Here is a 45,179-nt window from a genome sequence, read left to right on the forward strand (position 1 = left end):
GGGGTGCAGGTGCCACCGTCGGGCATCGGCAGCCCCGGGTCGTCCACCTTCTACAGCGGCCCGGTCGAGCTGTTCCGGCGGCACCGGGCCGCCCTGGAGGTGCTCACCGGGGCCGACTACCGGGGCGAGGACCCGGGGCTGGCGCAGCTGTACTACCAGATCCAGATGGACCTCTTCTGGTCCTCGATGGTCGGCTACCTGCACGCCACGGCGATCGCCGAGGCCAACGGCATCTCGGCCGAGGAGTTCCTGCCCTACCTGAGCTCGACCGCCGCCGCGATGCCCGGCTTCCAGGCGTTCTACGCGCCGCGGATCACCGCCGGGGACCACCGCGGGGACGTGGACCGGCTGGCGATGGCGCTGGCGAGCGTCGAGCACGTCCGGCACACCGCGGAGGACTCCGGGGTGGACGGCGCGCTGCCGGCCGTCCTGGCGCAGGCGCTGCGGCGGGGCGTGGCGGCCGGCGACGGCGCGGCGAGCCTGACCACGATGGTGGGGCGCTTCCGCCGCGGGTAGCCCTGCGTGGGGGTGGAAGATCGTGTGCCGTCGGCCGTTGTCACGGCCGACGGCCGCTGCCACCATGGCTTTCGGTGTCACCAGGGGGGTCGGGACGGGTGCCCGCATCACCGGCCGTCGCGTACGCAACGTAACGTGACATTGTACGCTGGTGTTCTGCACCCACCGGAGGAACACCATGGCCGACCTCAAATCCCGCACCCTGATCTCCGTACAGGAGCGGCTTCGCGACCAGGTCGCCCACGCGCTCCGGGCGGCCCTGATCTCCGGCGAACTGCGCCCCGGCGTGGTCTACTCCGCCCCCGCCCTCGCCGCCGACTTCGGCGTCTCCGCCACCCCGGTCCGCGAGGCCATGCTCGACCTCGCCCGCGAGGGCCTGGTCGAGGCCGTCCGCAACAAGGGCTTCCGGGTCACCGAACTGACCGAGCGCGACCTCGACGACTACACCGAGATCCGCGCCCTGATCGAGGTCCCGACCGTCGGCCGGGTGGCGCGCACCGCCACCCGGGAGCAGCTGGAGCGGCTGCGCCCGCAGGCCGAGGCGATCGTCGCGGCGGCCCGCAAGCACGACCTGATCGGCTACCTGGAGGCCGACCGCCAGTTCCACCTGGACCTCCTCGGGCTGGCCGGCAACACCCGGCTCGTCGAGGTGGTCGGCGACCTGCGCAAGCGCTCGCGGCTGTACGGCCTCAACCGGCTCGACGAGCGCGGCGAGCTGGTCTCCTCGGCGGAGGAGCACCTGGAGCTGCTGGACCTGCTGCTGGCCGGCGACGCGGCCGGGGCCGAGGCCTGCATGACCCGCCACCTCAGCCATGTGCGGTCCCTGTGGGCCGGCGAGCAGAAGCCCGCCGAGCCGGAGGCCCCCGCCCTGCGGCTGCCGTCCCGGTAGGAGCCAAACCCCTCGTTCGGGTGAAGACCGGGCGACGGCCGGCGGTTCCGGAACGGCCCGCACAAGAATCGAAGCGTGCGGAACAGGGCGCTCGACATGGCTGAGCATCTCATCGGGAACTTCCCAGGGCACCGCGTGGAGGTGCTCGGAGGGGAGGTGTCCGTCGAGCCGGTACCGGACGGCCGCCACGCCGCGATCCTCACCGACGTGATGAGGGCCTGCTTCGCGGCAGGACCGGACGACAGGTCCACGGAGGTCTTCCAGCGGCTTGCCATCTGGCTGCCGACCGGGCCGGACGACTTCGCGGTGCCGGATCTCTCGATCGTCGCCGGTGCGGGCGACGACCACATGGTCACCTACAACTGCTACGACCCGAGGATCTTCCGTCTCGTCCTGGAAGTGACCTCGGCGGCCCTGTGCAGCGACCTGACCAGGAAGCCCGCCGCGTACGCGCGGGCCGGGGTGCCCGGGTACGTGATCGTGGACCGGCTCGATCGGCGGGTGCTGGTGCTGACGGAACCCGAGGGTGGCGAGTACCGGGAGCGGGTCGTGCGTCGTCCCGGGCAGGTGGTCACACTGCCCGGGACGACGGTGACGATGCCGGTGGCGCGGCTGTTCGGCTAGACCGCCGCCGGCAGCGTCAGCCTCCCGTCGTGGACCTCGGCGACCTGGTCGACGGCCGTCAGGTGGGTGCGGTCGTGGGTGACCAGGACGGTGGCGGTGGCCCGGCGGTGGGTGAGGTCGGTGATCAGGTCGAGGACGGCCGCGCCGCGCTCGTGGTCCAGGGCGCTGGTGGGCTCGTCCACCAGGAGCACCGTGGGGTCGTTCATCAGCGCGCGGGCGATGTTGACCCGCTGGCGCTGGCCGCCGGAGAGCTGGTGCGGGCGGCGGCCGGCCTGGTCGCGCAGGCCGACGGCGTCCAGGAGTTCCAGCGCCCGGGGCAGGGCGGTGCGCGGAGCGCGGCCGTCCAGGTGGGCCATCACCTGGAGCTGCTCCACCGCGGTGAGCGAGGGCAGCAGGTTGGCCTGCTGGAAGACGATCCCGATCCTGGTGCGGCGCAGCGCGGTGAGCTCCGCCCGGCCGAGGCCCGCGGTGTCGGTGCCGTCGATGACGACCCGCCCGGAGTCCGGGCTGATCAGGGTGGCGGCCACCGCCAGCAGGCTGGACTTGCCGGAGCCGGAGGGGCCGACCACGGCGGTGAGGGAGCCCTTGGGGACGGTCAGCGAGACCTCGTCGAGGGCGGTGAGCCGGCCGTCGCCGTCCGGGTAGGTCAGGGTGATGCGGTCGAGGTCCAGGCTCATCGGGCGCTCCCCAGGGCGGTCAGCGGGTCGACGGAGGTGATCCGGCGGATGGACAGGGCCGCGCCGACCGCGCCCAGGGCGATCATGACGGCGGCGGGCAGCAGGACGGTCGGGGCGTCCAGGACGAAGGGGACGGCGGAGCCGATCAGCGCGCCGAACCCGACGGCGATCGCGGTGCCGACGACGGTGCCGAGCACCAGCAGCAGGACGGCCTGGCCGAGGGCGTCGCGCAGCAGGTAGCGGGTGGAGGCGCCGAGGGCCTTGAGGACGGCGACGTCACCGCTGCGCTGGATCGTCCAGACGGTGAAGAACGCGCCGATCACCAGGGCGGAGATGGCGAACAGGAAGCCGCGCATCAGCTGGAGCGAGCCGTTCTCCGAGGTGTAGGAGCCGATCGCGGCGAGGGCGTCGTCGCGGGTGCGGGTCTCGGTGCCGTGGCGGGCGTCGGCGCCGGCCAGGTCGGCGCCCTTCGCGGTGCCGAGCGCGATGACGGTCGCGTGGCCGGCGCCGCCGGGGGCGGCCTGCTGCCAGTCGCCGAGGGTGGTCCAGATCACCGGGGTGTGGCTGTACGCGGCGTCGCCCTCGACGGCGGCGACCGTCAACGGGCGGCCGGCCAGGGTGAAGCCGGCGCCGGGGGCGAGGCCGCCCAGGTTCTCGGCGGCCGTCCTGGACAGGACGGCCCGGCCGGGGGCGACCCGGGTGCCCTTCGGGGCGAGGCCGGAGTCCTCCTGGACGCCGAAGGCGGAGAGCGCGGCGGTGCGCTGCCCGGCGGCGGCCTTGGTGGTGGTGATGCCGACCGGCTGGGCGGAGGTGACGCCCGGCTCGGCGGCCCAGCCCTGCCACTGCCCGGGGGTGACCTGGGAGTCGGTGAAGGAGAGCTTCTGCCCGTCGGCCGGCCTGCCGAAGACCAGGTGGTCGGCGGGCAGGCCGGTGATCGCGGAGATGTTCTGCCGGCCGAGCCCGGCGGTCAGCCCGGACAGCAGGCCGACCAGGACGGTGATCAGCACGATGACGGTCCCCATCAGGGCGAACCGCCCCTTGGCGAACCTCAGGTCCCTCCAGGCGACGAACACGGTGGGCCTCTCTCTGCGCAGGACTTGTCGACCCTTCCACCGTCCCGGACCGCGGCCCCCGCGGGCATCGCGCCGGGGGTTGCATCCTGGGCATCGAAGGGCAGAGGCGGAGTTCAACCTTTTGATTGATCCCGTTCGGCGCGGGCGGAACCTAGGCTGGACGGATGGCGACCGAACGATCCAGAACCACCCCCGTCGCCCGCGTCCTCCAGGTCTGCCTGCACCTGCTCGTTGCGGGGCTGCTCGTGCTCGCCGCCGCCCGGGCCGTGCTCGTCGACCGGGGCGGCGATCCGGCCGCCGTGGTCGCCGCCGCCACCGCGATGGCCGCCGTCTACGCCGTCGGGCCCCGGCTGGCGGCCGTGCGCCGTTCGCGCCGGGCGGCCGCGCTCTGGCTGGCGCTGCTCGGCCTCACCTGGGCGGGCGTGCTGGTCGCCACCCAGGACGGCGTCTGGTTGGCGTTCCCGCTGTACTTCCTGGAGCTGCACCTGCTGGGGCGGCGCGCCGGGCTGGTCGCCGTCGGGCTGACCGCCGCCGCGTCGATCGCCGCGTGGTCCTGGCACCAGCACAGCTTCGGTTTCGCCGCCTCGGTGGGGCCCGCGCTCGGCGCGGCCGTCGCCACCGCCACCGTGCTCGGCTACCAGGCGCTGTACCGGGAGAGCGAGGAGCGCCGCCGGCTGATCGACGAGCTGACCGCCGCCCGCGCCGACGCCGAGGCCGCGCACCACGCGGCCGGGGTGCTGGCCGAGCGGGAGCGGCTCGCCCGGGAGATCCACGACACCCTCGCCCAGGGCCTCAGCTCCGTCCAGCTGCTGCTGCGGGCCGCCCAGCGGGCCCTGCCGGAGCGCACCGAGGCCGCCGCCGGGTACGTCGAGCAGGCACGGCAGGCCGCTCAGGACAACCTGGACGAGGCCCGCCGGTTCGTCCGGGCGCTGACCCCGCCCGCGCTGGACGGCGATCCGCTGCCGGTCGCGTTGGAGCGGCTGTGCGCCACGACGACGGCGCACGGCGCACTGCCCGTGCACCTGCACGTCTCCGGGGAGCCCGTCCGGCTGCCGGCCGCGCAGGAGGTCGCGCTGCTGCGGATCGCGCAGTCGGCGCTCGGCAACACCGTCCGGCACGCGGGGGCCGCACGGGCGGAGGTGACGCTCAGCTACATGGAGGGCGAGGTGGCGTTGGACGTGTACGACGACGGGGCCGGGTTCGACCCGGCGGCGGTGGCCGGCCGCACCGGCGCGGACGGCGGGTTCGGGCTGCCCACGATGCGGGCCCGGGCCCGGGCGCTCGGCGGCGGCTTCACGGTGGAGTCGGCGCCGGGGCAGGGCACGACCGTGGCGGTGCAGCTGCCGGTCACCGGGGAGGCGGCGCCGTGATCGGGCTGCTCATCGCGGACGACCACCCGGTGGTGCGGGCCGGGCTGCGGGCGGTGCTGGAGAGCGAGCCGGACTTCGCCATCGTCGCGGAGGCGGCCACCGCCGAGCAGGCCGTCGAGCTGGCGGCCGGGCCGGGCGTGGACGTGGTGCTGATGGACCTCCAGTTCGGGCCGGGCTCGGCGATGAACGGGGCCCAGGCCACCGCGGCGATCACCGTTCGGCCGGGCGCGCCGCGGGTGCTGGTGGTCACCACCTACGACACCGACGCGGACACCCTGCCCGCCCTGGAGGCGGGCGCCACCGGCTACCTGCTGAAGGACGCGCCGCCGGAGGAGCTGGCCCAGGCGGTCCGGGCCGCGGCGGCGGGGCGCAGCGCGCTGGCGCCCAGCGTGGCGGACCGGCTGCTGGAGCGGATGCGGACGCCGGCGGCGGCGCTCAGCGCCCGGGAGACCGAGGTGCTGGGGCTGGTCGCGGACGGGCTGGCGAACCAGCAGATCAGCCAGCGGCTGCACCTGAGCCAGGCCACCGTCAAGTCCCATCTGGTGCACATCTACACCAAGTTGGGGGTGGACTCGCGGACGGCGGCGGTGCGCGAGGCGCGGGCGCGGGGGCTGATCCGCTGAGCGTAGGGTGGGGGCGTTCCGTACCCGCAGCAGTGTCGCGTACCGCAGTGTGAGGAGCGCCCGATGACCGTCCGGCTCGACGAGCTCGCCGTCCCCGTGATCGCCGCCCCGATGGCGGGCGGCCCGTCCACGCCCGAGCTGGTGGCGGCGGTGAACCGGGCCGGCGGGCTGGGGTTCCTGGCCGCCGGGATGAAGTCGGCCGCCGCGCTCTCCGAGCAGATCACCGCGGTGCGGAAGGCCTCCGACCGGCCGTTCGGGGTGAACCTCTTCGTGCCCGGCCCGCCCGGGGACGCGGCCGCCGTGGCCGCCTACCGGGAGCGGCTGCGCCCGGAGGCCGAGCGGTGGGACGTGGAACTGCCGCAGGAGGCCGGGCCGGACCGGGATGACTGGGAGGCCAAGCTCGCCCTGCTGGTCGCCGACCCGGTGCCGGTGGTCTCCTACACCTTCGGGCTGCCGACGGCCGAGGAGGCGGCGGCGCTGCGGGCGGTCGGCACGATGCAGGTCGCCACCGTCACCTCGCCGCAGGAGGCGCGGGCGGCGGAGGCGCTCGGGATGGACGCGCTGTGCGTACAGGGCCCGGAGGCGGGCGGCCACCGCGGCACCCACCGGGCGGCGGACCAGCCGGGGGAGCTGCCGCTGCTCCGACTGCTGCCCGCCGTGCGGGAGGTGACGGCGCTGCCGCTGATCGCCGCGGGCGGGCTCGGCGACGGCCCGGCCGTCGCGGCGGCGCTGCGGGCGGGGGCGGTGGCGGTGCAGCTGGGCACGGCCCTGCTGCGCTCCGACGAGTCCGGGGCCTCGGCCGCCCACCGGGCCGCGCTGGTCGAACTCCGGGAGACGGCCGTCACCCGCGCCTTCACCGGCCGCCCGGCCCGCGGCCTGCGCAACGCCTTCATGGACCGCTATGGCCCGTACGCCCCGCCCGCCTACCCGGAGGTGAACCGCCTCACCACGCCGCTGCGCGCCGCCGCCGCCCGCCGCGGCGACACGACCGCCATGCACCTGTGGGCCGGCACGGCGCACCGGCTCGCCCGTACGGGCCCGGCGGAGACGATCGTCGCCGACCTCTGGCGGTCGGCGCGGGAGTAGCGGGTGGAGCGCGCAGGCCGTGGGGCGGGTCAGCGTCCGGGCCGGTGAGCGGGCGGTCACGGTGGCGTGACCGTCCGCTCCCGGGCTCAGGAGAGCATGTCCGCCATCCAGGACTCGACGTCCCCGGCGGCGCGCGGCAGGGCGCCGGACATCAGGTGGGCGCCGTCGGCGGTGATGACCAGGTCGTCCTCGATCCGGATGCCGAGGCCGCGGAGTTCCGCGGGCAGGGTCTCGTCGTCGGGCTGGAGGTAGAGGCCGGGTTCGACGGTGAGGACCATCCCCTCCTCCAGGGTGCCGTCGAGGTAGCGGCCGGCGCGGGCACTGGCGCAGTCGTGGTAGTCGAGGCCGAGCATGTGGCCGCTGCCGCAGAGGGTGTAGCGGCGGTGGAGGCCGTTGTCCTCGGCGAGGGCCTCCTCGGCGGAGACGGGCAGCACGCCCCAGTCGGCGAGGCCCTCGGCGATCACCCGCATCGCGGCGCGGTGGAAGTCGCGGAACCGCGCGCCCGGGCGCAGGGCGGCGATGCCGGCGCTCTGGGCGGCCAGGACGAGGTCGTAGGCCTGGCGCTGGACCGGCGTGAAGGTGCCGCTGAGCGGCAGGGTACGGGTGATGTCGGCGGCGTAGAGGGTGTCGGTCTCGACGCCGGCGTCCAGCAGCAGCAGGGAGTCCGGGTCGAGGGCGCCGTCGTTGCGGATCCAGTGCAGCACGCAGGCGTGGGCACCGGAGGCGGCGATGGTGGTGTAGGAGGTGCCGTTGCCCTCCGCGCGGGCGCGCAGGTCGAAGACGCCCTCGATCCAGCGCTCGCCCCGGTGGTGGCGCAGCGCGGCGGGCAGGGCGCGGACGACGTCCTCGAAGCCGGTGGTGGTGTGGTCGACGGCCAGTTGCAGCTGGCCGATCTCCCACTCGTCCTTGACCAGGCGCAACTCGGAGAGCACGGCGGCCAGTTCGCCGTCCCGGTGGTCGCCGTCCGGCCGCCCGGCGGCCTGGTCGACCAGCGGGTCGGTGCCGGCCAGCACCCGGGTGGGCGGCTGGGGGCCGGTGAGCAGCGTGCCGAGCTCGTCGAGGTGCTCGGTGCGCACCCCGGTGAGCCGGGCCGCCTCGGCGAGGTCGGGGCGGGAGCCGACCCAGAACTCGCCGTACCGGCGGTCGCGGTAGAACGCGCCGCCGTCGCGCGGGGAGCGCGGGCGCAGGTAGAGGACCGGCTCGTGGCCCTCGGGGCCGGCCGGTTCCAGGACGAGGACGTGGTCGGCCTGGTCCTCGCCGGTGAGGCCGGTGAGCCAGGCGTAGGCGCTGTGCGGGCGGAAGCGGAAGTCGAGGTCGTTGCAGCGGACCTTGAGCCGCCCGGCGGGGACGACGAGCCGCTCGCCGGGGAAGGCGGCGGAGAGCCGGGCGCGGCGGCCGGGGAAGCGGTCGTACCCGGGTACCCGGGCGTCGGCGGGCAGCGGGGTGGCGGCCCAGCCGGTGGCCATGAACGAGGCGAGGGCGGGGGAGACCGGGAGGTCGTGGCTCCCGGTGTCGAGGCCGGTCGGGGGGACGGTCACCGGTGAACTCCTTGGCAGGGCTGGGGAGATGCTGACACGGACACAGCTCGGTAACGGGGGTCGTCACCTCTTGTGCAGTGCAATTTCACATTACTATGTTACGGGTCACACAGCGCACCCCCGGCCAGGTCGGACGATCAGGCCCCCACAGCGGAGTTGCACATGACCAGGCGCACCCACGCCGCCCTCGCGGCGGCCCTCGCGGCGACCCTCACCCTCGGCCTCGGGGCCTGCTCCCACGACAAGGGCGACAGCGGCGCCGACGCCGCCCCCTCGGACGGCAGGGGCCCGGGCGCGGCCTCCGGCTCGATCATCGGCGGCACCCCGGCCCGGGGCGGCACCCTGACCGTCCTGACCAACCAGGACTTCGCCCATCTCGACCCGGCCCGCAACTGGGTGGTGCCGCACATGGACTTCGGCACCCGGCTGCTCTACCGGACGCTGACCACCTTCAGGTCCGAGCCGGGCGCGGCCGGCAGCGAGATCGTCCCGGACCTCGCCACCGACCTCGGCACGTCCTCCGAGGGCGGCAGGGTGTGGACCTTCACCCTCAAGGACGGCCTCAGGTACGAGGACGGCACGCCGATCAGGTCCGCCGACATCAAGTACAACGTCGAGCGCTCCTTCTCCCCGGACCTCACCGGCGGCCCCGACTACGCGATCCAGTACCTGGCGGGCGGCGAGAACTACAAGGGCCCGCTGAACGGCGAGCACCTGCCGAGCATCGGGACCCCGGACGACCGGACGGTCGTCTTCCACCTGAAGCGCCCCGTCGCCGAGTTCTCCTCCACCGTCTCGCTGCCGACCTTCTCCCCGGTGCCGCAGTCCCAGGAGAAGGGCACCCAGTACGACGCCCGGCCGTTCTCCTCCGGCCCGTACAAGATCGAGGCCTACGACCGCGGCAAGCAGCTGGTGCTGGTCCGCAACACCGACTGGGACCCGGCCACCGACACCGTCCGCAAGGCCTACCCGGACAGGATCGTGGTCACCGAGGGCATCAAGGGCGGCCAGGCCGACGACCGGATCATCGCGAGCGACGGCGCCGACGCCAATGCCGTCAACATGCCCTGGATGGCGCACGAGACCGTCGCCAAGGTGCTGCCCAAGCCGGAGGTCAAGTCCCGGATGGCCGCCGAGGTGACCGGGTGCACCGACATGCTGTACCTGAACACCTCCAAGGCCCCCTTCGACGACCCGAAGGTGCGCGAGGCGATGATGTGGGCGGTCGACCGCGAGGCGCAGGTGACGGCCTTCGGCGGCCCGGCGATGGCCGACGTGGCGACCTCCTACCTGCCGCCCTCGCTGACCGCCGGCGTCAGGTCCGACCCGCTGGGGATCCCGGCCACCGGGGACCCGGAGAAGGCCAGGAAGCTGCTCCAGGAGGCGGGCAGGACCGACCTGAAGGTCTCGATCACCGTCTCGCTCGGCGACAAGACCCGCGCCGAGGCGATCCAGCAGTCGCTGTCCAAGGCCGGCGTCCAGGTCACCGTCAACACCACCGACCCGTCGGCCTTCCAGGACACCGTCGGCGACACCCGGAACGCGCCCGAGCTGACCATCAGCGGCTGGTGCCCCGACTACCCCTCCGGTGCGACCTTCCTGCCGTTCCAGTTCGACGGCCGCACCATCAAGGAGAAGGGCAACCAGGGCAACCTGAGCCAGTACAGGGACCAGGCCACGATGGACCGGATGGACCGGATCGCGGCCATGACGGACGTCGACGAGGCCGACAAGGCCTGGCAGCAGCTGGACCAGGACCTGCTGCGGAAGGCCCCGGCCGTCCCGCTGATCTGGCAGCGCCGCCCCCTGCTGGTCGGCACCAACGTGGCCGGCGCGTTCGGCAACCAGGGCTACGCCGGGATGCTCGACCTGGCCGCCATCGGCCTCAAGGACCCGGCCAAGGGCAAGTGAGGGGCCGACGGATGAGTACCACCACCGAGCCCGCCGCCGTGGCGGGCACCACGGCGGCGGGCGCCGGGAAGAGCGCCGGGCGCGGGCCCTGGCGGCTGGTCTGGGACCAGCTGTGGGCCAGGGGACCGGCCCGGTTCGGACTGGTCGCCGTCGGCGTGCTGGTGCTGGCCGCCGCACTGGCCGGCCCGCTCGGCTCGCTCGGCGGCTGGACCCCCGAGGAGTTCGACAAGCGTGCCGTCGACCCGTACCTGGGCGGTCTGCCCCGGGGCGGCTTCGGCGGCATCAGCGCCCGGCACTGGCTGGGCGTCGAGCCGGTCACCGGCCGCGACCTGTTCGCCCGGGTGCTGCACGGCGGTCAGGTCTCCCTGCTGATCGCGTTCACCGCGACCGCCGTCGTCGTGGTCACCGGCACCCTGGCCGGCATCGCGGCGGGCTACTTCGGCGGCCGCGTCGACACGCTGCTGTCCCGGCTGATGGACCTCACGATGTCCTTCCCCTCGCTGATCTTCATGATCGCGATGATGTCGGTGGCCAAGGACGTCAACCGGATCCTGCTGATCACCCTGGTGATCGGACTGTTCACCTGGCCCGGCATCGCCCGGGTGGTGCGCGGCCAGACCCTCTCGCTCAAGCACCGCGAGTACGTCGAGGCCGCCAGGGTCGGCGGGGCGCGCTCCTGGCGGATCCTCACCCGGGAGATCCTGCCGAACGTCTCCGGTCCGATCATCGCCTACACCACCCTGCTGGTGCCCGGCATGATCGCCACCGAGGCCGCGCTCAGCTACCTCGGCGTGGGCGTCCGCCCGCCGACGGCCTCCTGGGGCCAGATGATTGCCGAGAGCATCGTGCACTACGAGACCGACCCGACGTACTTCCTGATCCCGACGGCCTTCCTGTTCGTCGCCGTCCTCGCCTTCACCCTGCTCGGCGACGCGCTGCGGGACATCCTCGACCCCCGGGGAGGCCGGTCGTGATCCTCTACCTCGGCCGCCGGCTGCTCGGCGTGGCGGGCATCCTGCTCGCCATCTGCGCCATCACCTTCACCATCTTCTACCTGCTGCCCAACGACCCGGCCACGGCCGCCTGCGGCAAGACCTGCAGCCCCGAGCGGCTGGCCGACGTCAAGGCGGCGATGGGCCTGGACAAGCCGGTCTGGGACCAGTTCCTCGCCTACCTCGGCGGCATCTTCGCCGGCCGCGACTACGGCTCCGGCCCCAGCGCGGTGCACTGCGGCTTCCCCTGCCTCGGCTACTCCTACGAGTACGGGCTGCCGGTGTGGGACCTGCTCACCGACCGCCTGCCGGTCTCCGTCTCGCTGGCGCTCGGCGCGGCCGTGCTCTGGCTGGTCCTCGGCCTCGGCGCGGGCGTCACCTCGGCGCTGCGCAAGGGCAGGCCGATCGACCGGGCGCTGATGGTGCTCTCCGTCGGCACCGCCTCGCTGCCGGTCTACTTCACCTCGGTCATGCTGATCTGGGGCGTCGTCAGGACGGCCGGCCTGCTGCCCTACCCCTCGTACCACAGGTTCACCGACAACCCGCTGGCCTGGGGCTCCAACCTGCTGCTGCCGTGGATCGCGCTGGCCCTGCTGTACGCGGCGATGTACGCCCGGCAGAGCCGCAACTCGATGATCGAGGCGATGGCCGAGCCGTACATCCGCACCGCCCGGGCCAAGGGCCTGCCGCCGCGGACGGTCACCGTCAAGCACGGGCTGCGCTCCGGGGTGACGCCGATCCTGACCATCTTCGGGATGGACCTCGGCGGCCTGCTGGCCGGCGCGGTCATCACCGAGTCGATCTTCGGCCTGCCCGGCGTCGGCCGGCTGTTCTACGACGGCCTGGGCCGCTCCGACCAGCCCGTCATCCTCGGCGTCACCCTGCTCGCGGCCTTCTTCATCGTCGCGGCGAACCTGCTGGTCGACCTGCTCTACGCGTTCGTCGACCCGAGAGTGAGGTACTGATGGCCGAGCTGTTGGAGGTCGAGGACCTCACGGTCGCGTTCGACACCCCGCGCGGCAGCGTCCGCGCGGTGGACGGGATCTCCTTCACCGTCGGGGCCGGGCGCACCCTCGGGCTGGTCGGCGAGTCGGGCAGCGGAAAGTCCGTCACCTCGCTCGCCGTCATGGGCCTGCACCGCGGCGCCGCCGTCGCCGGCTCGATCCGGCTGCACGGCCGGGAGCTGAACGGGCTGGGGGAGCGGGAGCTGGGCACCGTCCGGGGCCGCCGGATCGCGATGGTCTTCCAGGACCCGCTGTCCAGCCTGCACCCCTTCTACACCGTCGGCGAGCAGATCGCCGAGCACTACCGGGTGCACTTCGGGGCGAACCGCAGGGCCGGGAAGGCCAAGGCGGTGGAGATGCTGGCCGAGGTCGGCATCCCGGAGCCGGCCCGCCGGGTCGACGAGTACCCCCACCAGTTCTCCGGCGGCATGCGCCAGCGCGTCATGATCGCCATGGCGCTGGCCTGCGAGCCCGAGCTGCTGATCGCCGACGAGCCCACCACGGCGCTCGACGTCACCGTCCAGGCGCAGATCCTCGACCTGATCGCCCGGATCCAGCAGGAGCGCGGCCTGGGCGTGGTGATGATCACCCACGACCTCGGCGTGGTCGCCCGGGTCGCCCACGAGGTGCTGGTCATGTACGGCGGCCGGGCCGCCGAACGGGCCCCGGTGGACCGGCTGTTCCGGCAGCCCGCGCACCCGTACACCCGCGGCCTGCTGGACTCGCTGCCGCGCCTGGACGACACCGACGACGCCCCGCTGCGGGCCATCCCCGGCAGCCCGCCGTCGCTGGTCGCCCCCGCACCCGGCTGCTCCTTCGCCCCGCGCTGCGCCCGCACCACCGCCGCGTCCGCCGAGGAGCACGCCCGCTGCCTGGCCGAGCGCCCCGCGCTCGACCGGCTCGCCCCCGGCCACCAGGCCGCCTGCCACCTGCCGCTGGTGCCGGAAGGGGTGCTGTGATGACGGAACCGTTGCTCTCCGTACGGGACCTGGTGAAGACCTTCCCCGGCCGGCGCGGCCGCACCGGCCGGCCCGGAGCGCCGGTCCGCGCGGTGGACGGGGTGAGCTTCGACGTCGGCGCCGGCGAGACGCTCGGCCTGGTCGGCGAGTCCGGCTGCGGCAAGTCCACCACCGGGCGGATGGTCGTCCGGCTGCTCGACCCGACCTCGGGCACCGTCACCTTCGACGGCACCGAGATCGGCGGGCTCTCCCAGGCCCGGCTGCGCCCGCACCGGCGGGACCTCCAGATGGTCTTCCAGGACCCGTACTCCTCGCTCAACCCCCGCCAGACGGTGGCCCGGATCATCTCCGAGCCGCTGCTGGTCCAGGGTGGGAGCGCGGCGGACGCCCGGAAGCGGGCCGCGGAGCTGCTGGAGCTGGTCGGGCTGATCCCCGAGCACCTGGACCGCTACCCGCACGAGTTCTCCGGCGGGCAGGCCCAGCGCATCGGCATCGCCCGCTCGCTGGCCACCTCGCCGCGGCTGGTGGTCGCCGACGAGCCGGTCTCCGCCCTGGACGTCTCCATCCAGGCCCAGGTGGTCAACCTGATGGAGCGGCTCCAGCAGGAGCTGGGGCTCGCCTACGTGTTCATCGCGCACGACCTCTCGGTGGTCAAGCGGGTCTGCGACCGGGTCGCGGTGATGTACCTGGGCCGGATCGTGGAGATCGGCGACAAGGCCGAGGTGTACGGCAGCCCCGCGCACCCGTACACCAGGGCGCTGCTGTCCGCCGTGCCGCTGCCCGACCCCCGGGCGGAGCGCGAGCGGGAGCGGATCGTGCTGCTCGGGGACCCGCCGAGCCCGGCCGACCCGCCGCCCGGCTGCACCTTCCACCCGCGCTGCCCCAAGGCCCGGGAGGTGTGCCGGACGGAGCGGCCGCTGCTGAGGATCGCCGGGGCAGGCGAGCGGCAGGCCGCCTGCCACTTCCCGGAGGGCTAGCCGCTTCGCTCCCGAGGCTCGCCCTCACCCCCGAGACCCCCGGTCGGACGCGGCGGGGAACCCTGCGAGGGCCGCGTCCGACCGGGCCCGCCCCCTCCCCGCCGCCGGCCCGCACCCCCGGCCGTCACTCCTCGACGGGCAGCAGGCCCTCCTCCGGCAGCAGCCGGCGCGGCCCCGGGCCCTCCGCGGCCAGCTCGTCCCCCGGGTTGAGCACCCGGCAGCGGCGCAGCGACACGCAGCCGCAGCCGATGCAGCCGGTCAGCTCGTCCTCCAGCCGTTCCAGCTCGGCCCGGCGGGCGCGCAGCTGCTCGGCCCAGCGCCGGGAGATCCGCTCCCAGTCGTGCTTGCCCGGCATCCGGTCCTCGGGCAGGCTGGTGAAGACCTCGGCGACCTCGGACAGCGGGATGCCGAGCCGCTTGGCGACCAGGATGAGCGAGATCCGGCGCAGCACGTGCCGCCGGTAGCGCCGCTGGTTGCCCGCGGTGCGCTCGGAGGAGATCAGCCCCTGGTCCTCGTAGAAGCGCACCGCCGAGGTGGCGATCCCGGCCCGCCGGGCCACCTCGCCGACGCTCAGCAGATCGACCGGCGCGGTGGCCATGACGGCTCCTTGACTTCAAGCTCTGTTGAAGTCCCAGCGTACCGGGCGTGACCGGATCAAGTGCCGTCAGGGAACGACACCACCCCCGCAGAGCCGGACAGTTGCCCGCCGGAGCCGGCCTCGGCCGGGGCCTCCGGAGGGTGGCGCGAACCCTTCTCCCGCCGGTACGCCGCCCCGGCCTCGATCCTGGCGGGCGGCTTCGCGCCGTACGCGATGAACCGCTACTTCACCGCCGCCCTGATGCCCTCGATCGTCGCCGAGGGCAGGGAAGGCGTCGGTGATGGTCACCGCCCGATGGTCGTCGCGCGGCGCGGGCCCCGACCAGTAGTCTGTCGTGTGAAATGTCACACATCAGTGCGTAGCCGCCCAGCGGGAGGAAACCGTGATCGAGGACCTGCGCAGCGCCGGAGCCCCGGAGCCGGTACCCGCCGCCGAGGGGCTGTTCAGCGTGTCGCCGCGGACGGCGCACCTGAACCACGGCTCGTTCGGCGCCGTGCCCGTCCCCGTGCAGCGGGTCCAGGAGCGGCTGCGCGCCGAGCACGAGGAGGACCCGGACGGCTTCTTCGCCGACCTCCCGGCCCGGATCGCCGCCGCCCGGGCCCGGATCGCCGCGGACCTGGACACCGACCCGGGCCGGCTCGCGCTGGTCTCCAACGTGACCGAGGCGGTCGCGATCGCCCTGGACAGCATCCCCTTCGCGCCCGGCGACCGGATCGTGGTCACCGACCACGGCTACGGCGCGGTGACCAGGGCCGCGGCCCGCAAGGCCGCCGAGACCGGCGCCGAGGTGGTCGTCGCCCCGGTGCCGCTGGACGCCCCCGACGAGCAGGCCGTCCGGGAGGCCGTGCTCGCCGCCGTGGACGGGCGCACCACCGTCGCCGTCCTCGACCAGCTGACCTCGCCCACCGCCCGCCTGGTGGCCGGCCCGGCCCTGCTCGCCGACCTGCGCGCCCGCGGCGTCACCACGGTGGTGGACGGCGCCCACGCGCCCGGCATGCTGCCCGCCCCGATCGACCCGAACGCCGACTTCTGGTTCGGCAACCTGCACAAGTGGGCCTTCGCCCCGCGCGCCACCGGGGTGCTCTCCGTCCGCCCCGAGTGGACCGACCGGGTGCGCCCGCTGGCGCTGTCCTGGGAGCACGACCAGGGCTTCCCGGGCAGCGTCGAGTGGCGCGGCACCTGCGACTACACGCCCTGGCTCGCCGCCCCGGCCGGCTTCGGGCTGCTGCGCGACCTCGGCCACCCGGCGGTGGCCGCCCACAACACCGCCCTCGCCGGGTACGGCTGCCGGGCGCTGGTCGAGCGGGCCGGGCTGGCCCCGCTGCCCGCGACGCCCGGGGTGTGGATGCGCACCGTCCGGCTGCCCGCCGGGTACGGCGAGACCGAGCCGCAGGCGAAGGCGCTGACGGCCGAGGTGTGGCACCGGTTCGGCACCCGGATCGCCGTCCGCCCGTGGGCCGGCGGCGGGGTGCTGCGGGTCAGCGCGCAGCTGTACAACCGGCCGGCGGAGTACGACCGGCTGGCGGGCGGGCTGGCGGAGCTGCTGAGGGGCTGATCCCCGTGGTGTCGAGGGGCTGATCCCCGTGGTGGTCCGGGCGGTGGTCCCGGCGGTCATCCCGTCGTACGGAAAAACGGTGCTATCGATGTCAGCCCGCCCGGGTAACCTCTGGCTGAGATGCGAGATCACACCAATCACACCCGGACGGCGATGAACACCCCCGATCCAGAGCCCCAGGACGACCAGGAGCTCAGCCCCGCCGAGGCGTACGCGGCCAGCCGTCGTCGGGCCCAGGAGCAGGCCACCGCCCTGCACGGCTTCCAGCAGCTGTACGACTTCCCGCTGGACGACTTCCAGCTGGAGGCCTGCGAGGCGCTGGAGTCCGGATCCGGCGTCCTGGTCGCCGCCCCCACCGGCTCGGGGAAGACCATCGTCGGCGAGTTCGCCGTGCACCTGGCGCTGGCCGCCGGCCGCAAGTGCTTCTACACCACGCCGATCAAGGCGCTCTCCAACCAGAAGTACGGGGACCTGGTCAAGCGCTACGGCGCCGCCAAGGTCGGCCTGCTCACCGGTGACAACACCGTCAACGGCGACGCGCCCGTGGTGGTCATGACCACCGAGGTGCTGCGCAACATGCTCTACGCGGGCTCCAGCACCCTCGACGGCCTCGGCTACGTCGTCATGGACGAGGTACACTACCTCGCCGACCGCTTCCGCGGCGCCGTCTGGGAGGAGGTCATCATCCACCTCCCCGAGTCGGTCACCCTCGTCTCGCTCTCCGCGACCGTCTCCAACGCCGAGGAGTTCGGCGACTGGCTGGACACCGTCCGCGGCGGCACCAGGGTGATCGTCTCCGAGACCCGCCCGGTGCCGCTGTGGCAGCACGTGATGGCCGGCAACCGGATGTACGACCTGTTCGCGAACCCGGACCGCGACGGCCGGCCCAGGAACAACCTGAAGAACCCCGGCAAGGCCGTCAACCCCGAGCTGGTCCGGCTCGCCCGCTCCGAGCTCGACCGCAACCCGCGCGACCGCTTCGGCCGCGGCCGGGGCCGCTCGATGCCCAACGGCCGTCCCGGCCGGGTCTGGACGCCGGGCCGGGTGGACGTCATCGACCGGCTCGACGCCGAGGGCCTGCTGCCCGCGATCACCTTCATCTTCAGCCGGGCCGGCTGCGAGGCCGCCGTCCAGCAGTGCCTCAGCTCCGGCCTGCGGCTCAACAAGGACTCCGAGCGGGCGCAGGTCCGGGCGTTCGTCGAGGAGCGCTGCGCCGACATCCCCGACGAGGACCTGCACGTCCTCGGCTACTTCGAGTGGCTGGACGGGCTGGAGCGCGGCATCGCCGCCCACCACGCCGGGATGCTGCCGCGGTTCAAGGAAGTCGTCGAGGAGCTCTTCGTGAAGGGCCTGGTCAAGGCCGTCTTCGCGACCGAGACCCTCGCGCTCGGCATCAACATGCCGGCCCGCTCGGTGGTCATGGAGAAGCTCGTCAAGTGGAACGGCGAGACCCACGCCGACATCACCCCCGGCGAGTACACCCAGCTCACCGGCCGCGCCGGGCGGCGCGGCATCGACATCGAGGGCCACGCCGTCGTGCTCTGGCAGCGCGGCCTCGACCCGGAGGCGCTGGCCGGCCTGGCCGGCACCCGCACCTACCCGCTGAAGTCCTCGTTCCGGCCGTCGTACAACATGGCCGTCAACCTGGTCTCCCAGTTCGGCCGGCACCGCTCGCGCGAGCTGCTGGAGACGTCCTTCGCCCAGTTCCAGGCGGACCGCTCGGTCGTCGGCATCGCCCGCCAGGTGCAGCGCAACGAGGAGGGGCTGGAGGGCTACCGCGCGTCGATGACCTGCCACCTCGGGGACTTCGACGAGTACATGGAGCTGCGCCGCAAGCTCAAGGACCGCGAGAACGAGCTGGCCCGCGAGGGGAGCAGCCAGCGCCGCGCGGCCGCCGTCGAGTCGATCGAGGCGCTCAAGCCGGGCGACGTCATCCACGTGCCCGCCGGCAAGTTCGCCGGCCTCGCCCTGGTCCTCGACCCGGGCCTGCCGCCGGTCAGCCGCTCCGGCCGGGGCGGCCCGCGCCACCCCGACTTCCAGGACGGCCCGCGCCCGGTGGTGCTCACCGCCGAGCGGCAGGTCAAGCGGCTCGCCATGATCGACTTCCCGCACCCGGTCGTCGCCATCGAGCGCCTGCGCATCCCCAAGTCCTTCAACCCGCGCAGCCCGCAGTCCCGGCGCGACCTCGCCTCCGCGCTGCGCACCAAGGCCGGGCACCTGGAGCCCGAGCGGTTCCGCCGCGGCCGCGCCGCCGCCGCGGACGACCCGGAGATCACCCGGCTGCGCGCCGAACTGCGCCGGCACCCCTGCCACGGCTGCTCCGACCGCGAGGACCACGCCCGCTGGGCCGAGCGCTACCACCGGCTGCACCGCGACACCGAGCTGCTGGAACGCCGGATGCGCTCGCGCACCCACACCATCGCCCGCACCTTCGACCGGGTCTGCGGGCTGCTCACCGACCTCGGCTACCTCAGCGGGGACACCGTCACCGACGACGGCAAGCGGCTCGGCCGGCTTTACGGCGAGCTCGACCTGCTCGCCTCCGAGTGCATCCGCGAGGGCGTCTGGAGCGGCCTGGCCGCCGCCGAACTCGCCGCCTGCGCCTCGGCTCTGGTGTACGAGGCCCGGCAGTCCGACGACGCCGGCGCCCCCCGGGTGCCGGAGGGCGCGGCCAAGGAGGCGCTCGGCAAGATGGTCCGGATCTGGGGGCACCTGGACGCCCTGGAGGAGCAGCACCGGATCAACACCGCCGAGGGCGTCGGCCAGCGCGAGCCCGACCTCGGCTTCGCCTGGGTCGCCTACCGCTGGGCGCTCGGCCACAACCTCGACCAGGTGCTGCGCGACGCCGACATGCCGGCCGGCGACTTCGTCCGCTGGACCAAGCAGCTGATCGACGTCCTCGGCCAGATCCAGGACGCCGCCGGCGAGGACGCCGAACTCCGCAGGACGGCCCGCAAGGCCGTCGACGGCCTCCGCCGCGGCATCATCGCCTACTCCTCCGTCGGCTAGCGGGCACCCTCCGGGGCCCGCCGCTCACCCGAGCGCGCGGGCTCCTGCGCTTCCTGCCCCCCGTGCGGCTCCGGCGTCGCCCCGCCGCTGCGGCCTTCACGGCACCGCGCAGGAAGTCGGCCCGGCCGACTTCCTGCGCAGAAGCCACACCGCGAGGTCCGCACGAGGAGGGCCGGCCGGGCGGGGCGGGGTCAGGGGGTGCGGCCGGCGCAGGCGGCGGCGGTCACCAGGCGGGCGAAGGCGGCTTCGGAGGCGGGCAGGGCGGCGGGGTCGTAGGGGTTGCGGGAGAGGACGACCTGGCGCCGTCCGGTGTCGTCGCCGAGCATCACGCTGCTGTAGCCGAGGCTGTCGCCGCGGTGTCCCCAGAAGTCCCCGCACGGGGTGGGGGTGCGTTCCAGGCCGAGGCCGTAGTCGGCTCCGCGGCCGAGGCCCGTGGTGTGCTTCATCTCGGCGAGTTCGGCGGGCCCGAGGAGCCGTCCTGCGAGCAGGGCGGACATGAAGGCGGCGAGGTCGGCGGTGGTGGAGATGCCGGCGCCGGACGGGCCGGCGATCGTCGGGTTGAACAGCGTGTAGTCGACCGGGCCGCCGGGCAGCAGGGCGTAGGCGCGGGTGTGGCGGCCGGGGACGGTGGGGTCGTTCTCGGGCATGGTGGTCTCGTGCAGGCCGAGGGGGCGGATGATCCGGCGGTCGACCTCCTGCTGCCAACTGTGGCCCGTGGTCCTCTCGACGAGCATGCCGAGCACGATGTAGTCGGTGTTGGAGTAGTGCCAGTCCTGACCCGGCGGGAAGTACGCGGGGTGGGCCTCGGCGACGGCGACGAGTTCCGCCATCGTCCGGGACTTCCAGCGGTCGGTGCTGAGCCAGGTCCGGAACGAGGCCTCGTCGTCGTAGGAGAAGGCCGGGTCCGAGGTGTAGTTGTAGAGGCCGCCGGTGTGGTCGAGCAGTTGGCGGACGCTGATGGCGGCGCCGTCGCGCAGGACGCCGGGCAGGTGCTGCTCGACCGGGTCGTCCAGGCCGATCCGGTGTTCCGCGGTGAGCTGGAGGACGACGGTCGCCACGAAGGTCTTGGTGGCGCTGCCGATCCGGAAGCGGTCGCGGGCCGCCGCGGGTTCACCGGTGGTGAGGTCCGCGGTGCCGGCCGCGCCCTGCCACAGGGTGCGGCCGTCCTCGCGCACCCGGCCGAGCGCGGCGACGGCACCGCCCGGCGCCACCACGGCGCGCAGGTCGGCGTCCAGCGCCGCCCGGTCGACCCGCCGGGCCGGGGCGGCCGTCGTACTGACGGCGGTCGCGCCGCCGGCGTCCTGCGCGTTCGCCGCCGGGACGGCGCCGGCCACCAGGCCCGCTCCCGCCAGGACGACCGCCGCTGTGCGGACGGCTCCGCGCATCGACGTCCCCATCATGGCAACCTCCGTGGTCTCCACCGGAAGCCGTCCCCCAACTCCCGCCTGCTGTTCGGTGGTTGACACTCTCCCAGTGCTCCGGGGGCGGGTCGTCAGCCCCGGGGGCGACCCCTCCTCCGCACCAGGTCGCATTCCCGCGGCCGGGCGGCTACGACCTGGGCAGGGGGCCGGCCCCGACGCTCCCCGGAGACGGCGCCCCGCTCCCGGCGGGTGCGCCCGTCCGTCGCGGCGGCGCGTTCGGTGCCGCGGTGCGGAGCAGTACCGGCTGGTGCGCGGGAGGTCAGCCCGATCGACGTCCGGTGCCCGGGGCGGACCGGCCGGGGCGTCGAGGGGCCGTCGGGGCGCGGAACCCCGGCGTCGGCGTGGGCTGCTCCTCCTCGCGGTCTCAGGTGCGCCCCGAGGTCGTCGGAGCGCGGCTGTTCCCGTGCCCGCCGCGGCGGGCACGGGAACAGGGACATCACGGCACTCCGCTGCGGGGCCGGAATTGCGCGGGAGGCGACCGGCCACGCGTGTGCTTTCTCAAAACGGGAACGCCTCCTGGACGGGTTCTGCTGATGGGGTGAACTCCAACGAGTAGACCGGTCGTTCGTCGACTCCGAGTACGCGCATCAGCTCGATCGTGGGGATCCGGTACTGCCCGCCCACACGCAGCACCGGGCAAGGGAAGGTGCGACGCTGGAGCAGCCGGTAGACGGTGGCGGGACAGACATTGAGCGCACGGGCGGCCGTCCGCACGTCGACCACCGTCGGGAGATCGAACATCTCGACGAAGCGGAGAGGGCCTTGGGAGGCCAGGCTCACCTGGACCTCCCAGGGAGGTGCACGGGCGCGGTGGCGACGGGAGCGGGGCGGGGGGACCGAACCTGGTGCTGACCGCCGCGCCGCACGGCTCCACCCGTGAGGTGGCGCAAAACCTCCTTGCCCAGGCGGTCTACTGGAAGGGTGAAGCGCAGTGGCGTGCGCAAGCCGTCGGGCCCGTCCGGGCGGCTGAGCTCCACCTCCATGCCGCGTTGCTGCTCCGGGGGCTCGGGCTCGTTGTGCGGCAGCAGCCGGGAGTCATCCCCGTGGTTCTCCAGAAACGCGGACGGCGTTTCCTTGAGGCCGGCGCGCGCGTACCGCCATGCACTGCTGCGTGCGATCCTGATCAATTCCCCGATGAGCGGTAGCGCCCCGGGGTCGGCCGTCCGTAGTCCGGTGAGGAGGGCGAGCACCATCTCCGACTCGACATCGGCCCGGTCCACGCGCAGCCGTCCGCAGATGCGGGTGGCGGTGGAGGAGAGCCGGGGCGCCGCCAGCCAGATCAGCAGGAGGCGGTGGCGGTCCGACGTCCCGGGTTCGGTGGCCGCAGCAAGTACGGCCTCCTGCCAGATCGCGGCGTCCAGCTCGGGATCCCTGTTCGGCCCGTAGAGGGCCTCGCGGGCGTCGTTGGGAGTGAGGGAGAGTGGACCTCCGTCGGCATCGGTCGACGGCACCGTCAACCGGAGGTCCTCCTGAGCTCGAGGATTGGCGAAGTGCCTTGCCACGGCGACGAACACGCTGCTGGAACCGACAGCCTTCATAGCTGTCCTCTCTTGATCGCTGAGCATGGTGGAAGCTGGAGGGAGGAGAAGGTCCGTCCGGAAGCCCGCGACAACACATTCCAGACATAGAGGGAATGTGACCCATGTGCCTCATGCGCCCCACTTTTAGACGGGTTTGCTGGGTCTTGGGTATGGCGCGTACTACGCGGGCTCGCCCGGGCGGCCACGCTGGGTGCCCGCCGGAGGCGGACACCCAGCGATCCGGAGGTTCAGTCGCCGGAGGGCGACGGGGCCTCCGGGTTGACCTCGGGCACCTCCGGGGTGACCTCCGGCCGCGCCGCCCCGGTCGAGCGACGCTTGGTGGACGGGAAGTCGGAGGGTCGCTTGCGGCGGACCGGACGACGGTTGGGCTGGCGCTTGACCATGAACTCGCTTTCCTTCGGGGGTGGTTGAGCCTCCGCCCGGTCAGTCCGGTCGGCGACTGGTGTCATCGTGCCCGGAAGTCGAGCGGCGTGAAGGAACCGGATCTGAGGAGTATCTGAGGCGGAGCTGAGGGGGTGTAAAAGGAGCGAAGCCACGTGGATCGGGTACCGAGTGTGGAGAATTCGACGGGTGGAGCGGATGCGGCGATCCTCACCGCGCGGCGAAGAGGGGATGGGCGTGGAAGGGCGCGTGCTCGGCGTGATCAACCTTGAAGTTCCAGGCGCCAAAAGGATCTTCGGTACGACGAAGCCGGCGGCCCTGTTCGGACTGCTGGTGACGTCGCCGGACTGTAGGTGCAGCCTCAGCGAGGTCTTCGGCCACCTGTGGCCAGGGCAGGAGTTCGACCGACAGCTGGTCGACCGGGCGATGTCCGACCTGCGGCGGGTCCTGGGGGAGGAATGCGTGCCACGCACCAGTTCCGGCTACTGCATCCTGCGTGTGCCGCGCCAGAGCGTGGACTACCTCCGGTTCCTCGAAGCACTGCAGCGCTCCGAGCGGCTCCCCTGGCCTGAACAGGTCGAGGTGCTGACCGGCGCACTGGCGGAGTTCCCGGAGGAGGAGCCGCTCAAGGGGCTACCTGGCCAAGGGTTCGCCACGCGAAGGTTGAAGTTGCACGAAGTTCGACTGACCGCTGTTCGGCGGCAGCTCGAAGCGGCATGGCACGCGCAGGACGGGAAGCTGCTGAGCAGCGAGGCCGAACGGTGGTACCAGCGCTTGCCTGATGAGGCCTGGCCGCTTCGCTACTACCTGCTCGCCCGCGGCCCTGAGATGCCGCGGACAGAACTGGAGGAGATCGTCAAACGGTGGAAGGACCGGTTCGGCAGCCCGGATGCCGCTCTGCAGCGGATCATCGGCTGGATCCGGGGGGATACGCCCAGTCCGTCGGCCACCGCACTGATGCCGGTGCCGAACCAGTTGCCGGCGCCCGGACGGCGGGCTCTTGGTCGGGAAGCGCTGATCCGGTCGATGGTGGAGTTCGTGCGGGAGCGTCAGACGGCCGGGCGCGGGACGGTCATCGTGATCAGTGGCATGGCAGGAATCGGGAAGACCACCGTAGCCCTGCAACTCGCGCAGCGACTGCGGGACCGGTTCCCCGACGGCACGTTGTACGCCGAGTTGCGTGGATTCGCCGGCGACGACACGCCACCGGTCGACCCGGAGCACGTGCTCGACCGGTTCCTGCCGGAGCTGCCACCATACTCATCGGTGGTCGGACCGGACGAGAAGGCCACCGCACTGCGCTCGGCCCTCGCGCGCCGGTCGGTTCTCATCGTGCTCGACGACGCACGTGACGGTCGGCAGGTTCTGCCGCTGCTCCCGGGGGTCGGCACCAGCACGGTGATCATCACAAGTCGAAGCAGCCTTCGTGACCTGCGTGCCAAGCACGATGTGCGTCTCTGTTCTGTCGAGAGACTGGATGACGAGGCGGCCATGACGTTGCTCCAGGAGCGGGTCGCTCCGCAGAACCGGGCGACTTGCGCGCAGGCATTCGACGATCTTGTCAAGTCCTGTGCCGGCCATCCCCTGGCCCTCACCGTGATCGCCGGGCGACTGGAGGGGCGTCCGCTCAGGGCGATCGTCGCTCTGGCGAAGGAGCTCAAGGAGGAACAGAAGAGACTGGACGTCCTGGACGACCCGCAAGGCGAGTTGTCCGTCGAGACGGCTCTGAATCTTTCGGTCAGGGCGCTTTCCGCAGAGGCGCGACGCCTGCTCTGGCAGCTGGCGATCCACCCCGGCCCCAGTATCGGGTGGGACGCGGTGATGGATCTCGGCTTGGCCGGAGAGGCGATCCGCGCCGACCGGGCCGTGGAGGAGCTGGTCGCGGCGAACCTCGCGGAACTGCGCGTTGACCGTTATCGTCTGCATGACCTTGTCAGGAACTTCGCTCACTACCGTGTCCAGCCGGTGGACTCGGACCTGTGCCGAGGGTTCGAGGAGGCGACGGTGCGACAAATCTTGGAGCACCAGTTGCAGAACGTCCGGGCCTGCGACCAGTTCCTCGACCGAGGACGGACGCTACCGGTCGGACGGCCGGATGAGGTCACGGTGGTCGAGCCCGAGAGCCTGGATCAGGCCATGGGATTTCTGGATGCGGAGTACGAGACAGTTCGCAGCTGTATCGGTCTCGCGGCCACCCGAGGTATGGCGCGCTACATCTGGCTGTTACCGATGGCGCTGATGACCTATCAGTGGCGTCGCCACCACCTCACGGCCGCGCTGGATGGACTCGTTGCTGCCCGAGAGGTCGTGGAGGAGACGGGAGAGGCCACGCTCGTGGACCGCGCGATGGTGTACCGGATGCTCGCGGGAACCAACTGGCGACGCTCCGAGTACGATCTCGCGGCGGCGCAACTGCGGCGCGCCGTGTTGCTGAGCTCCCAGGACGACAGCGAGGCCGGTCGGCTGAGCCTCGCCCGTTCACTGCACGCCCTCGCGCTTACTTTGCGCAAGCAGCAGCACTGGGAGGAGGCCGAAGAGCACCACCGTACGGCCCTTGGCCTGTATCGGGAGCTCGCGGATGCAGTCGGCGAGGCCGCCGCGCTCAACGGCCTCGGTACGATCCACCTCGACCGTGGTGAACTGGCCGAAGCCCTTGCCGTCTGCCGTGATGCTCGACGGGTTGCTGAGGGAACCGCGGACGAGGGGGGCTTGGCCGACGTGTTGTACACCCTCGCCAAGATTCACCTCGCCAGACGGGAACGCCGGTTGGCGATCCCGCTGTTCCAGGAGGCCGGCGAGATGTACCGGAGGCAGGAGCACTGGCCGAACGAGGAGAAGGTCCTGTCGATCTATGCGGATGTCCTGGTGGCAGCCGGGCGCCGGGAGGAGGCGGTGGCAGTGCTGGAACGGGTGGTGATGTTGAGAGAGTACATGGGGGGTGCCGGCGTTCAGGAGGCGCGCCGACGCATGGAGCCACTGCGCTGACAAGAATTTCCCGATCACCACCTGTGCGGGAAGGCCCGGTAGTACTCCGTGGGATCCGGCCGCAAGGGTTTCCTGGGAGCGGGGACGCCGGTTGCGGGCAGGCTCGCGCGGATTCCCTCGTATACCTCGCGCACCGTGGCCGGCCGGTTCTCCGGCTTGAGCTCGACCATGGCGAGGGCAAGTCCGGCGAAGGCTTCGGGGATCGCGTCGATCCGATCAGGCGGCAGCACCACCGGGTTCCGCGCTTCGATGCCGCTGCGGGTGCCGCCGTAGGGGAGCTGCATGACGGTCATCTCCAGCAGGAGGCAGCCCAACGAGAAGATATCGGCCTGTGCCGTCACACCGACGTCGCTGGGACGCAGTTGCTCGGGAGCCGCGTACCCGATGGTGCCGCAGCCCCACTCGGTGCCTTCGTTGGTGGGCGTGGCCATTCCGAGATCGAGGAGCCGGAGCTGCCCGGAGTGCTGCACCATCACGTTGTCGAGCTTGACATCCCGGTGCACCAAGTCGAGCCGGTGAACGTCGTTCAAGATCTCGCAGAGCTGACCGATGACGGATGCCACGGTGGCAGTCTCCCGGACCGGACGGAACAAGGAAACCACGTCGGACAGCGGCACGCCGTCCACATACTCCATGACGAGGCACTTCCGGTCGCCGAGCTTCCCCACCGCGATCAACTCGGGGACGCCCGGCACCTCTGACAGCCTGGAGGTATGAGTGCCCTCCGTGGCAAGTTCCTTACCCAGTTCTTCGAAACAGCCTGTTGATTCGAACCCGCGTTCCTTCTGGGCCTTGATCGCCACCTTTTCTCCGGTCGCCCGGTTCCGGGCGGCGTACAGATCGCCTTGGCCGGTGTCGAAGCTGATCTGGCCCAGCACTTCGTAGCACAGCTCGACGTTTCCGACGTCCCTGAGGCTGTCCGTCATGGCAACTCCTCTGGCCGGACATTGGTGTCCGGTCGCGCGCGTTTGCTTCGACCGAGTCGGCAACGATTGCCGACTCCCGTTTTGGAAGGAAAAGAATGATCGATCCGTGGCTGCCGCCCGACGGTGTCCGCCGTGCTTCCGACGTCATCACAGTATCGGTGGGAATGTTCAAAGGCGGCGACTTTCGCTGTCCGGCAGCGGATGCGCTCAAGGCACGCGGATACCGGCCGATCCAACGCGTCGAACGCATGAATGAATCGTTGGAGCACTTCGCGTTCGGCCCCTTCATGGCCGCCCGTGACGGGTGCGGAGGCCACGAGAGCTCGGCAGGGCCGGACGCCGAACCGGAGCGGCCGCTGCACGACGGACTGCGTCAGTGGTCTGCGCACGCGTTGGCGAGGTACCGGGCGGCCTTTCCCCTGGGCTCCGGCGGGCTTTCCCTGCACGAGGTGACGGAGCCCTGGATCTACCGCTACCGCCCGCACGGGGGTGATCCGTGGCAGGCCCGGGAGTACCGGCTGACGGTGTGGGGCCGGCGTCTGCGGTCCGCCGACGGCAGGACGCGCGAACTCCGGTTGCCGGTCAACAGATTGCGGAAGGAAGGTCCGCCGGTGAGTTTTGTGGCCGCGGCGGCGTTGGTCCTAGCGGAGGCCCGGTCTGGGCCTGCGCCGGAGCGGGTGCGGATCGTGGAGTTCCCGTTGCTGGACGGCCCGCCGCGCACGTTGTTCGACGGGAGTGCGGAGGAAGCGCGGGCCTTGTACCGGGCCAGCGGTCGAGAGGCACTCGCGTCCGTGCTGGACGGCCAAGAATATCGCCCGGGTTCCGCCTGCGTCGAGTGTCCGTTCCTCGCAGTCTGCCCGGCCCTGCAGGGCGCGCCAGGGTTGCTGGGAGTCGAATCGGTCGGGCGGCCCCGGCGCAGTTGGTCGGTCACCAACGGTCGGAACTACCGGATCTGTCCGGCTAGAGACCACCTGCGTCGGCTCCACCTGCCGGCCGCGGACGTCGTCGAGCACGATCCGGCCGCCGAACGCGGGCGGGCGCTGCATGCCTACCTGGCTCAGTGCCACGGTGCCGGACCGGCGCGTCCGTGCACGGTGGACGTCCCCGAGGCGTGGGTGCCACCCGGATACGACCTTCCGGCGGACGAGCGCGCGCTCGGCGCCCGATTGCTGCGCCGTCATGCCGCGGTCTGCCCCTTGAAGCTCGTACGGGACGGCGTCGACGTGCGGACCGAACCCCGAGTGGTTCGTCACGACACCACGGCCGATGTGATCGTCATCGCGGCACCTGACCTGCTCTACCGGGACGCCGGCTCCTGGGTGTGGCGAGAGACCAAGACATCGTGGTACCGAAGCGGTCGGATTCGCCCGCTGCTGGAGCAGTATCCGCAGCTGGCTCTCGCGACCTTGTTGTTGGCCCGCGGTGACCTGGGCGGATCGCCGGACCGGGCGAGGATCGAACTGGAGGTGCTGAGGCCGGGCGGAGCGGACCTGGAAGTGATCGACCCCTTCGCCGCCGGTACTCGCGTCGTAGCCGAGCGCATCGTGCGGGATCTGGTCGAAGGGTGGCTCCAGGACGACCACTACCCGGCGCGTCCGGGTGGCGCATGCACGCGCTGCGAGATGGCGCGCTGGTGTTCGAAATCCGCTGCGCAGCAGGTGGCATGAGGGGCACTGAGGACATCGTGGCTACTGAGGACGTCGCCGTGTACCGGCAGCTCGCATCCATGGTCGTCATGTCGAGTGACCTGGGGAACCTCCGGTCGTTCGCGCTGCCGTATCCGCCGCTCGCGCAGCGGTCGCTCGATCAGATGGTGTTGCGCTGTCTCGAGCTGGGCGAGGAGCCGCCGTTCAGCGTTCCCGGGCTGTTGGATTGGTGCCGCCGCCGTCCGGCGGGGGACCGGGTCTTCGCAGTGCCCGCAGGTCTGCTCGAAGCCGATGCGACCCTGGTGCATCCGGTGGGGGTGATGCCCACCCGTACCTGCCTGGAACTCACCTCTCATGAGCAGAGGGGAGGAGTGGAGCAGGAGGCGCGGTCCCTGCTGGAAGAGCTGGTGGGGCGGTGCAAGGACGCCGAGCAGTACTCCCGGAGCCGACAGTTCCTGGCCCAGCACGCCGTGGTCCATCAGCAGGACCGGTTCAGCCGGGGGTGGAGCAAGGCGGTCTGGACACGTGTGCGGGACCTGTACCAGCCGCTGCCCGAATCCCTGGTCGTTTCGGGGAGGTTCCTTCGCTGTGGCACCTGTGGGCTGCCGGCCTTGATCGGCGGACGTCGGGCTCCGGAGCACGGAGCACCGATCGCGGGGCCGCAGACGTGGTGCGAGGGCGAGCGCTGTCCGGCGGGTGAACGGATGGAACTGATTCGTGAGCCGGAGCAGGTGATGCTGCTACGGCGCTCCTTGCGCGTCTTCCTCGCACTTCCGTTCGCTGTCGAGCGACTGGGCCTGGCGAGCCTGACGGCCTTCGGGATCGGCTACGAGGCTGTTCCGGGCGAACTCGGTTCGTACCTGTTGCACGGCCCGGGGTTGAGGTCGTGCTCCGCTCACTTCTACGACCGCGTCCAACCGGTGCTCCTGGCCGGTCGTTGCGTCGAGTCGGCGGGGAACTTGCCGGGGCCGGCCATCGTGGTCGTCCCCGAATGGTCAGCCGGATCCGTCGACTTCCGCAGGGCGTTCGCGGCGGCACTCCCCGAAGCGCTGAGGTCCCGCGTCCTGCTCGGCAGCCCGCAGGACCTGGCACGAACGATCCACGAGCACCTCACCGATGACCGGAAGGGCGTTCATGCGTAGCCTGACTTCACCTCTGCGCGAACTTGTCAGTGAACTTCAGGAATTCGCCGGGGAGCGAATGCGTGGGACCGCCGCGGAGTACTTCTGCCAGATCGAGCTCGGCCTGTACCTCCAGCAGCGCCTGATGCCGGACGCCCCGGCGGCCCACGCCTGGGTGCTCTTCAGCGGATACGGATTCGCGAAGGCATACGTGGCCGGGCTGCCCGAGGACGCGGAACGAACCCTGCGGGTCGCCCGCTACTCGCTCTGGGCCCTGGGCAGGAGCCGGACTTGGCGGGACGCCCTCGAGTACTACCAGCGCATCGACCCGGCACTTCGAGGCTATGAGGTACGGAATTCCGAGCAGTCGGCCGCGCGGTGTGAGGTCGAGATCGGGAGGCAGCGCTGGCAGATCTTCGACGGTCTGCTGCGAGCGGCGCCACCTCTGGCGGGCTCCCCGCAGAAGGTCGCCGGACCCGGGCACTTCGGGTTCCCGGTCAGCCGAGCGATGGCCGTGGTCGAACTGCCCGAGGTGCGCAAGGGCCCGATGGTCGCCCACGACGTGGACCTCTCCCCGGCCGGTGGCGGTGAGTGCCTGACCTTCCGGATGGAGGACCTGAAGCGCACTGCTGCGAAAATGGACGCCATCCATGCGCGGCGTGGATCCGGGAAGGCACCAGGGTGGGAACGGCGGCTCCGGAGCTTCGAGCTGTCCACGGCGGAGGCGGGCACGTTCCGAGCGGCCGCAGAATTCACAGTGGACGGCATTCAGCACTTGCTCGGAATTGTCGGAGCCGGCAAGAGCACGCTGCGCGACGTGATCGCGGTTCACCTGGCCGGACTCGGGAGGCGGACTACGGTCGCGGTCCCCGACGTTGCCGAAGTCCTGAAGCTGGTCGAGCTGTACAACCTGTACACCGACGGCGCGGCGGCTCCCGTGCTCGGGGCCAACGGACGTGAGCGTCACGCGCAGGGCGTGCACCGCAGGTGGGCAGGACGGGGAGAGCAACGCCTCCTGGCCCACGACGACCCGGCTTTCGTCTATCTGGGAACGTCGTGCATCCTGAACACCCGGATCGGCGGAACCGCCGGGGAGCCTTTGGCCTTCGGCGAGGCCCCGTGCTCCCGGTTGCGTGCCCCGGCCCTGTCCAGGCGTGGATCCGGGCGTTCACTGAGGTCGCAATGGCAGAAGCAGACGCTCGCCTGCCCCTACTGGTCCGTCTGCCCGAGGCATCACGCGTCCCGGACGCTGGTCGGTGCGCTCATCTGGGTGGCCACGGTGCCGAGCCTGATCGATTCCGCTCCACCGCGTCCGCAGAACGGGGAGCGGATTCGCTACCTCGAACTCGCATGCCGACGGAGCGACCTGGTGATCATCGACGAGGCCGACCGGGTACAGATGCAGCTGGACCAGATCTTCGCCCCGGCCGTGCTGCTCGCAGCGGACGAAAAGCGGGGGTTCATCGACTGGCTCAACGCGCACAAGATCCGTGAGCTCGCGGCCGGCGGGAGGACCCAGCTCTCCGACCGAGACGTGGCGGTCTTCTGCGGCGCGCTCAACACCGCCGTGACCGCTACGGACAAGCTGCACGCCATGCTCGTCGCTCAGTACCGGCTGCGTCAGTGGGTGCGCTTCGGCTTTTTCAGCGCCTGGACCCTGCAGATCGGATTGCTCGACGAGCGTTACCCGCTCGACGACGGTGAGGGAGCGGAACAGTCCGACCAGTCCTCGCGAAAGGCCTTGGGTGACCTCTTCGACGCATTCCGGGACAACCCCTTCGGCGACCGTGCTCGACACACCGAGGAGGACTTCGCCGATCTCACGGCCTTGCTCAACGAACTTCTGAACACTGGGAATCCGGAGAAGACCAGGGAGCTGCTCCTGAAGGTGATGGAGGGACGCTTCAAGCTCGACGGTGAATTCAAGGCCAGGCAGCAGGAACAGTACGAGGAACTCCTGGCGGCGTGGCAGAAGGAGGCCGCGGAGCGCAAGCGCAGGAACCGTGACCGGAAGAGGGCCGCCGAGGGGCCGCCGCCACCACGGACCCCCGAGCAGTGGTTCGAGGATTTGGCCGACCGCTTTGAGTTCACATTGCTCCTGAGCGCGCTTGAGCGGCGACTAGCGGTCATCAACACCATGTGGCCCCGGGTGCAGGCGGCACTCAATCTGAGTTTCAACGACATGTACCGAAGGCCCTTCGACTATGGACCGATGGTGCCCGAAGCGCCGATGGGAAACGTGCTGGGCTTCCAGTTCCGAGTCCCGGGGGAGGACGGTGAGGGGGTGCGCAGCGGGGACCTGCTCTTCTTCCGCTGCAGCGGCGTCGGCCGAGAACTCCTGAGGGAGCTACCCCGACTGACGTCGGTCGACGGACGACCGGGCGCCCACGTGCTCCTGATGTCCGGCAGTAGCTGGGCGGGCCGGTCCAGCCGGTACCACGTCACGGTGCCGGTCGGCGTGATCATCGAGCCGGATCCGGCGGTGATGGAACGGATCGCCCATGAGAGCGAGATGCGCTTCGAATTCATCGAGGACGGCGACGAGAGGATGCGGATCTCCGGAACCGACCCCGAGGATCGGCCGGGCAAACTGCGGCGCCTGGTCGGGTGGCTCGGTGCTGGGGCTGATGAGATGGAGAACGGTGGGCCGCTGGAGGAGGAGCTGATGTCGTTGCCACCAGGGCGCGATCAGATCCTGCTGCTGGTCGGCAGCTACGAGGACGCCCGAGTGGTCGCCGACACACTGCACAACCTCAACCGCCGTTGGCGGGACCGGGTGCTGTGCCTGGTGTCGGACGAGCAGGAGATCGACGAGGACGACGAGACCCCGTTCGCGCATCGGGCGAGAATCCTGCGCCGAGGGGATGTCGAGCACCTCAAGGACCTGCGGGCAGACGTACTGGTCGCGCCGCTGCTGGCTGTCGAACGCGGGCACAACATCCTCAACGACGATGCGGTGGCGGCGATCGGGACCGTCTACTTCCTCGCCCGGCCCAACCCGCACCCTGATGACCTGTCCCTCGCTGTCCATGCTGTCAACGACTGGATCGTGCGGGCGCAGCTGGACGGGGAGTTCACACGATGGGTGGCTGCCGGCGCGACGATCGAGGCAGGTGCCGAGGAGGTACGCCGTCGTGCGAGGTCTTGCTGGTACCGGTTGCTGCGGCGTTCGACAGCTTGGAGCCGCCTTGGCGACGACCGGGAGCAGATCACCTGGGACATCCTGGTGCTGATGTGGCAGGTGATCGGCCGACTGGTCCGTGGAGGGGTGCCGGCCCGTGTGGTCTTCGTCGACGCCGCCTTCGCGCCTGGTCGCGCGGGCAACCCTCCGACTAACGACAACCGGGAGACCAGCCTGCTGTACAGCATCCGCGATGTCCTCAACCCCTACTTCGAGGACGGCGCGCGACCCGAGAACGAGCAGTTCATCGTCCGCGCTCTCTACGCGCCGCTGCGAAGCATGCTCGGCCGCTGCCTGGACGGTCCGTCGCCCGCGGCACGACCGGCGATCCGAACTTTCGATCAGTAGAAGAGAAAGGAACCCGATGTACCGAACGATCCGTGCCGTGGCGTACGAACCGGACCCCGCGCATGGGGCGTGGCAGGTGCCCCTGCAGGTGCTCCGACTCGGGGACGACCTCCACTCCGAGCTCGTCCGTCGCCGACGGCAGGTCGGCAGGGCGGACGGTCCGGCCCGGCTTCCCGTGTACCGCCTCAACTCTCTGCTGAGGGCGACCGTTCCCGGAGTGCTCGCCACCGGGCGAAACGCTGGGGTCGACGGTCAGCTGCCATGGTTGTACGCCCGGGAGGTCGTGCCGCAGGAGGTTCTGGCTCCGGTGCTCGGTACCTGGGCAGCCGGGCTGGTGGGCTCCGACGACGGTGACGACGAGGAACTGGAGGACGAGCTGCTCGCCGACACCGGGGGCGCCGCCGTGTCGCTCCCGTCCTGGGAGACCGAGTGCGTGGACCTCACCGAGACCGTGATCTCGGCGGGGGGGACTGCGGAGCCCCTGCAGCGGCTCTACAACTTGCTCCCGGAAGCCATCGCCTTCCGCCTCGTCGGCAGTCCGTACCGGACCCGCGGCGCCCTCCTGCACTTCCGCGTCGTGAGCTCCGGGAATGGCGTCGAACTGGTCTCCTGGCCGCCGCAGCAGTACGAGCGACGCGGTCGGACCTGGTACTACTCGGCTTGCCTGACCATCACCGTGCAGACCGTGCCGTTCGCCCCACGGTTTCGCGTGCACGTTGCCACGGGCGTGCGCCGCTGGGCCACCTGTCTCGACGTGGTGCCCCGCGCGCTCAATGGTGCCACGGTGCTGCTCGACGCTCCGCTACCGTGGTCCGGAGGTCGGGGGCGCGGCTATCGGATCGCCGAGAACACGTTGGGATTCGACCGACAAGCCAAGCAACTCGTCTGGCGCCGGCGCAGCCCCGCACTGCTGCTGCCCGAGCTGGATATCGTCCGGCAGTACCCGGAACCTGCTGAGCTGTTCGAGTCGCCTGAGAAGTGGCTTCTCGGGCAACGTGGATTGGCCGCCGGAATTGTCTACCACCCGGTGCTCGGTCCGCACGAGGTCGCTCCCGGGCTCATGCCGCGAGAACGAGCCGAGTTGGACGCGTGGGTAGAGGAGCGGTTGCAGCCCGTGCTTCGCCGGGTGGGGGACCTGGCCCGGGTAACCCGGCACAACACCCCCTCGCTGCTGCCGCGCTCGGCCAAGGCGACCGAGCCGGACACCCGGGAGGCGCGAAAGGCCATGCTGCGTCGGACAGCGCTCGCCCGCGCGCTCGACGGCCGACCGTTGGACGTCGAGATCGTGTGGCAGACGCCGCAGACTCGGGACGCCTTGCTTGCGGCGCTGCCGGAGGTCGTCGGGCTGCCCCCTGGAAGTGGGGTCGACGCGGACGGTAGCCGACAGTGGCAAGTCGACGGCATCCAGATCAGGGTCTGGGCCAGGCCTGCCGAAGGGCTGGCCCAGCCCTTGCGGATTGCCGGGAACCGGAAGCGTCGCCGCGCCGTCCGGCTGGCCGAGGCGATCGCCGATCGCTGCGCCCTGGTGGCCGGCTCGGCAGGTCCACCGTCGGCCGACGTCGGCATCGTGATCGCCGAAATCGCTGGGAAGGACCGATTCGCTGCCGCACCGGACTCGGACCCCAAACATGCGCTGCGACTCTCGTGGGCCCGCCAAGGGCGCCTGGTCCAGTTCGTCAACCTGCCGGGCGACGACCGGGCCGGTCTGGAACACCGGGCGAAGTGGACCTGGCTGGACGCGTTCCGCCAACTGGGCGCGATCAGCCCACCCGCGCACCGCGTAGGGGCCGGAATCCCGGGGGACCTCCAGTACGCCGCCCTCTGGTTGGTCCGCTACACCAGGAAGGGGCCGACACGGTGCCCGGCCCGCCGGATCGTGGCCGTGAGGATGAGGCCCGGTGCCGAGGCCGGAGCCGTCGAGGGCTGGGACGCCGAACGAGCCGCGTGGGTGCCGTACCCGGAGTTGCTGCTGGCGCTCGCCAACTCTTCTCATGACGCCGCGGAGCAGCCCGGGCAGACCAACCGCGAAGACAGCGGCCAGGGCACCGAGCGGCAGTGGCTTGCAGAGGCGGAGCGCCAGATCCGTGAGGTGCTCTTCCAGCTCCGCGAGCGGCCGACGCTACTGATGGCCAGTGCCGGCAACCTGCGCCAGTGCTGGCCGCGGTTGCGCAACGGTGCGCTGACCCGCGACATGCTGGGATTCGGAGACGCACCGGACCAGCGGATCACGGTCTACGGGCCCGGGCTGCGTGTCGTACTCGTACGGGATGCCAACGGGCGGGGTGAGGTGGCTGACTGGTACGCGCACGAGTCGTTCGAGAAGGTCGGCTTTTCGGAGGGGGTCTGGGCGTCGGAAGCTCCGGACAACCGGGTCTTCGCCAGCACAGCCAGTAGGCCGCACACGGCGGCAGGCGTTTCGAAGGACCTGATGAAGCTGGTGCCGACCGCCGAGTGCCGAACCGCGCCCGGAAGGGTCGCCTGGAACCCCGCGATGTTGGAAGTGACCGTGCTCGGCTGCCTGTCGTCACAAGCCCTGGCGGACGCCGGACGGGCCGACGCCACGGCGGACCGCCCGGCGGAGTGGGCCACTTTGACCCACCAACTCCGCTACCACGATGACTATCCTCCCCTTGCCCGCCCGCTCCCGCTCCACCTCGCGCGCTTGGCCGGAGAGTACGTCCTGCCGCTTGCCACGGACGATGAAGGAGCGTCGAGGACCACACCGAAGCCGACCCGCTGAGTCCGTCACCGATCGGGGACTCGTGAGCGCGGCTCAGCGGGTGGCGAGGGCCTCCAGGAGGCGGTCGAGGGAGGTGCCGAGGCCCCAGCGGGCGGAGAGCTCCTCCAGGGTCATGGGGTAGAGCGGCTCGCGGGGGAGCGCGGGGTCGAAGTCGGGCAGCGGGGCGTCGTCGGCGACGCGGACGACCTTGGGGGCGACGTCGAGGTAGGCGGCGCCCTCGACGATGTTGCGGCGGCGGGCCGGGGTGAGCCGGGAGCCGGGGTCGAGGGCGGCGGCGCGGATGGCCGCGAGGTCGCCGTACTCGGTGATCAGCTGGGCGGCGGTCTTCTCGCCGATGCCCTTGACGCCGGGCAGGCCGTCCGACGGGTCCCCGCGCAGGGCGGCCATGTCGGCGTACCGGGCGCCGCGCACGCCGTACTTCTCCAGGAGGAGCGCGTCGTCGGTGACCTGGAGGTTGCCCATGCCCTTGACCGGGTAGAGCACGGTGATCCCGCGGGCGTCGTCCACCAGCTGGAAGAGGTCGCGGTCGCCGGTGACGATCTGCACCGGCCCGTCGGCGCGGGCGGTGAGGGTGCCGATCACGTCGTCGGCCTCGTAGCCGGGGGAGCCGACCCGGGCGATGCCGAGGGCGTCCAGCACCTGCTCGATCACCGGCACCTGCGGGGCCAGCGTGTCGGGCACCTCCTCCTCGCCGTCCTCGGCGGCCTCCGCCACCCGGTGGGTCTTGTAGGAGGGGACGAGGTCGACCCGCCACTGCGGGCGCCAGTCGGCGTCCATGCAGGCCACCAGCTGGTCGGGCCGGTGGTCGTGGACCAGCCGGGCGATGAAGTCCAGCAGGCCGCGGACGGCGTTGACCGGTTCACCCTGCGGCGAGCGCAGGGTGTCCGGTACGCCGAAGTAGGCCCGGAAGTACAGACTGGCGGAGTCGAGGAGCATCAGTCGCGGTGCGGTCACGTGTCAGATCATGCCGCACCGCGGGGACAGCGGCCGGTCAGTGGTCGTGCGGCCCGGCGCGGTGGACCGGGCCGTGGGCGTCGGCGCAGTGCTCGGCGGCGGCCTCGCCCGGCGGGGTGATCTGCAGCAGCGCCCCGGCCTCGTCCTCGCCGACGTGGTCGACCTGGAGGGTGGAGTGGGTGATGCGGTACTCGTCCGCGAGCCGGCGCTGCAGGGCCCGCCGCACCGCGTGGCAGTCACCGCCGGGGGTGACCAGGACGTGCGCGGACAGCGCGGGCTGGCCGGAGGTGATCTCCCAGATGTGCAGGTCGTGGATCTCCTCGACGAGCGGCTCGGCGACCATCCGGTCGGCCACCGCGTCCGGGTCGATCCCGGCCGGGGCGGCCTCCAGGAAGATCCGCCCGGAGTCCCGGACCAGTGCGATGCCGGCCTTGAGCATCAGGGCGACGACGATCAGCGAGGCGATGGCGTCGGCCCGGGCGAAGCCGGTGGTCAGCACGATCGCGCCGGCGACGGCGGTGGCGATGAACGCGTACAGGTCGGTCAGCACGTGCTGGAAGGCGCCCTCGACGTTCAGCGAGGTGCGGTTCGCCTTGGACATGCACCAGGTGGCGGCGAGGTTGACGACGATCCCGACCAGCGCGGTGACCAGCACCAGCGAGCCGGTGACCTGCGGCGGCTCGAACAGCCGGGTGACCGCCTCGTAGCCCAGCCAGGCCGACAGCACCAGCAGGGTGACCCCGTTGGCCTGCGCGGAGAGGATCTCGGCGCGCTTGAGGCCGTACGTGTAGCCGCCGCGGGCGGGGCGGGCGGCGAGCCGCATGGCGATCAGCGCGAGCACGATCGAGGCGGCGTCGGTCAGCATGTGCGCCGCGTCGGAGATCAGCGCCAGGGACCTGGCGGCGAAGCCGACCACGACCTCGCCCGCCATGAAGACGACGATCAGCGCGAGGGCGCTGAGCAGCCAGCGGCGGTCCGCGTCGGCGGCGACGCCGTGCGAGTGCCCCCCGTGGCCGTGCGCGTGGCCGCCGGAGCCGTGCGCGTGCCCGCCGTTTCCACCGCTCCCGCTCCCGTGCGAGTGCTCGTGGTCATGCGCATGATCATCGTGCGAATGCTCGTGCCCGGCCATGAAATTCCTCTCTGGGCGCACGGGTGGGAAAGGGGGCGCACCGCGACCGCCCCGCAACCGAAGTGAACCGCAGAATCGACAAAGATCCAAAGGCTGTACTGGTGACCGTTGTCGTTGCCGTTCGGCGGGCCGCGCCCGGTGCACGCCGCACCCCGCCGAGCAGCCGAAACGCCGTTCCCCCGCGCCCAGTTGAGCTATCCCAGGGCCAGCGGGTCGAGCGCCGCCGCGGTGGCCGCGCGGACCAGGGCCCGCATCAGCCGCAGGTCGTCCGCCTGCTCCGGGTGCCACTGCACCCCGAGGGCGAACCCCGGGCCCTCCACCGCCTCCACCGTCCCGTCCGGCGCGTGGGCGCTCACCCGCAGGCCCGCGCCCACCCGGCCGACGGCCTGGTGGTGGAAGGTCGGCACCTCCAGCTCGCTCTCCGGCAGCAGCCCGCCCAGCAGCGTCCCCGGCACCGGGCGCACCGGGTGCGAGCCGTAGTGCCCGGGCCGGCCGCCGTGCACGTCCACCGGCAGGACGTCGGGCAGGTGCTGCACCAGCGTCCCGCCGCACACCACGTTGAGGATCTGCATCCCCCGGCAGATCGCCAGCAGCGGCATCCCCGTCGCCAGCGCCGCGCGCAGCAGCGCGACTTCCCAGGCGTCCCGCTCCGGCGAGTCCACCTCGGCGGCCGGGTGGGCCGGCTCCCCGTAGTAGGCCGGGTCGAGGTCCGAGCCGCCCGCGATCACCAGCGCGTCCAGCCGGGCCAGCACCTCCGGCGCGCGCTCCGGGGCGTCCGGCGGCAGCAGGACGGCGATCCCGCCGGAGTCCCGGACCTGCGCGGTGTAGCGCTCGGGCAGCAGGGCCACCCGGCGGCCCCGCCAATCGCTCCAGCTCGCGTCCACCAGGTAGGTGCTGACGCCGATCAAAGGCCTGCGGTCCATGGCGCGCATTCTCCCTCCGCGGCGCCTGATCCACCGTCAGCCACGCGCGTCGGCGCGCCACGAGGCGCCAAGGGCCCGCCGGTGCGCCACGGGGCCCCAAGCGCCTCCCGGTGCGCCACGGGGCCCCAAGCGCCTCCCGGTGCGCCACGGGCCCGGCACCAGCGCCCCCCGGTGCGCCACGGGCGTCCGACACCCACCCGCCCTCTTCCGCCCCGCGAGTCGCAGGCCGTACGGTTCGCTGTGACCGCTTGATCTCGAAGAGTGATCGAGGAGGAGGGTTCGGCCATGTCCGAAATGTCCGAACAGGCCGCCGCAGGCGCACCACCCCGGCCGCCGCTGACCCTGGACGGGCTGCGCGCCCTGGTGGACGCGGGCGAGGTGCACACCGTCGCCCTCGCCTTCACCGACATGCAGGGCCGCCTCCAGGGCAAGCGCTTCGCCGCCCGGTTCTTCCTCGACGAGGTCGCCGAGCACGGCGCCGAGGCCTGCGACTACCTGCTGGCCGTCGACGTCGACCTGAACACCGTGGACGGCTACGCCTTCTCCTCCTGGGCCACCGGCTACGGCGACTTCGCGATGCGCCCCGACCTCGGCACCCTGCGGCTGACCCCCTGGCAGCCCGGCACCGCCCAGGTCACCGCCGACCTCGCCCGGCACGGCGGCCACCCGGTGGACGCCGCACCGCGCCAGCTGCTGCGCCGCCAGATCGCCCGGCTCGCCGAGCAGGGCCTGGCCGCCGACATCGGCACCGAGCTGGAGTTCCTGGTCTTCCGCGACACCTACGAGCAGGCCTGGCTGGGCGGCTACCGCGGCCTGACCCCGGCGAACCTCTACAACGTGGACTACTCGATGCTGGGCACCGCCCGGGTCGAGCCGCTGCTGTCCCGGATCCGCACCGAGATGGCCGGCGCCGGCCTGGTGGTGGAGTCCGCCAAGGGCGAGTGCAACCTCGGCCAGCACGAGATCGCCTTCCGCTACGCCGACGCCCTCACCACCTGCGACCAGCACAGCGTCTACAAGACCGGCGCCAAGGAGATCGCCGCCCAACTCGGCTGCGCGCTCACCTTCATGGCCAAGTACGACGAGCGCGAGGGCAACAGCTGCCACATCCACCTCTCGCTGCGCGACGCCGTCGGCGCCCCCGCCTTCGCCGACCGGGACGGCCGGATGACCGACACCATGCGGCACTTCCTGGCCGGCCAGCTGGTCGCGCTGCGCGAGTTCAGCCTGCTGTACGCGCCGAACATCAACTCCTACAAGCGCTACCGCCCGGGCTCCTTCGCCCCGACCGCCGTCGCCTGGGGCCGGGACAACCGCACCTGCGCCTACCGGGTGGTCGGCCACGGCCCCGGGCTGCGGATGGAGAACCGGGTGCCGGGCGGCGACGTCAACCCGTACCTCGCGGTGGCCGGGATGATCGCGGCCGGCCTGCACGGGCTGCGCGGCAAGCTGGAGCTGCCCGCGCCCTGCCTCGGCAACGCCTACGCGGTCGAGGAGTACGCCCGGGTGCCCGGATCGCTGCGCGAGGCGGCCGAGCTGTGGGCGGACAGCGCCCTGGCCCGCGAGGCCTTCGGCGACGACGTGGTCGAGCACTACCTGAACATGGCCCGGGTCGAACAGGCCGCCTACGACGGGGCGGTCACCGACTGGGAGCGCTACCGATCCTTCGAACGGATGTGAGGCATGACCGAGCCGACCGCACCCGCCGGGAGCAGCACCGTCCGCAACCCGGCCACCGGCGAGGTGCTCGCCACCGTGCCCGACACCGCCCCCGGGCAGCTGGACGCGGCCGTACGGCGGGCCGTGCGGGCCCAGGCCGACTGGGCCGCGCTTTCCCCCGGGGACCGGGCCCGGCTGCTGCGCCGCTTCGCCGACCAGGTCGAGGTGCACGTCCCGGAGCTGGCCGCCCTGGAGGTCCGGGAGGCCGGCCACCCGACGGCCAACGCCCGCTGGGAGGCCGGCAACGTCCGGGACCTGCTGGAGTACGCCGCCGGGGGAGTGGAGCGGCTGACCGGCTGGCAGATCCCGGTGTCCGGTGGCCTGGACGTGACCTTCCACGAGCCGGTCGGCGTGGTCGGGGTGATCGCCCCCTGGAACTTCCCGATGCCGATCGCCGCCTGGGGCTTCGCCCCGGCCCTGGCGGCCGGCAACGCCGTCCTGCTCAAGCCCGCGGAGGCCACCCCGCTGACCGCCCTGCGGCTGGCCGAGCTCGGCCTCGCAGCGGGCCTGCCCGAGGGCCTGTTCCAGGTCGTCCCCGGCGCGGGCGCCACCACCGGCCGGGCCCTGGTGGACCACCCGGCCGTCCGCAAGATCGTCTTCACCGGCTCGACCCTCGTCGGCAAGGAGGTCGCCGCCCGGTGCGCCGCCGGCGCCAAGCGGGTCACCCTGGAGCTGGGCGGCAAGAGCCCCAACATCGTCTTCGCCGACGCCGACCTGGCCCGCGCCGCCGACCCGCTCTCCTTCGCCGACAACAGCGGCCAGGACTGCTGCGCCCGCAGCCGGATCCTGGTCCAGCGCGAGGTGTACGAGGACTTCCTCGCCCTGCTGGTGCCCGCCGTCGCGACCCTGCGCACCGGCGACCCGACCGACCCGCGGACCCAGCTCGGCCCGCTGATCTCGGCCGCCCAGGTCCGCCGGGTCTCCTCGTACCTCACCCCCGAGCTGCCGGTGCTCGCCCGCGGCAAGGTCCCGGACGGGCCCGGCTACTGGTACCCGCCGACGGTGGTCGCCCCCGAGGACCCGGAGGCCCCGGTCGTCACCGAGGAGGTCTTCGGCCCGGTCGCCGCCGTCCTGCCGTTCACCGACGAGGCCGACGCGCTGCGGCTGGCCAACGCCACCCGCTACGGCCTGTCCGGCTCGGTCTGGACCAGGGACGCCGGCCGCGCGCTGCGCCTGGCCCGGGGCGTCCGGGCGGGCAACCTGTCGGTCAACTCGCACGCCTCGGTGCGCTACTGGACGCCCTTCGGCGGCTACGGCGAGTCCGGCGTGGGCCGGGAGCTGGGGCCGGACGCGCTGCGCCACTTCACCGAGACCAAGAACGTCTTCATCCACAGCGAGGAGTGACAGCCCGATGAGCGACAAGCACGCCGCGCCGGAGGACGCCGTCTGCCGCCGGCTGGTCGGCCGCACCGCCGTGGTCACCGGGGCGGGCAGCGGGATCGGCCTGGCCGCTGCCCGCCGGCTCGCCTCGGAGGGGGCCCGGGTGGTCTGCGCCGACCTCGACGAGGAGACCGGGCGGGCCGCCGCCAAGGAGGTCGGCGGGCTGTTCGTGCACACCGACGTCACCGACCCGTACATGGTCGAGGCGCTGTTCGACGAGGCGTACGAGACCTACGGCAGCGTGGACGTCGCGTTCAACAACGCGGGCATCTCGCCGCCCGAGGACGACTCGATCCTGACCACCGGCCTGGACGCCTGGCGGAAGGTCCAGGAGGTCAACCTGACCTCGGTGTACCTGTGCTGCAAGGCGGCGCTGCCGTACATGCGCCGGCACGGGCGGGGCTCGATCATCAATACCGCGAGCTTCGTGGCCCGGATGGGCGCGGCGACCTCGCAGATCTCCTACACCGCCTCCAAGGGCGGGGTGCTGGCGATGTCCCGCGAGCTGGGCGTGCAGTTCGCCCGGGAGGGGATCCGGGTCAACGCGCTCTCGCCGGGGCCGGTGGACACCCCGCTGCTGCGCGAGCTGTTCGCCGAGGACCCGGAGCGGGCCGCCCGCCGGCTGGTGCACATCCCGCTCGGCCGGTTCGCCCGGGCCGAGGAGATCGCCGCGGCGGTGGCCTTCCTGGCCAGCGACGACTCCTCGTTCATCACGGCGAGCGAGTTCCTGGTGGACGGCGGCATCTCCGGGGCGTACGTCACCCCGCTGTAGGCCCCGTCACCCCGCCGTGGACCGCCTCCGGCGCCGCCGCGGCCGGGTTCTCACCGGAATCTCATCGAAAACCGCCGGAATTCCCGGTTGCGCTGATTTCGCGTTTATCCGGCTGCCTTTAGATTCTCTACCGTGAGTGAGCAGATTCCCGCCGGGTGGTACCCGGACCCCAAGGACACCACCGGCGACCCGCGGGCGCAGCGGTGGTGGGACGGCAAGGGCTGGACGGCCGACACCCGCCCCGCGCCCCCGGACGCCCCGGCGCCGCGGGCCCCGGAGGCGGAGCCGACGGCCGCCGCGGACCCGGGGCCGGCCGAGCCGCCCAGGGTGCTGGAGGGCGAGGTGCTGGAGAGCGGCCCGACCGTCCGCTACCCGGAGCCGCCGCCCTTCGGCGCCGTCTACGGCACGCCCGCCGACCCGCCCCGCAAGCCCCGGCGCAAGCCCTCCAAGCTGGCGGTCGCGACCACCGTCGCCGCCCTGCTCGGCCTGGGCGTCGGCTCGGGGATCACCTACCTCGCAATGGACGGCCACGGGGACCGCTCCCCGCGCAGCGCCCGTCCGGCCCCGCAGAGCGGCGGCTACGGCCCGGGGGGCGGGTTCCCCGGCTTCGGCGATCCGGGCAACGGCGGGGGCGGCGGCGGCAAGGGGAGCGGCAAGGGCAACGGCGGCAGCGGCAGGACCAGCCCGGGCGCCGACCAGGCGGTCGACGTGGTCAACCGGATCGTCCTGCCGGCCCCGAACGGCTGGGAGGCGGGCACCACCACGGACGGCTTCGCCATGCTCACCATCGGCTCGTACACCTGCGCGGACGGCAAGGGCGACTGCTCCCTGGGCGGGGTGAACACCGGCCGGGTCGACGGCGGCGGCACCGACGTCCAGGCGGCGGCCAAGGCCGACATCGCGGTGGCCGCCAAGGCGGCGTACGGCGACGTCACCGGGCACCAGGAGCTCAAGTCCGAGGCGGTGAAGGTCAACGGCCGGGACGGCTACCTGGTCCGCTGGAAGGTGGACGCGCCCAAGGGCAACAACGGCTACGTGCAGAGCGTGGTCTTCCCGTCCGCGGACGGGAAGGCGCTGGTCTCGGTGCACTTCGGCTTCGACATCGCGGACAAGTCGCCGGACGTCGCGGTGATGGACACCATCGTCAGCGGCATCACCGACTACAAGGGCAAGCTGCCGAGCCTCCCGGGGCTGCCCGGGACGGGCTCCGGCCCGGGCTCCGGCGGCACCGGCGGCACCACCACCTGAGCCCCGCGCTCCTCACACGGCGCCGGCCCGCCCGGAGGGAACCCTCCGGGCGGGCCGGCGCCGTTCGCCCGCACGCGGGTGCGGCGCGGGGTGTGCCGCGGGATCCGGGCCGGACGGGGGTGTGGCCGGCCCGGTCCCGCGCCCGGCGTCAGGCGTCGCGTCGAACAGCCTCGACGCGACGGCGCCGGAGCACCATGCCGGCCCAGCCGACGCCGATCGCGGCGGCGCCCGCGAGCAGCAGCGGACCGGTGGCCGAGGTGCCGCCCACGGCCGCCGAGGCGGTCGGGACCACCTGGCCGGCCGGGGAGTCCGGGTCCCCGCCGTGGCCGTGGTGGGCCACCGTGGACTTGGCGGCGTCGGCCGCGATCTGGGCGTCGCTGGGCGCGGCCGGGGCCTGGGCGGCGAGTGCCGACACGGCGGTGGCGGAGGAGCCGAAGTCGACGTCGGAGCAGGCGTAGAAGGCCTCCGGGCTGTCGCTGCGCTGCCACACCGTGTAGAGGACCTGGCGGCCGGTGCGCTGCGGCAGGGTGCCGGAGTAGGAGTAGGAGCCGTTGACGGCGTTGCGGTCGACCTGCACCTTGGCCACCGGGGTCGGGTCGAGGTCCGACCACTTCAGCGGCTTGGTGGGGTCGTAGCCCGCCTTGGTGATGTAGACGGTCTGGGTGCCGACGTGCGGGGCGGTGGTGCGGAACTGGAAGGTGAAGGAGCCCGCCTTCACCGCGGTGGCCGGCCAGTCGGTGCGCGGCCAGTCCAGCGCCGCGTACTTGTCGCGGTTGGCCGAGCAGAGCTTGCCGTCCGGGATCAGCGCCTGGTGGTTGCCGCCGGCGTTGGCGAGGTTGACCTCGTTCCAGTCGTACAGCGGCTGGGTGCCGCTCGCGGCGACGAGGTCCTTGCAGACCTGGGACACCGGGTGCTCGGGGCCCTCCGCGAAGCAGGCGGCGACCCGGCTGACGGGGTTGGTCATCGTGCCGTGGGCGCTGGCGGTGCCGGCGGTGGCACCGGCCACCGCGACGACCGCGGCGCCGATCACGCCGACGGACAGGGCACTTCGCTTGATGGACATGGGGTGGGGACTCCTTGACCGTCGTGCCGGGCGAGTGGGGGAGGACCGGGCACGCCTGCCCGTTCGGGGGCCGCCGGCCCGGCGAACGGCCCCCGGCCGAAGCGTAGGATTGGTCTGGACCAGATGGCAATAGCCGCGCGTGCGCCGTCTGTTGACGGACTGTAGGCCCCCGAGCAGCACGAAGGCCCGACGGACGGCGGGGCTTAGAAAGTGTTGGGTTAACAGATGACTACTGGTTGTTGAGGTCGTCGGCGAGGCGGCGGGCTGCTTCGGTCTCGATGGGGCCGTGCGGTTCGATCT

The 45,179-nt window shown here is 72.3% G+C and carries 35 protein-coding genes (1 of these 35 cut by a window edge); 22 read left to right on the plus strand and 13 right to left on the minus strand.

What is annotated here, in order from left to right; all coding sequences use genetic code 11:
- The 3 genes from ACH5AR_RS30260 to ACH5AR_RS30270 all read left to right on the plus strand — a co-directional run.
- A protein-coding gene (locus ACH5AR_RS30260) for an NAD(P)-dependent oxidoreductase (RefSeq protein ID WP_396304714.1) crosses the window boundary here: on the plus strand, positions 1 to 516 show its 3' portion. 366 nt of this gene lie to the left of the window's left edge; the window shows 516 of its 882 coding nt (coding positions 367-882); its start codon lies beyond the left edge, outside the window; the stop codon is at positions 514 to 516.
- Positions 517 to 694: 178 nt separating this feature from the next.
- On the plus strand, positions 695 to 1,405 hold the full coding sequence (locus ACH5AR_RS30265) for a GntR family transcriptional regulator (RefSeq protein WP_396304715.1): 711 nt from the start codon (positions 695 to 697) through the stop codon (positions 1,403 to 1,405).
- Between the two features lie 96 nt (positions 1,406 to 1,501).
- Positions 1,502 to 2,029, plus strand: coding sequence for a Uma2 family endonuclease (locus tag ACH5AR_RS30270; protein WP_396304716.1), 528 nt, complete (start codon positions 1,502 to 1,504; stop codon positions 2,027 to 2,029).
- Here ACH5AR_RS30270 and ACH5AR_RS30275 read toward each other — a convergent pair.
- On the minus strand, positions 2,026 to 2,706 hold the full coding sequence (locus ACH5AR_RS30275) for an ABC transporter ATP-binding protein (RefSeq protein ID WP_396304717.1): 681 nt from the start codon (positions 2,704 to 2,706) through the stop codon (positions 2,026 to 2,028). The two genes, ACH5AR_RS30270 and ACH5AR_RS30275, sit on opposite strands and share 4 nt — an antisense overlap.
- A complete protein-coding gene (locus tag ACH5AR_RS30280; protein ID WP_396304718.1) occupies positions 2,703 to 3,779 on the minus strand; it encodes an ABC transporter permease in 1,077 nt (358 codons plus the stop codon). The genes ACH5AR_RS30275 and ACH5AR_RS30280 overlap by 4 nt, the downstream gene beginning before the upstream one ends.
- A 164-nt stretch (positions 3,780 to 3,943) precedes the next feature.
- Here ACH5AR_RS30280 and ACH5AR_RS30285 point away from each other — a divergent pair, with 164 nt between their 5' ends.
- From ACH5AR_RS30285 to ACH5AR_RS30295, 3 genes are all read left to right on the plus strand, one after another.
- Positions 3,944 to 5,149: a sensor histidine kinase gene (locus tag ACH5AR_RS30285; protein WP_396304719.1), complete on the plus strand. Its 1,206-nt coding sequence runs from the start codon at positions 3,944 to 3,946 to the stop codon at positions 5,147 to 5,149.
- Positions 5,146 to 5,772, plus strand: a complete 627-nt coding sequence (locus ACH5AR_RS30290) for a response regulator (RefSeq protein WP_396304720.1) — start codon at positions 5,146 to 5,148, stop codon at positions 5,770 to 5,772. Before ACH5AR_RS30285 ends, ACH5AR_RS30290 begins: the two co-directional genes overlap by 4 nt.
- A gap of 63 nt (positions 5,773 to 5,835) precedes the next feature.
- Positions 5,836 to 6,858 carry an NAD(P)H-dependent flavin oxidoreductase gene (locus ACH5AR_RS30295; protein WP_396304721.1) on the plus strand — a complete coding sequence of 341 codons (1,023 nt, stop codon included), beginning with the start codon at positions 5,836 to 5,838 and terminating at the stop codon, positions 6,856 to 6,858.
- A gap of 86 nt (positions 6,859 to 6,944) precedes the next feature.
- On the opposite strand, the gene ACH5AR_RS30300 is transcribed toward ACH5AR_RS30295, so the two are convergent.
- Positions 6,945 to 8,396, minus strand: a complete 1,452-nt coding sequence (locus tag ACH5AR_RS30300; RefSeq protein ID WP_396304722.1) for an aminopeptidase P family protein — start codon at positions 8,394 to 8,396, stop codon at positions 6,945 to 6,947.
- Positions 8,397 to 8,558: 162 nt separating this feature from the next.
- Between ACH5AR_RS30300 and ACH5AR_RS30305 the strand changes: the two genes are divergently transcribed.
- Genes ACH5AR_RS30305 through ACH5AR_RS30325 form a run of 5 tightly spaced genes read left to right on the plus strand, consistent with a single transcriptional unit; the run spans position 8,559 to position 14,239 of the window.
- Positions 8,559 to 10,307: an ABC transporter substrate-binding protein gene (locus ACH5AR_RS30305; RefSeq protein WP_396304723.1), complete on the plus strand. Its 1,749-nt coding sequence runs from the start codon at positions 8,559 to 8,561 to the stop codon at positions 10,305 to 10,307.
- A gap of 11 nt (positions 10,308 to 10,318) precedes the next feature.
- A complete protein-coding gene (locus tag ACH5AR_RS30310; protein ID WP_396304724.1) occupies positions 10,319 to 11,281 on the plus strand; it encodes an ABC transporter permease in 963 nt (320 codons plus the stop codon).
- The gene (locus ACH5AR_RS30315; RefSeq protein WP_396304725.1) at positions 11,278 to 12,264 is read left to right on the plus strand and encodes an ABC transporter permease; all 987 of its coding nucleotides are present in this window, start codon (positions 11,278 to 11,280) and stop codon (positions 12,262 to 12,264) included. The genes ACH5AR_RS30310 and ACH5AR_RS30315 overlap by 4 nt, the downstream gene beginning before the upstream one ends.
- Positions 12,264 to 13,262, plus strand: a complete 999-nt coding sequence (locus tag ACH5AR_RS30320; protein ID WP_396304726.1) for an ABC transporter ATP-binding protein — start codon at positions 12,264 to 12,266, stop codon at positions 13,260 to 13,262. The genes ACH5AR_RS30315 and ACH5AR_RS30320 overlap by 1 nt, the downstream gene beginning before the upstream one ends.
- On the plus strand, positions 13,262 to 14,239 hold the full coding sequence (locus ACH5AR_RS30325) for an ABC transporter ATP-binding protein (RefSeq protein ID WP_396304727.1): 978 nt from the start codon (positions 13,262 to 13,264) through the stop codon (positions 14,237 to 14,239). The genes ACH5AR_RS30320 and ACH5AR_RS30325 overlap by 1 nt, the downstream gene beginning before the upstream one ends.
- A gap of 124 nt (positions 14,240 to 14,363) precedes the next feature.
- Here the strand turns inward: ACH5AR_RS30325 and soxR are convergent, their stop codons facing one another.
- A complete protein-coding gene (gene soxR, locus ACH5AR_RS30330) occupies positions 14,364 to 14,837 on the minus strand; it encodes a redox-sensitive transcriptional activator SoxR (protein ID WP_396304728.1) in 474 nt (157 codons plus the stop codon).
- 382 nt (positions 14,838 to 15,219) lie between these two features.
- Here soxR and ACH5AR_RS30335 point away from each other — a divergent pair, with 382 nt between their 5' ends.
- Entirely contained in the window at positions 15,220 to 16,392 is a 1,173-nt protein-coding gene (locus tag ACH5AR_RS30335) for an aminotransferase class V-fold PLP-dependent enzyme (RefSeq protein ID WP_396304729.1), read from the plus strand.
- Positions 16,393 to 16,545: 153 nt separating this feature from the next.
- Positions 16,546 to 19,401, plus strand: a complete 2,856-nt coding sequence (locus tag ACH5AR_RS30340) for a DEAD/DEAH box helicase (protein WP_396304752.1) — start codon at positions 16,546 to 16,548, stop codon at positions 19,399 to 19,401.
- Positions 19,402 to 19,592: 191 nt separating this feature from the next.
- Here ACH5AR_RS30340 and ACH5AR_RS30345 read toward each other — a convergent pair whose 3' ends face one another.
- From ACH5AR_RS30345 to ACH5AR_RS30360, 4 genes are all read right to left on the minus strand, one after another.
- Positions 19,593 to 20,801: a serine hydrolase domain-containing protein gene (locus ACH5AR_RS30345; protein ID WP_396304730.1), complete on the minus strand. Its 1,209-nt coding sequence runs from the start codon at positions 20,799 to 20,801 to the stop codon at positions 19,593 to 19,595.
- A gap of 519 nt (positions 20,802 to 21,320) precedes the next feature.
- Positions 21,321 to 21,602, minus strand: a complete 282-nt coding sequence (locus ACH5AR_RS30350) for a helix-turn-helix domain-containing protein (protein WP_396304731.1) — start codon at positions 21,600 to 21,602, stop codon at positions 21,321 to 21,323.
- Positions 21,599 to 22,360: a hypothetical protein gene (locus ACH5AR_RS30355; protein WP_396304732.1), complete on the minus strand. Its 762-nt coding sequence runs from the start codon at positions 22,358 to 22,360 to the stop codon at positions 21,599 to 21,601. Before ACH5AR_RS30355 ends, ACH5AR_RS30350 begins: the two co-directional genes overlap by 4 nt.
- Positions 22,361 to 22,590: 230 nt before the next feature.
- Entirely contained in the window at positions 22,591 to 22,746 is a 156-nt protein-coding gene (locus tag ACH5AR_RS30360; RefSeq protein WP_396304733.1) for a hypothetical protein, read from the minus strand.
- A 196-nt stretch (positions 22,747 to 22,942) separates the two neighbouring features.
- Between ACH5AR_RS30360 and ACH5AR_RS30365 the strand changes: the two genes are divergently transcribed.
- A complete protein-coding gene (locus tag ACH5AR_RS30365) occupies positions 22,943 to 25,729 on the plus strand; it encodes an AfsR/SARP family transcriptional regulator (RefSeq protein WP_396304753.1) in 2,787 nt (928 codons plus the stop codon).
- A 14-nt stretch (positions 25,730 to 25,743) separates the two neighbouring features.
- Here ACH5AR_RS30365 and ACH5AR_RS30370 read toward each other — a convergent pair whose 3' ends face one another.
- Positions 25,744 to 26,655 (minus strand): serine/threonine-protein kinase, encoded by a 912-nt coding sequence (locus ACH5AR_RS30370; protein ID WP_396304734.1) that lies wholly within the window; start codon positions 26,653 to 26,655, stop codon positions 25,744 to 25,746.
- A gap of 95 nt (positions 26,656 to 26,750) precedes the next feature.
- Here ACH5AR_RS30370 and ACH5AR_RS30375 point away from each other — a divergent pair, with 95 nt between their 5' ends.
- Genes ACH5AR_RS30375 through ACH5AR_RS30390 form a run of 4 tightly spaced genes read left to right on the plus strand, consistent with a single transcriptional unit; the run spans position 26,751 to position 35,691 of the window.
- A complete protein-coding gene (locus tag ACH5AR_RS30375; RefSeq protein WP_396304735.1) occupies positions 26,751 to 28,322 on the plus strand; it encodes a PD-(D/E)XK nuclease family protein in 1,572 nt (523 codons plus the stop codon).
- 17 nt (positions 28,323 to 28,339) lie between these two features.
- A complete protein-coding gene (locus tag ACH5AR_RS30380; RefSeq protein WP_396304736.1) occupies positions 28,340 to 29,443 on the plus strand; it encodes a hypothetical protein in 1,104 nt (367 codons plus the stop codon).
- Complete coding sequence (locus ACH5AR_RS30385) at positions 29,436 to 32,951, plus strand: hypothetical protein (protein WP_396304737.1); 3,516 nt, start codon at positions 29,436 to 29,438, stop codon at positions 32,949 to 32,951. The genes ACH5AR_RS30380 and ACH5AR_RS30385 overlap by 8 nt, the downstream gene beginning before the upstream one ends.
- 16 nt (positions 32,952 to 32,967) lie before the next feature.
- Positions 32,968 to 35,691: a pPIWI_RE module domain-containing protein gene (locus tag ACH5AR_RS30390; protein WP_396304738.1), complete on the plus strand. Its 2,724-nt coding sequence runs from the start codon at positions 32,968 to 32,970 to the stop codon at positions 35,689 to 35,691.
- A gap of 33 nt (positions 35,692 to 35,724) precedes the next feature.
- Here the strand turns inward: ACH5AR_RS30390 and ACH5AR_RS30395 are convergent, their stop codons facing one another.
- From ACH5AR_RS30395 to ACH5AR_RS30405, 3 genes are all read right to left on the minus strand, one after another.
- Complete coding sequence (locus ACH5AR_RS30395) at positions 35,725 to 36,627, minus strand: 5'-3' exonuclease H3TH domain-containing protein (RefSeq protein WP_396304754.1); 903 nt, start codon at positions 36,625 to 36,627, stop codon at positions 35,725 to 35,727.
- 55 nt (positions 36,628 to 36,682) lie between these two features.
- Positions 36,683 to 37,774, minus strand: a complete 1,092-nt coding sequence (locus tag ACH5AR_RS30400; RefSeq protein WP_396304739.1) for a cation diffusion facilitator family transporter — start codon at positions 37,772 to 37,774, stop codon at positions 36,683 to 36,685.
- 194 nt (positions 37,775 to 37,968) lie between these two features.
- Positions 37,969 to 38,697: a gamma-glutamyl-gamma-aminobutyrate hydrolase family protein gene (locus ACH5AR_RS30405; protein WP_396304740.1), complete on the minus strand. Its 729-nt coding sequence runs from the start codon at positions 38,695 to 38,697 to the stop codon at positions 37,969 to 37,971.
- A gap of 294 nt (positions 38,698 to 38,991) precedes the next feature.
- On the opposite strand from ACH5AR_RS30405, the gene ACH5AR_RS30410 reads away from it, so the two are divergent.
- From ACH5AR_RS30410 to ACH5AR_RS30425, 4 genes are all read left to right on the plus strand, one after another.
- Complete coding sequence (locus tag ACH5AR_RS30410) at positions 38,992 to 40,377, plus strand: glutamine synthetase family protein (RefSeq protein ID WP_396304755.1); 1,386 nt, start codon at positions 38,992 to 38,994, stop codon at positions 40,375 to 40,377.
- A 3-nt stretch (positions 40,378 to 40,380) separates the two neighbouring features.
- A complete protein-coding gene (locus ACH5AR_RS30415) occupies positions 40,381 to 41,760 on the plus strand; it encodes an aldehyde dehydrogenase family protein (RefSeq protein WP_396304741.1) in 1,380 nt (459 codons plus the stop codon).
- Between the two features lie 7 nt (positions 41,761 to 41,767).
- Positions 41,768 to 42,568, plus strand: a complete 801-nt coding sequence (locus tag ACH5AR_RS30420) for a 3-oxoacyl-ACP reductase (RefSeq protein WP_396304742.1) — start codon at positions 41,768 to 41,770, stop codon at positions 42,566 to 42,568.
- A gap of 132 nt (positions 42,569 to 42,700) precedes the next feature.
- On the plus strand, positions 42,701 to 43,816 hold the full coding sequence (locus ACH5AR_RS30425; RefSeq protein ID WP_396304743.1) for a DUF2510 domain-containing protein: 1,116 nt from the start codon (positions 42,701 to 42,703) through the stop codon (positions 43,814 to 43,816).
- 148 nt (positions 43,817 to 43,964) lie between these two features.
- Here ACH5AR_RS30425 and ACH5AR_RS30430 read toward each other — a convergent pair whose 3' ends face one another.
- On the minus strand, positions 43,965 to 44,879 hold the full coding sequence (locus tag ACH5AR_RS30430; protein WP_396304744.1) for a lytic polysaccharide monooxygenase: 915 nt from the start codon (positions 44,877 to 44,879) through the stop codon (positions 43,965 to 43,967).
- Positions 44,880 to 45,179: the final 300 nt, after the last annotated feature.

The organism is Kitasatospora sp. NPDC018619 (assembly GCF_044391605.1).
In the GTDB taxonomy this organism is placed as follows: domain Bacteria; phylum Actinomycetota; class Actinomycetes; order Streptomycetales; family Streptomycetaceae; genus Kitasatospora.

Excerpts from the sequence above, each read along its gene's own strand:
- ACH5AR_RS30265 (WP_396304715.1), top strand. The coding sequence starts at position 695 with ATGGCCGACCTCAAATCCCGCACCCTGATCTCCGTACAGGAGCGGCTT.
- ACH5AR_RS30270 (WP_396304716.1), top strand. The coding sequence starts at position 1,502 with ATGGCTGAGCATCTCATCGGGAACTTCCCAGGGCACCGCGTGGAGGTG.
- ACH5AR_RS30275 (WP_396304717.1), bottom strand. The coding sequence starts at position 2,706 with ATGAGCCTGGACCTCGACCGCATCACCCTGACCTACCCGGACGGCGAC.
- ACH5AR_RS30285 (WP_396304719.1), top strand. The coding sequence starts at position 3,944 with ATGGCGACCGAACGATCCAGAACCACCCCCGTCGCCCGCGTCCTCCAG.
- ACH5AR_RS30295 (WP_396304721.1), top strand. The coding sequence starts at position 5,836 with ATGACCGTCCGGCTCGACGAGCTCGCCGTCCCCGTGATCGCCGCCCCG.
- ACH5AR_RS30305 (WP_396304723.1), top strand. The coding sequence starts at position 8,559 with ATGACCAGGCGCACCCACGCCGCCCTCGCGGCGGCCCTCGCGGCGACC.
- ACH5AR_RS30310 (WP_396304724.1), top strand. The coding sequence starts at position 10,319 with ATGAGTACCACCACCGAGCCCGCCGCCGTGGCGGGCACCACGGCGGCG.
- ACH5AR_RS30320 (WP_396304726.1), top strand. The coding sequence starts at position 12,264 with ATGGCCGAGCTGTTGGAGGTCGAGGACCTCACGGTCGCGTTCGACACC.
- ACH5AR_RS30325 (WP_396304727.1), top strand. The coding sequence starts at position 13,262 with ATGACGGAACCGTTGCTCTCCGTACGGGACCTGGTGAAGACCTTCCCC.
- soxR (WP_396304728.1), bottom strand. The coding sequence starts at position 14,837 with ATGGCCACCGCGCCGGTCGATCTGCTGAGCGTCGGCGAGGTGGCCCGG.
- ACH5AR_RS30340 (WP_396304752.1), top strand. The coding sequence starts at position 16,546 with ATGAACACCCCCGATCCAGAGCCCCAGGACGACCAGGAGCTCAGCCCC.
- ACH5AR_RS30345 (WP_396304730.1), bottom strand. The coding sequence starts at position 20,801 with ATGATGGGGACGTCGATGCGCGGAGCCGTCCGCACAGCGGCGGTCGTC.
- ACH5AR_RS30355 (WP_396304732.1), bottom strand. The coding sequence starts at position 22,360 with ATGAAGGCTGTCGGTTCCAGCAGCGTGTTCGTCGCCGTGGCAAGGCAC.
- ACH5AR_RS30360 (WP_396304733.1), bottom strand. The coding sequence starts at position 22,746 with ATGGTCAAGCGCCAGCCCAACCGTCGTCCGGTCCGCCGCAAGCGACCC.
- ACH5AR_RS30365 (WP_396304753.1), top strand. The coding sequence starts at position 22,943 with ATGCGGCGATCCTCACCGCGCGGCGAAGAGGGGATGGGCGTGGAAGGG.
- ACH5AR_RS30370 (WP_396304734.1), bottom strand. The coding sequence starts at position 26,655 with ATGACGGACAGCCTCAGGGACGTCGGAAACGTCGAGCTGTGCTACGAA.
- ACH5AR_RS30375 (WP_396304735.1), top strand. The coding sequence starts at position 26,751 with ATGATCGATCCGTGGCTGCCGCCCGACGGTGTCCGCCGTGCTTCCGAC.
- ACH5AR_RS30385 (WP_396304737.1), top strand. The coding sequence starts at position 29,436 with ATGCGTAGCCTGACTTCACCTCTGCGCGAACTTGTCAGTGAACTTCAG.
- ACH5AR_RS30390 (WP_396304738.1), top strand. The coding sequence starts at position 32,968 with ATGTACCGAACGATCCGTGCCGTGGCGTACGAACCGGACCCCGCGCAT.
- ACH5AR_RS30395 (WP_396304754.1), bottom strand. The coding sequence starts at position 36,627 with ATGCTCCTCGACTCCGCCAGTCTGTACTTCCGGGCCTACTTCGGCGTA.
- ACH5AR_RS30400 (WP_396304739.1), bottom strand. The coding sequence starts at position 37,774 with ATGGCCGGGCACGAGCATTCGCACGATGATCATGCGCATGACCACGAG.
- ACH5AR_RS30405 (WP_396304740.1), bottom strand. The coding sequence starts at position 38,697 with ATGGACCGCAGGCCTTTGATCGGCGTCAGCACCTACCTGGTGGACGCG.
- ACH5AR_RS30410 (WP_396304755.1), top strand. The coding sequence starts at position 38,992 with ATGTCCGAACAGGCCGCCGCAGGCGCACCACCCCGGCCGCCGCTGACC.
- ACH5AR_RS30415 (WP_396304741.1), top strand. The coding sequence starts at position 40,381 with ATGACCGAGCCGACCGCACCCGCCGGGAGCAGCACCGTCCGCAACCCG.
- ACH5AR_RS30420 (WP_396304742.1), top strand. The coding sequence starts at position 41,768 with ATGAGCGACAAGCACGCCGCGCCGGAGGACGCCGTCTGCCGCCGGCTG.
- ACH5AR_RS30430 (WP_396304744.1), bottom strand. The coding sequence starts at position 44,879 with ATGTCCATCAAGCGAAGTGCCCTGTCCGTCGGCGTGATCGGCGCCGCG.